This window comes from Streptomyces sp. NPDC057280 (genome assembly GCF_042668605.1).
Classification (GTDB): domain Bacteria; phylum Actinomycetota; class Actinomycetes; order Streptomycetales; family Streptomycetaceae; genus Streptomyces.
The window spans coordinates 426,953-482,958 of the sequence record NZ_JBHUYR010000006.1 but is presented as its reverse complement, the minus strand read 5'-3'; the positions used below and the strand labels follow the sequence as shown (position 1 = coordinate 482,958).

The following is a 56,006-nucleotide window of genomic DNA, read 5'->3' as shown; positions in this document are numbered from 1 at the left end:
GTGGCCGAGGAGTACACGACCCGGCTCCATGCCGAGCTCGAAGGCAAGCCCCTGGACAGGGCGTTGCTGACCGCGCTCCTCGAACAGACCGAACCGGGGGCGGCGATCGCTGACTTGGGCTGCGGCCCCGGCCATGTGGCGGCCTGGCTGGCGGACAAGGGTGCGCGAACGGTCGGGATCGACCTGTCCGCGGGCATGGTCGAGGCGGGACGCAGCCGCTTCCCCGAGGTCGAGTTCCGCCAGGGCGATCTGCTGGAACTCCCGGCGGAGGACGGCGAGTTCGGCTCCCTGATCGCCCTCTACACCGTCATCCACCTCGAACCCGGCGAACTGCGGCGCGCCTTCGAGGAGATGGAGCGGGTCCTGCGCCCCCAGGGCCTGCTCCTGCTCTCCTTCCACGTCGGCGAGGAGGTCCGGCACCTGGACGAGTGGTGGGGGCACCCAGTGGATGTCGACTTCCGCTTCCTCGACCCCACGCACCTCACCGGGCTGCTGGAATCGGTGGGCTTCACGGTGGAGATGAAGCTGGAGCGCACGCACTACGCCCACGAGGCGGAGACCCGCCGCGCCTACGCGCTGGCCCGCCGCACCTGACACGTCACGACCGGCTGGTGAAAACCCGCAGTCCCTGGCGGGCATCAGCGGGAAGAGCCGGTCGTAGCGCTCGCCGTCCTGCTGCCGGTGCCGGAGCTGAAAGGTCGCTGCCGACGCCGTCGTACCCGGCCCGGGCCGGCCTGATGGTCGGTCAGGTCAGGACCGCTTCCCAGGTGTCGACGGCGTAGTGGAGCTTCATGCCGTTACGTCCGTACAGTTCGGGGGCCCCGGTCGCGTTGGCCGTGTCCACCCCCAGCCCCACGGTGTCCCGCCCCCGCGCGGCGAACGCGGCGAACGCCTGCCGCAGCAGCAGCCCGCCCAGCCCCTGCCCCCGGGCCTCCCTGAGCACCCCCACGCTGCGGATCCATCCCATGGCCGGGCGGTCGTCCCGCGCGATGAGGAAGCCGGCGTCGCCCAGCTCGTCGGTACTGACGATCCACACCAGCGACCAGTCCAGACGCTCGGCGTCGATGTCGTGCAGCCACTGCTCGTAGGCGCGCGGCTGGAAGTCGAAGTGCTCGGCGAAGCTCGACTGGTACAGCACGTGGGCGCGTTGACGGTCCGCCTCGGTGCCGCACGGGCGGATGCGTACGCCTTCAGGCAGCTCCGGGGCGCGGTCCAGGGCCTGGCCGAGCGGGCGTTCCAGTACGTGGTAGCGGCGAACGACGTACCAGCCGCGCGCCTCGATCAGTGCAGTGTCCAGCGTCGGCCGGGTGTTGAGATGCAGATGGACGACGGCCTTGGCGGCGCCGTTCGCCCGGGCCCGCTCGACGGCCCTGACCTGGAGGGCGTCGAGGATCTGTTCCCCGGCCGCCTGATCGTCGGGCAGGACGTAGTGGTCGACGTCGATCCGCTCGTTGCCGGAGTCGTCCCACAGCAGCCCGTACGCCACCAGCCGGTCCCCGTCGAAGGCCAGCCAGGAGTCGCGCTCCAGGTCGACCGCCGGATGTCGGAGATCGGCCTCGACCTCGGGGAGGTCGGTCTCGCGCCGGCCGATCTCGATCTCGTCGACGGCGTTGAGCAGCTCGGTGATGGCGGGCGCGTCGGCGAGCCGGGCGGGGCGCAGGAGGTAAGGCATGAGGGCCAGGGTCCAGGGGGAGGAGGGCGGCCGCAACGGGTTTTCGGCGTCGCCGGGCCGACGTGGTTTGTCTTGCCGGCCTGCCTGTTGTTCGACGGTCCACTGACCGTGAACGACCTCGCCGCCCGTCTGGAGGTGGCGCCCGCCACGGTCAGCCTGATGGTCGGCGACCTGAGCGGCAAGGGCGTTCTCGACCGCCACGAGGACCCCGCCGACAGGCGGTGTCGCATCGCGGCCATCGCCCCGGACCAGCACGAGGCCATCGCCGCCCGGCTCGCCCCCGGCGCCCACGCCTGGCGCCGCGTCCTCACCCCGCTGGAGCCGGAGCAGCGTCGCTTGTTCGTCGACACCCCGCTCGCCTACGAGGCGACTGTCGCCGAGGAGCGGGAACGCCGAGGTGGCCGCGCGGCGGTGGCGGTTGTCGGCGTGTCGGGCGCAAATCACCCTGTAACGTCGCGAATCCAGGCCTGCTCGCGCTCGGGGGAATCCCATGGACTACTACGACCTCGGCTCCCACAGCCGCACCGTGACCACCTCGTCGCCCGAAGCCCAACTGTGGTTCGACCGCGGGCTGGTGTGGACGTACGCCTTCCATCACGAGGAAGCCGTCGTGTGCTTCCAGGCCGCCGCCGAGGCCGATCCCGACTGCGCCATGGCCTACTGGGGCATCGCGTACGCGCTCGGCCCCAACTACAACAAGCCCTGGGAGTTCTTCGACGGCGACGACCTCACCCGCACCGTCGAGCGCACCCACGCCGCGGTCGAACGGGCCCACGAGAAGGCCGCGGCCGCCGCCACCCCCGTCGAGCGGGCCCTGATCGAGGCCCTGCGCGCCCGCTACCCGCAGTCGAAGCCCGTGCCGGACTGCTCGGTGTGGAACGAGCCGTACGCCGCCGGCATGCGAGCCGTCCATCAACTCGCCCCCGACGACGCGGACATCGCCACCCTGTACGCCGACGCCCTGATGAACCTCACCCCTTGGCAGCTGTGGAACCTCAGAACCGGTCAACCGGCGGAAGGCGCCCGCACCTTGGAGGCCAAGGCGGTCCTCGACCGGGTGCTCGCCTCGGACGCCGGGGCGCGACACCCCGGTGTGCTCCACATGTACATCCACCTCATGGAGATGTCCCCGGTCCCCGAACAGGCCCTGCCCGTCGCCGACCGGCTGCGCGGACTGGTCCCCGACGCCGGACACCTCCAGCACATGCCGTCCCACCTGGACGTGCTGTGCGGCGACTACCGCCGGGTCGTGTCGGACAACACCGCCGCCATCGGCGCCGACGAGAAGTACCACGCCCGGGCCGGCGCGATGAACTTCTACACCCTCTACCGGTCGCACAACTACCACTTCAAGATCTACGGCGCGATGTTCCTCGGCCAGTCCCGCATCGCCCTGGAGACCGCCGCCGAGCTGGAGGCGTCGATCCCGGAGGACCTGCTGCGCGTGCAGAGCCCGCCCATGGCCGACTGGCTGGAGGCCTTCCTCGCCATGCGGGTCCATGTGCTGATCCGCTTCGGCCGCTGGACCGACATCCTCCAGCTGCCGCTGCCCGCCGACCCGGAGCTGTACAGCGTGACGACCGCGATGCTCCACTACGCCCGCGGAGTCGCCCTGTCCGCCTTCGGCCGCATTTCCGAAGCCGAGGCCGAACGCGGTCTGTTCCACGAGGCGGTGGCCCGGGTCCAGGAGACCCGCATGCTGTTCAACAACACCTGCACCGACATCCTCGCCGTCGCCGCCGCGCTGCTCGACGGCGAACTCGCCTACCGCAAGGGAGACTTCGACGCCGCATTCGCCGCGCTGGAGCAGTCGATCGCACTCGACGACAACCTGCCCTACGACGAGCCGTGGGGCTGGATGCAGCCCACCCGGCACGCCTACGGCGCCCTGCTCCTGGAACAGGGCCGGGTCGCGGAGGCGGAGGCGGTCTACCGCGCCGACCTCGGTCTCGACGACACCCTGCCGCGCGCGGTCCAGCACCCCGGCAACGTCTGGGCGCTGCACGGCTTCCACGAGTGCCTGGTCCGGCTCGGCAAGACGGGGGAGGCGCAGATCGTCGCCCAGCAGCTGAAGATCGCGGTCGCGCTGGCGGACGTGCCGATCGAGGCGTCCTGCTTCTGCCGGCTGGATGCGGTGTCGGGCGACGGGGGAGGGGGCGGGTGCTGCGGGTGAGCCGGCGCGGTTCCTCCGCCAACGTGCGCGTGACGGTCGGTCTTTGCTCATTCCCTTGACGTGTACCTGGCGCAATCGCTTTCATGGGAGCGCTCCCATGATTCTCTCCTCCCACGCCTGAGTTTCTTGGCGCTCACTCCCAGGAGTCGCAGTGAGAAGAACAAGAAGCACGACTAGAAAGAGCATGACGAGAAACGCGACAGAAAAGAGCCCCTTGGCCCGGCTGGCGGCAGTCCTCCTCGGTCTCGCCCTCCTCGGCGCCCTCTGGCCGGCCGCCGCGTATGCCCAGGCCGAGCCGCCGGGCACCCAGGCCACCGGGCTGCACATCGGCAACGGCCGGCTGCTGGAAGGCAACGGCAACGACTTCGTGATGCGCGGCGTCAACCACGCCCACACCTGGTACCCGAACCAGACGCAGTCGCTGGCCGACATCAAGGCACTCGGCGCCAACGCCGTCCGTGTCGTCCTCGCCGACGGTCACCGCTGGACCGCCAACAGCGCGGCGGACGTTGGCAACGTTGTCAGCCAGTGCAAGGCCAACCGCCTCATCTGCGTCCTGGAGGTGCACGACACCACCGGGTACGGCGAGGACGCCGCGGCCGGCACCCTCGACCAGGCCGCCGACTACTGGATCGGCCTCAAGGACGTCCTGGCGGGCCAGGAGAACTACATCATCATCAACATCGGCAACGAGCCCTGGGGCAACACCGGCCCCGAGGGCTGGACCGCCCCGACCATCGCCGCGGTCAAGAAGCTGCGCAACGCCGGCTTCGAGCACACGATCATGGTGGACGCGCCCAACTGGGGCCAGGACTGGCAGGGCGTCATGCGCGCCAATGCCCAGAGCGTCTACGACGCCGACACCACCGGCAACCTGATCTTCTCGATCCACATGTACAGCGTCTTCGACACCGCGGCCGAGATCACCGACTACCTCGACGCCTTCGTCGACGCCCGACTCCCCATCCTCATCGGCGAGTTCGGCGGTCCCGCCGACCAGTGGGGCGACCCGGACGAGGACACCATGATGGCCACCGCCGAGCGGCTCGACCTCGGCTACCTGGCCTGGTCCTGGAGCGGCAACACCGACCCGGCCCTCGACCTCGCGACCGACTTCGACCCCCACAAGCTCAGCTCGTGGGGTCAGCGCATCTTCAACGGCACCAACGGCATCGCCCAGACCGCCAAGGAGGCCACCGTCTACGGCGGTGGCGGGTCCGGCGACACCCAGGCACCCACAACCCCCGGCACCCCGGGCGCCTCGGCGGTGACGGCCACCTCCGCGACCCTCACCTGGACCGCGTCCACCGACAACGTCGGCGTCGCCGGCTACGACGTCGTCCGCGTCAGTAGCGGCACCGAGACGAAGGTCGCCGCCTCCACCACCAACTCGGTGACCGTGAGCGGGCTTTCGGCCGAGACGTCGTACACGTTCGCCGTCTACGCACGGGACGCGGCGGGCAACCGCTCGGCCCGCTCGGCGACGGTCAACGTCACGACCGGCAAGGCCCCGGTGCTCAACTGCTCGGTCGGCTACCGGATCGTGGGGGAGTGGCCGGGCGGCTTCCAGGGCGAGATCACGATCCGCAACACCGGGACCACCGCCATCAACGGCTGGACGCTCGGCTTCTCCTTCGCCAACGGCCAGACGATCTCCACCATGTGGGGCGGCAGCCCGACCCAGAGCGGTGCGAAGGTCAGCGTCACCCCCGCGTCCTACACCTCCACCATCGCCGCCGCGGGCTCGGTCACCGTCGGCTTCATCGGCGTCAAGAGCACGTCCAACGCGGCGCCGACCGCCTTCACGCTGAACGGCAGTACCTGCGCGACCAGTTGACCCCTACGCCCCGCTGAGGGCGAGGTCCGTGGCTGACCGGCGGTGCCGTCACGCCGGTCAGCCACGGCGTGGGTCGCGTATGGGCGCACCTGCCTCAGTGGGCGGTGAAGCCACCGTCGACGGGCAGGGCGGTTTCGGCGACGCAGCTCGCGCCGGGGCTGCACAGCCACGGCACGGCCGTCGGCCTCGACCGCGCCGCCCAGCCGGCCGATGGGCTGCTCCTCGAGGATCCCGGTCATGGCCTACGGCGAGGTGGCCGGGCGCGCCGCGATCCCCGAGCTGTCGGCGGTCGCCGTGGCGGGCGGTCGCACCCTTGTGGCGGCACCGGCGGGTGCGGCGGCGCGCACACCGGGCTGCCGGGTACGGAGGTCGTCGTACGGCCGGACGGGGAGCCGTACGCCTAGGCCCTGCCCGGCGGCATCCGGGAACCGGATCGGCGTGACGACGGCGCTGCCGGCCGGCCTCCGGTCCGCCGAGCGGAAAACGGCCGCCCGGGGGACGCCGGTGCCTACGGTCGCGAGGTTGGCGCTGACCGGGCCGGTGCCGCGCCGGGTGGCTGTCCTGTCGCGGCCGCGCCCCTCGCGCCCGCGCAACCGGCCGGCGATGTGCCGTCGCGTCGGCGATGTCCTCCGCCGCCTCCGCGGTGACGACGGTCCTCGTCCCGCGCGCGGCGGCGCCTCTGTGACGAGGCGCCACCGGGCGCCGGACCTCAGAGGTCGAACTCGTGCGGCGGCAGGTCCAGAGCGAAGCAGGCCTCGCGGACGACCGCCTGCTCGGTCTTGTCGAAGTCGCCGTCGGCGCCGCCGATGACGATGCCGATCTGGATCACGGCACGCGCCTCGGCCGGCTTCTTCTTCGCCTTCCCGATCTCCTGGAGCACGCTGACCTTGCCGAAGGCGAAGTCGGTGGTCAGCTTGTTCAGGTTCTCGTCGAACCGCCGCTGGAGGTCCATGGCGTCGAAGTTCTGAAGAACCTCGTTGGTGGCGATCAGCTGGGCCACGCGCTGGCGCTCGGAGGGATCCACCGTGCCGTCGGCGGCGGCCACCAGCGCGCACATCGCCATGCTGGCATCACGGAACGCGCCGCTCTTGAGGTCGTTCTTCTTCGCCACGAGCTGGGTCTGCATCGTCGACGCGGATTCCTTGATGCGGTCCCACAGAGCCATCGGTACTCCCCAAAGTTGACGGGCCCGGTCCGTCCCGCTGACGGACCGACGCCCCCTGATCTCTACAGCAACGTAGAAACTAGCGGCCGGGCCGATAAGTTCCGGCGACCGGGAAGCGACCGATGAAGGAGCATGTCGTGCCCACCCGTCGACCCGCTCGTCGGGCCTCCGCAACCGCCGTCGGCGTGGAGTCAGGCGCCCGCGTACGGGCGGGCGGTCGCGAGTGCCTGTTCGGCGTAGGAGCGGCCGAACAGGACGGCGTGGACCAGGAGCGGGAACAACTGGTGCAGGCCGACGCGCTGTCGCCAGTCCGGGGCGAGGGGCGCCGCCTGCTCATAGCCCTCCAGCACCTGGGTGAGGTGCGGGCAGCCGAACAGCTGGAGCATGGCCAGGTCGGTCTCGCGGTGTCCGCCGTGCGCCGCGGGGTCGATGAGCCAGACGTGGCCGTCGGCGCCCCACAGCACATTGCCGCTCCACAGGTCGCCGTGCAGCCGCGCGGGCCGCTCGGCGGGCCCGGCCAGCCGGTCGACGCGCTCGCAGACCCGCTCGATCACGGCGGCCTCGGCGGACAGCAGCGTGCCCTCGTCGACCGCGGTACGCAGGTAGGGCAGGACTCGGTGCCGGGCGTACCAGTCGGGCCAGTTGTCACCCGGCACGTTGCTCATCGGGGCGGCGCCGATGTACGCGTCCGCCGGACCGCCGGGCGGCGGGGCACCGAAGGCGTCGGCTCCGGCGGCGTGCAGTGTGGCCAGCTCACGGCCGAACCGCAGGGCCGTCGCGGCGTCCGGCCGCCCCTCCGGGACCGACCCGGTCGCGAGCCACTGTCCCTCACGCCCGCGCACCCCCGGCACCCGTACCGCACCGGCCTGGCCCAGCCAGTCCAGGCCCGCGGCCTCGGCACGCGCCGCCCCCGCGCTGCCGGCGTCCTTGACGACCACCGGCCCACCATCGAGGGCGACCTCGGTGACCGCACCGGTGAGCCGTCGCCGCGCCACCACGGCCCGCCCGGTGAGCCGGGCCGCCACGGTCTCCGGGTTCTCACCGCTCATCCGTCGGACTCCGCGTCCAGCAGCATGCCGACCTCCCTCGCATCCGACCCACGAGTCTAGGAACCGGCGTTCTCCAGGGAGGAGGCCGACACTCTGCCCGCCGGGGAGCGCAGGGTACGGACCTGCGGTGACAGCAGGGCACCCGCCGTGGCCAGCACCACCAGGGCTGAGCAACCGGCCAGGGCCGGGCCGAGACCCACGGCGGCGGCGATCGGTCCGGCGACCAGGAGACCGAGCGGGGCGAGGCTGAGGGAGCCGAACCAGTCGTAGGAACTGACCCGGGACAGCACGTGTTCGGGGATCTCCCGCTGGACGGTGGTGGACCACAGCACCCCGAAGACGTCACTGGCGACACCGGCGACGAACATCGCCGCGGCGATCACCCACACCGGCGCCCGCACGGCGAGCAGCGCGATGGGGACGGCGGCCGGGAACATGCACGCCACGGCGACCAGGAGGGGGCGGCGCACCCGCACCCGGGCGGCCAGCCCCGCCCCGGCGATCGTCCCCACGGCCTGTGCGGCCACCACGACCGACCACGCGCGCGCCCCGCCCAGGTGCCGGTCGGCCGTCAGCGGTCCCAGGACACCGAGGTTGGCGTTGAGCGCGGCGACCACGACCGCGCTCTGGGCCACCACCACCCACAGCCACTGCCGGGAGGCGAACTCCCGCCATCCTTCGCGCAGTTCGGTCCAGCCGGAGGCCTTGGCGCGCGGTCGCGAGGCCACCGGGAGCCGGGCCGTCAGGGCGGCGCTCGTGGCGAAGGAAGCCGCGTTGAGTGCGAGGGCCCAGCCGGCGCCGACCAGCGCCACGGTCACTCCGGACAGCGAAAGGCCCAGCAGCAGGGCCGAGTTGGTACCCATCCGCAGCAGCCCGTTGGCGCGCTGCAGTCGGTCGGCCGACACCAGCAGCGGCATCAGCCCGTCCATCGCGGGGGCGAACAGAGCGGTGGCCGTCCCGGCGGCGACGGCCAGCAGACACATGCCCACGAGCGGGGCGTGACCGCTCAACACCATCGCCGCCAGCCCGGCGTACGCCGCCGTGCCCAGCACGTCCGCCAGGACCATCAGCCTCGACCGCGACATCCGGTCCGCGATGACGCCGCCCGCCGGCACGAACACCAACTGTGGCAACGCCTGGCAGGCCAGGACCAGGGAGAGGCGGCCCGCGCCCGCCCCCGGCAGTGCGAGCACCGCGAACGCGAGCGCCACGCGTGCGAAACCGTTGCCCAGCACGGAGACGACGCGTGCGCACAGCAGCAGGACGAAGCGCTGGTCACGCCACAACGGCGACGGACCCGAAGAGCGTGTCATGGCCACGGACCCTAGAAGATCGACGCCGGGAGAGGATGTGAACCGGCCAACCCGGACCGACGACCTCTCAGGGGGAGCGACATGGAGTACTTCATCTACTGCCGGGACAGGGCGGATTCCCTCGACCTGCGCATGCGACTGAACGAGGACCACTGGTCGTTCATGGACGATTATGCCGAGGAGATGATCGCGCGCGGGCCCACGTTCCCGGCCGAGGGCGACGGTGTGAGCGGCAGCATGCACATCGTCGACCTGCCCGACGCGGCCGCCGCGCAGCGGTTCGCGTTCGAGGAACCCAACTACAAGGCCGGTGTCTACCGTGACGTGCTCATCCGCCGTTGGCGGAACACCCTGGGGCGCACCATGTGGGAGTACACGGGAACGACGGCCGGATTCGGTCGCTTCCTGATCATCGCGCACGGCGGGCCGGAAGCGGCCGCGGATCTGGAGGAGCTGGACGCGGCGCAGCGGCGCTATTTCGACGACGGCTTCCGCGACCGGCTGATCGCGTACGGGCCGCTGCTCGCCGAGGACGGGGTCACCTGGCTGGGCACCGCCGTGCTGGCCGAGCTCGCGGACCGCGAGGCCGCCGAGGCCATGATGGCGGGCGAGCCGTATGCGCGGGCGGGGCGGTACGAGAGCGTGGAGATCCATGACTGGCGGTTCGGCGGGCGCCCGGCGGACTGACCGGAGGGCTCACCGAGGGGCGGCGTCGGGGAGCGGCTGCTCGAACCAGACGACCTTTCCCGTGCTCAGCCGCGTCGCCCCCCAGCGCTGCGACAACTGGTCGACCAGGAACAGTCCCCGGCCGCCCTCGTCGCTCAACCGGGCGTGCCGCATCCTCGGTACCACCGGGGAGTCGTCCCCCACCTCGCAGCGCAGCACATCCGTGCGGAGCAGGCGCAGGGTGATCGGGCGCGAGGCGAACCGCACGGCGTTGGCCACCACCTCGCTGACCATGAGCTCGGTGGACTCGATCAGGGAGTCGAGCCCCCAGCGGCCCAGCGTCCTGCGGGTCAGCCGGCGGGCCTGGCCGGCGGTCTGCGCACGCGGCGCCAGGTACCAGTACGCGACGGTCTCCGGGAGCAGGCCCTCGAAGCGGGCGGCCAGCAGCGCGACGTCGTCGTCGCGGTCGCCCCCGCCCAGCGTGCCGAGTGCCGCGTCGCACAGGGTCTCCAGGGTGGGGGACGGGTCCCGGGCGGCGGCCGACTGGAGCCGGGCCCGCAGGCTCTCGATGCCCGTCACCACGTCGGAGTCGCGGGACTCGACCAGGCCGTCGGTGTAGAGCAGCAGGGTCGCCCCGGCCGGCGCGTGGATCTCGGTGGACTCGAAACCGCCCCCGCCCACCCCGATCGGGGCCCCGGGTGGGACGGACAGGATCTCCCCGTGCCCGTCGGGATGCAGCAGCACCGGCGGCAGATGGCCGGCGTTGGAGACCAGCAGCCGCTGCAGGACCGGGTCGTAGAGGGCGTACAGACAGGTCGCGGTGTGCTCGGTGCCCAGCCGTCCCGCCTGCTCGTCGAGATGGTGCAGCACCTCGACGGGGGGCAGGTCGAGCAGGGCCAGGGTCTGCACGGTGGTCCGCAGCTGCCCCATGATCGCGGCCGACGTCATGGAGTGGCCCATCACGTCGCCGATGACCAGCGCGACCCGGTTGCCGGGCAGCGGGATCGTGTCGTACCAGTCGCCGCCCACCTGCGCGGTCCGCGAGGCCGGCAGATAGCGGCTGGCCAGACGGACGCCCGGCGGCTCGGGCAGCGACGGCGGGAGCATGGTGCGCTGAAGCGCGTCGGCGACGGACGCCTCGCGGGCGTACAGCATCGCCTTGTCGATGCCGAGCGCGGTGTGGGTGGCGAGCTGGGAGGCGACCAGCAGATCGTCGTCGGTGAAGCCGGGACGGTCGGCACCGCGCAGGAGGGTGACGCTGCCGAGGACGTGGCTACGGCCGTGCAGGGGGGCGAGGATCAGGCGCCGGCCGGGCGGCAGCGCCGCGGGCGCGTGGGCCGCGCCCAGCAGTTCGGCCACCGTGGCGGCCGCGTTCGGGGCGTCGCCGAAGATCGGCCGGCCGTCCCGCAGCCGGGTCGCCAGCGGGCCGCCCACGGCGGGATGGACGGCCTCGGCCGCGGAGCCCAGGGCCTGCGGGGTCGTCTGCTCGGTGGTGGACAGCCGCAGGACACCGGGGACGGGGCCGGTCTCGTCGCCCACCGGCAGCGGGTCGTACAGATGGACGAGGGCCGTGTCGGCGAAGGCCGGGACGGCCGCCCGGCACAGCTCGGACAGCGTCTCGTCGAGGTCCATGCCGCGGGCGATGCTGCGGGTCGCCGCGTCGAGGTACCGCAGCCGGTCCGTCTGCGCCTCGGTCCGGCCCTCGGCGGGGCGGTCACCGGCCACGGGCGCAGGGCCGGAGCGCATGGGCCGACGGGAGGCGGCGGCACGACCGAGCGACCCGGCCGCCTTGCCGCCGGTGCGCTTGCCGCTCCCGAGGCGCTTCGTCATGCGTGTCCTTCCCGCCGGCCCGCGTGGGGGCGGCCGGAACAGGAGTCGTCAGGCCTGCCTCCGTCGGCAGCGCAGGAAGATCTGCACCTCGGGCGGGACGTCCGCGGAGGCCGGGGCGTAGGTGAACGAGGACTCGTCGATGATCTCGAAGCCCGCCGCCTCGACCACCTCGCGCAGTTCCTCCCTGAGATAGCCGGAGACCCGGATGCTCTCCCCGACGAACGGGATGGAGAAGTCGTCGACGTCGGCCTCCACCATCGACAGCGCGAACAGGCCGCCCGGCACCAGCAGGTGGTGGACGGTCCGCAGGGCCAGGGGGATCTCCGCGCGCGGCAGCATGAGCAGCGAGAAGAAGGCCGCCACCGCCTCGAAGCGGCCGAGGTCCACCGGGCCGCCCGCCCGCAGATCGGCGATGTCCGCCTGCTGGAACCGTCCGCCGGGCACGTTCTTGCGCGCCAGCGCCACCATCCCGTCCGACAGATCGACGCCGACGACTTCGAAGCCCGCGTCAGCCAGCTGGAGCGCGGTCGGAATGCCCGTGCCGCAGCCCAGATCAAGGGCGCGGGCCCCGGTGGGCAGCGACCGGATGAGCCATTCGGCGGCCGCGACCTGCCCCTCCTTGTGCGGGAAGGCCTCGTCGTAACGGTCCCCGAGGGCGTCGAAAGCCGCGGCCTGACCCGTGCGGTCGAGCCGGATGTTCCCGTAGCCGGAGTCGTCGGCGGGGCTGCTCACAGGACTGCTCCTTCGGTGCCGCTATGGGGCGATTTTTTCATAGTTGCACCGAAGGGGAAGCGTCAGGCCGTCGTGTGGCCCCATTCCGGCCCGACCGTGTCCCATTCCCTGGCCCAGCCCTCGATCCGGCGTCGGTCGAGCCGCCACCGCGCGACTGCTGCGGCGCCGACGACCAGGCCGCTCAGGGCGAGGCCGGCCCCCGCGCCCAGGAAGCCCGCCTCCACGGCCGCGTCGGTCGGGCCCGGCGGCCGGCTGGTGAGGTCGCCCCGCCGGTTCGTCCAGACGGTGACCGGCGAACCGGCCGTCAGTCCGGCGTCCACCAGGGTGCTGCCGGTGCGGCGGGTGCCGTCCGTGGCCGTCCAGCGGACCTTCGCCGCGGCGCGGTCGCTGTAGACGGTGCCCCTCGCCCCGGTCGTCCGGGGCACGTCGACCAGGAGCACCGCCCGGACGGGGGCCCGGTCGGCGCGCTGCCGGGCGAAGGTCTCATCGGCGGCGCGGGCGGCCACCATCCCCACGAGCGTCCCGCCCACCGTGACGAGGACCCAGACGACCAGCAGGAGCCAGGCCTCCAGAACGTCGTCACGTCGACGCAGCGGGTTGCTCCGCCAGCGCCGGCACCACTGCTTCGTACGCCTGCTGCCGCGCATCGGTCGCGCCCCCTTCTGTCCGTCACTGTGAGGAAGGTGGCATCGCGGCGCGCACCACGGCAGGGGCCGATCAGTCGGCGTCGCCGGGCTGTTCGGGCCCCAAGTGCGGACGGTGGAGGGGCCGTTCGGCCCGCGCGCGAGAACCCGGTCCGCCGGAACGGCCGCAGGGGTGCCGACCGCGCCGAACGGCCGCAGACGGGGGACCGACGGCCCCGTGGGCCCGCTCAGCCGGCGGCGCGTTCAGCTAGCCGACGGGGACGGCGCCCGGGGGCTGCATGCTTGGGCGGGCGGGAGAGTACTTCGAACGCCTCGCCCAGATCCACGCTTCGCAGCATGCCCAGCAGGCGTGCGCTGTCGGTGACCAGACGGAGCCGACCGCTGCGGGCGAGGACCCGGTTGCGGGCCCGGCACAGGGCGCGCAGTCCGCTGCAGTCGATGAAGGACACCTGACGCAGGTCCAGCACCAGATCGGGGAACGCGCCGGCGGTCAGGAGGTCGAGGCGGGCCGAGAGCGGCGGCCCCGTGCACAGGTCGATCTCACCACGCAGTTCCACCACGGTCGTGCCGCCGACGCGACGTTCCGTGTGGCAGGGCGTCGACTCCTCGTGGTCCTTGTACATGATCCGAGACAACCTCGTACCCCGGGACGGCGGAAGGGCCGACCGGCCCAAGCGTGCACCGACGATCGGGGTTGATGCTGAAACAGAGACATCCCAGGGGGACGTCAGGAGGACCGCGGACGAGGAGCCGGTCCTCCCCGGGCCGCGGCGGCGGTCCGGTACGAGCAGGAGGTGAGTGATCGTGGCCGACACGACATCATCCGGTACGGCGGCTCGCACCGAACGTCCCGGAGGCGATCTGGGACGACGCCTCGTACAGCGACGCACCGAACTCGGGCTGACCCGGGCCGACGCGGCCGACCGGGCGGGCATGTCCTGCTCCTACCTGCGCTACCTGGAGGAGTCCTCCGCCGCGATCCCGGGCCGGAGCGCCCTGCTGCGGCTCGCCGCCGCGCTGGAGACCGAGGTCACCGCCCTCACCGGCGGCGGGACCGAGGCCCCGCCGGGCCGGGGACAGGCGGCCCGGCACGCCGAGCTGGTCGCGCTGAGCGACGCGGAGTGCCGCCGCCGGCTGGGTACGCACGGGGTGGGCCGCATCGCGCTGACCACGGCCGACGGGCCGACGGTCCTGCCCGTCAACTACACCGTCGTCGACGGCACGATCACCTTCCGGACGGCACCTTCCACCGCTCCCACCGAGGCCGTGGGCCACCGCATCGCCTTCGAGGTCGACCACATCGACGAGGCCATGAGCCGGGGCTGGAGCGTGCTCGTCCGTGGCACGGCTCGGCATCCGGAGGACCCCGGCACGGTCCGCCGGCTGACGGAACGGGCGTACAGCGCCCCCTGGGCGGGCGGCCGGCGCGAGCTGTGGGTGTGCGTGGACGCCGACGAGATCATCGGCCGGGAGATCCGCGAGCTCCCGGATGACCCTCACACCCACTCTGCCCTGCGGTACTGAACGGGCCCGGCGGACAAGGCCGTTCGGCCCTCCGCCCCGGGCCTCGCAGCCCCTCCGCTTCCGGCCGGCGCAGCGGGACATTGAGGGTGCGACGACAGTCGTCCAGTGCCGAGCGTCACCCCCTGGAAGGGATGAGCACCATGGCCGTTCACGATCATCCGCACCGTCACCCGGGATTCCGCTTCCCGTCCCTGCGCAGGAGTGGCACGGCAAGCTCCTCGACCGAGGCGAGCGCTGTCACCACGGCGACGGCGACCAGCCCGTACGTACTGGCCGTGCTCCGCATTCTGACCGGGTTCGTCTTCCTCTGGGCGTTCCTCGACAAGACCTTCGGCTTCGGCTATGCCACCCCGTCCGGCAAGGGCTGGATCGACGGCGGCTCGCCCACCAAGGGCTTCCTGAGCGGGGTCGCCGCCGGCCCGATGGAGTCGACCTTCCACGACTGGGCCGGAGCCGGCTGGGCGAACTGGCTGTTCATGCTCGGTCTCCTCGGGATCGGGCTCGCACTGATCGCGGGCATCGGACTGCGGCTCGCCGCCGTCGCCGGCACGGCGATGATGGCGCTGATGTGGATCGCGGAGTGGCCGCCCGCCAAGCACCTGTCCGACGGGTCGCTGAGCATGTCGACCAACCCGTTCACCGACTACCACGTCGTCTACGCCATCGTCCTGATCGCCCTCGCCGCCGCGGGCGCCGGTGCCACCTGGGGGCTGGGCAGGGCCTGGGCGAGGCTGCCCTTCGTCAGCCGGAACCGCTGGCTGATGTGAACGGTCCGCCGGCCCGCACAGGGGCCACGCCGCACGGACGGCGCGGCCCCTGTGCGGGCGTTCAGGCGTCCGCCGCGGTGAGCAGGATCCCGGTCACCAGATCGGGGTGGATACGGACCGCGTAGTCCATCGTCTGCTCCACCCACGGGCGCAGCATCGCCCGGTAGCGGGCCAGCTCCCGCGGGTCCGTCACCAGATGGGCGTAGCCGGTGACGACGACGCTCCAGCCGAGATGGGTGTCGGGGTCGATGAGGTCGGCCTCGTAGGCGACCACCACGCCTTGGCCGTCCGCCTGGCCGGTGTGCGAGGTCAGGGCCGCGCCCTCGTGGGTGCGGATGACGATGTCGCCGCCGTCCACCACGTGATTGACCGGGCGGATCTGCGGCAGCGCGTGACGGGTGAAGACGACCCGGCCCAGGGGCACCCCTGCGAGCAGTCTCAGGGCTTCGGAACTGTCCAGTTCCCTCTTGATGGTCATGAAGGTCTTCCGTGAGCTGCGGCGCTGATGGTGCGTCCTGCCGAAGGATGGAGGACAGATCGATGGAACGCCCGGCAGCGGGGGAAGGCTAGGGCCGTTCGGCCCTGCCCGGCGTGCGCACGGCCCCTCGGGAGCGCGGCCGGGGCGAAAGAGGGCCGATCGGCCCTGGTCTTTCGGCCCGGGAACGAGAAGGATCTCCAGGAGAGGCCGATGCGACCCGCTGGCGGGCACCGGCACGGCACACGGGACGAGGAGCGTTCGATGGCGGACGGCGCGGCACAGCCCGGCCCCGACGACCCGATCAGGGTCTTCCTGCTGGACGACCACGAGGTGGTACGACGCGGGGTGCGCGACCTGCTCGACGACGAACCGGACATCACCGTCGTCGGCGAGGCTGGCACCGTCGAGCAGGCCCTGGTCCGGGTCCCCGCGCTGCGTCCGCAGGTCGCCGTCCTCGACGTACGCCTGCCGGACGGCGACGGGGTGACCGTCTGCCGGGAACTGCGCTCCCGCATGCCCGAGCTGACCTGTCTGATGCTGACCTCCTTCGACGACGAGGAGGCCCTGCTGGACTCGATCATGGCCGGGGCGTCCGGCTATGTCCTCAAGCAGATCCAGGGCTCCGACCTGGTGTCGGCCGTGCGTACGGTGGCCGCGGGCCAGTCGCTGCTCGACCCCAGCGCGACCACGAAGCTGATGGCCCGGCTCCGCCAGGGACAGAAGCAGGAGGAGGAGCCCGAGGCGCTGCCGGGCCTGACCGAGCGGGAGCGCGAGATCCTCGCCCTGATCGGTGAGGGACTCACCAACCGGCAGATCGGGCAGCGGCTGTACCTCGCCGAGAAGACCGTGAAGAACCACATCTCCCGGCTGCTGGCCAAGCTCGGCGTGGAGCGGCGCATCCAGGCCGCCGTCATCGCCACCCAGGCCCAGGACCGGCTCCGGCAGGAAGGCCGCTGAACCCGGCCGCGGCACGGGCAGTCCCGGGCTCCGTACCGTTCGCTCCGGCGGACCGATACCGTGGCAGGAAACCGGCACGGTCGGCTGCAGCAAGGCGTACGGGACCGGGAGGATCGCAGGTGGCAAGCTCCGAGGAGTTCGAGCGGGCCCGGGTGCGGCTGCCGCAGCTGAGGCTGGACGAGCTGCTGGAGGAGCTGCAGGCCCGGCTGGACGCGGCCCGCGGCACCCGTGACCGGGTGCACAGCCTCCTGGAGGCGGTGCTCTCGGTCGGCCGGGAACTCGACCTGGAGCAGGCGCTGCGCAGCATCGTGGAGGCCGCGGCGGTCCTGGTCGACGCGCGGTACGCGGCCCTGGGCGTGATCGGCTCGGACGGCAAGCGGCTGTCCGCCTTCCACACGGTCGGTGTCGACGAGGAACAGATCGCCCGGATCGGCCCCTACCCCGAGGGGCACGGCATCCTCGGCGAACTGATCACCAATCCGCAGCCGCTGCGGCTGGCGAAGCTCTCCGAGCATCCCGCGTCCTACGGGTTCCCGGCCCACCATCCGCCGATGAACACCTTCCTCGGTGTCCCGATCCGGGTGCGCGACCAGGTGTTCGGCAATCTGTACCTGACGGAGAAGCGCGGCGGCGCCCAGTTCGACGAGGAGGACGAGTCGGTCCTGTCGACGCTCGCCGTCGCCGCGGGCGTCGCCATCGACAACGCCCGCCTCTACGAGGAGTCCCGGCTGAGGGAGCGCTGGCTGCGGGCGAGCGCGGAGATCACGCACGGCGTGATGTCCGGCATCGAGCGCGGCGAGGTGCTGCGCGTGATCGCCGAACGGGCCCGGGAGATCACCACCGCCGTGCTCGCGCTCGTCGCCGTCCCGGTCGAGGGCACCGGCTCACTGACCGTGGAACTGGCCATCGGCGAGGCAGCCGAGGCCTACCGCGGACTGCTGGCGCCCGCGGACGACGGTCTGATCGGCCGGGCCTTCACCAGTGGTGTCCCCGCCACCATCGCCGACGTCTCACGGGACACGTGGACCGCGGCCGTCCCCTCGGGGGTGACCGGGCTCGGTCCCGGGGTGGCCGTGCCCATCGGGACGGGGGAGGGCGTACGGGGTGTCGTCCTTCTGGTGCGGGAGGCGGGACATCCCGCGTACTCCGGGCGGGAGATCGAACCGCTCCAGGCGTTCGCGGCGCAGGCCGCGGTCGCCATGGAGCTCGCGGACCGCCGGCGTGACGCGGCCCAGATCGCCGTCCTCCAGGACCGCGACCGGATCGCCCGCGACCTGCACGACCTCGCGATCCAGCGGCTGTTCGCCACCGGCATGACGCTGCAGAGCGCGGGCCGTTTCATCGACCACCCCGAGGCGTCCAAGCGCGTGCTGCGGGCGGTCGACGACCTCGACGAGACCATCAAGATCATCAGGTCGACCATCTTCGGCCTGCGGGCCCGCGAGGACACACCCGGCTCCGGGCTGCGGGCCCGCGTGGTGCGCGTCGTCGGGGAGGCGGCACCGGTGCTGGGGTTCGCGCCGAGCGTGCGGATGGAAGGGCTGCTGGACACCCACGTGTCCAAGGACGTCGCCGAGCACGCGGTGGCCGTTCTCTCGGAGGCCCTGACCAATGTCGCCCGGCACGCCCACGCCACCCGTGCCGACGTGGTGCTGGCGACCGACGGTCGCGACCTCCGGTTGACCGTCTCCGACGACGGTGTGGGCATCCCGGCCGAGGGCCGCCGCAGCGGGCTGCGCAACATGGCCGAACGCGCCGAACAGCTGGGCGGGGAGCTGGAGTCGACCTCACCGCCCGGTGGCGGGACGACGCTCGTGTGGCGGGTGCCCGTCCAGGAGCCCTAGCGTCCGCCTCACGCCTCACGCCTCACGCCTCCCGTCTCATGCCTCACGCCTCACGCCTCGCGCCTCACAGCTTCAGCGTGAACCACGTGGTCTTGCCCTCGTCGGTGGGCCGTACCCCCCATCCGTCGGCCAGCGCGCGCACGAGCAGCAGACCGCGGCCGGACTCCTCGTCCTCGGCCGCCATCCGCGGCTGGGGCAGGTGCGGACTGTGGTCGCTCACCTCGACGGTGAGGTCGGTGGCGGTACGGCACAGATGCAGCGTGATCGGGCCCTCGGCGTGCTGGACCGCGTTGGTGAGGATCTCGGACAGCAGCAGCCGGGCCTCCTCCGCCGACTCGGCGCACTCCCAGGCGATGAGCGCCTTGTTGAGGAACGTGCGCCCCTCCGGGACCGACGACGGCAGCGCCGGCAGATCGGTGGTGAGCGCCGCCAGCGGCGCGGCCGGCAACTGCGCCAGCAGCAGGGTCACGTCGTCGTCGTGGCTGTCGGCGTCGGGCAGCAGGCTGGTCAGGACGTGGTCCGCGGCGGTCTCCAGAGAGGGGGTGTCGACGAAGAACCCGTCCAGGACGGAGGTGAGTTGACCGAGGCGCTCCTCGATGTCGCTGCCGGGCGTCTCGATCAGTCCGTCGGTGTACAGGACGAGGGTGGCACCGGGCGGTATCTCGGCGCACGACTGCTCGTAGAGGATGCCGCCGACGCCCAGCGGCGCGTTCACGGGGGTCGTCAGCGCGCGCACCCCGCAGCCCGGGGGAGCGACCAGCACCGGCAGATGACCGGCCGAGCAGACGGTGACGGTTCCGCTGTCCGGCGCGACGACCAGATAGCAGCAGGTGACCAGTTGGTCGGGGACGTCCAGGTCGGCGACACAGGTGTCCAGGGCCTGCATCAGCTGCCGGGGCTGCATGCCGGTCTTGGCCAGGGCGTGTGCGGCGGAGCGCAACTGGCCCATCACCGCGGCGGCTTCGAGGCCGCGGCCCATCACGTCACCGATGAGGACCCCCACCCGGCCGGCCCCCAGCGGGATCAGGTCGAACCAGTCGCCGCCCACGCCGGCGCCCTGGGTGGCGGGCCGGTACCGGCTGGCCATGGCCAGGCCGGGGACCGCGGACGGGGTGCCCATCAGGCTGCGTTGCAGGGTGAGGGCGATGTGCCGCTGCTGCTCGTAGAGGACGGTGAGTTCGGCCTCGGCGCGCTTGCGGTCGCTGATGTCCCGGACGATGGCGCAGGCGCCGACGACCGTGCCGGCGGTGTCCCGGGTGGGCCACAGGGTGACGTCGACGTCCAGCAGTTCCCCGGCGCGGGTCAGGCGCAGGGTCTCGAAGTGCTCGACCTTCTCCCCGTGGCACAGCCGCTTCAGCAGGGCGGTGACCTCGCCCCGCTTCTCCCTCGGCGCGAGCACGGACACGTGGCGGCCGATGGCCTCCTGGGCGGTGTAGCCGTAGAGGCTCTGTGCGGCGGCGTTCCAGTAGGTGATGTAGCCGTCGAGGGTCTTGGCGAGGATCGCGTCCTGGGACGACTCCACGAGCGCGGCGAGCTCGTTGATCCGGGCCTCGGCGGCCCGGCGGTCGCTGACGTCACGTACGGCCGCGGAGACCAGCAGCCCGTCCGCGGTCTCCAGCGGCGAGAGGCTGATCTCGACGGGGAACTCGGTGCCGTCCTTGCGCAGTCCGTGCAGATCGAGTCCGGCGCCCATGGGCCGGACCTGGCGGTTGGCGGCGTAGCCCCCGCGGTGCCGGGTGTGGTGCGGGCGGAAGCGGTGCGGGATCAGCAACTCCACGGGATGGCCCAGGAGTTCCTCGCGGCGGTAGCCGAACAGGGCCTCGGTCTGGGCGTTGACGAGTTTGATGATGCCGCCGTCGTCGACGATGACCATGGCGTCCGGGGCGGCTTCCAGAAGACCCCGGAACCGGTCCTCGTCGGCCCCCGGTTCGGTCGGACGGGCCGGCGCGCCGCAGGCGCACGGCGTCAGTCCGGGGCCGTCCGCCACGTTCGATACCGGAATCAGACCCATGTCTCTCCCCACCCGCTGCCGGTGACGGTTGGGGTCATCTCACCGCACCCGGACGGGAATCGAGACGCTATGTCACTTACTGTCCGCATCCCGGCGGAACCTGTCCGCCGCATATGCGTCTCGTGGCTGTCTCGCGGCGGTACGACGGTCAACGGTCGCGGGCCCGGCCCTACGACGGTCACCGCTCCGGCTGTACGACGGCCACGGCCCCGGCCGTACGACGGGTCCGGCACTCGGCGGCCGCCGCCGGGTGTCCGGGCCGGCGGCGGCCGCCTGGGCGAGGCGGCACGGCCCCCACCGCGCGGCCTCGCATGTACGTCCCCGCGGTGCGGCGCACGCGCGCGGGCGTGCCGCCGGAGCGGACGCGGGGACGAGGCTGACGCGGGCGAACGCTGATGGGGGTGTCGGCGGGTCGGTCGCCCGTTCACCATCCTGCCGGGTCAGGACGCGTCCGGCAGCCACAGGTCGGGGCCGAAGACCTCGTAGCGGATGTGCCGCGGCGGGACCCCGCGGTCGAGGAGCTGGGTGCGGACCGCGCGCATGAAGGGGAGCGGGCCGCACAGATAGACGGTGGCGTCCGCCGGCACGTCGATTCCGTCGAGGTCCATCAGGCCCTCACGGGCGCCGGGTTCGGCGATGCCGAAACGCTCGTACCAGAACACCGCCTCGGCGTCCGCCAGTTGTGCGGTGAGCGCGCGGGTCTCGGTGCGCAGGGCATGGCTGCCGGGGGAGACGTCCGCGTGCAAGGTCAGGACCCTGCGGGTGGAGCCGGTCGCGGCGAGGTGGGCGAGCATGCCGACCATGGGGGTGCAGCCGATGCCGGCGGAGACCAGGAGGAGCGGCGTGTCCGTCTCGTCGAGGACGACGTCACCGAAGGGCGCGGACAGGGTGAGCTCGTCCCCGGCCCGCACCGTGCCGTGCAGCAGGGTGGACACCTCGCCGCCGCCGACCCGCTTGACGGTGACGCGGCGCAGCTCGCCGCCCGGGTCGCCGGACAGGCTGTACTGGCGCACCTGGTGCACGCCGTCCGGCATCAGCACCCGCACGCTGACGTACTGCCCGGCCTTCGCCGCGGGGGCCGGGCCGCCGTCGGCCGGACGCAGGAAGAGGGAGATGACGTCGGCGGTCTCCTCGTGCCGGTCGACGACCGTCCACGGTCGCCACACCTCGCCCGGTGCGACACCCGCCTCCAGGTAGATACGTGCCTCCTGGGCGATGAGGGCACCGGCCATCAGCCAGTACACCTCGTCCCAGGCGGCGGCCACCTCCGGGGTGACCGCGTCGCCCAGCACCTCGGCGATCGCGCCGAACAGGTACTTGTGGACGATCGTGTACTGGTCCTCGGTGACCCCGACCGCGGTGTGCTTGTGGGCGATCCGCGCCAGCAGGGCGTCCGGGCGGGTGTCGGGGTCGTCGAGGAGCGCGCTCGCGAAGCCCGCTACCGCCCCGGCCAGCGCCCGCCGCTGGGCGCCGTTGGCCTGGTTGCCGCGGTTGAACAAGCCGTCCAGCAGTTCGGGGCGGTCGCGGAACATCGCGCCGTAGAAGCGGGTGGTGATCTCGTCGAGGGCTCCGGCCACGGCGGGCAGCGTGGCCCGGACGACGGCGGCGGACTCTGCGGACAGCATGAAGCCTCCGGGAGAAGGGGGAACGGGGCGGTGCGGGGCACGGCCCGCGACTCCCCACCCTCGCCCCCGTCCGCCTCCGTGCCCCAGGGCCGCACGGGGACGGACACAGGGCCGACAGGCCCAACGGCGGCAGGACCTCCCAGTACGGAGGGGTGAGCTCGGGCGGTCGGTCCGGGCGTCAACTTCGCTGCGCGTCACGGCAGTTCCCGTCCTTCGAACGGTCTGGTCGCGTCGTTGTTCGATCGTTGTCCGGCGCTCACGGTCATTCCCAGAGAGTCGGTCCTCGCGAGTCGGCCGCATGCGTACGGTCCGGGGCATCGAGGCGGGCCGGCGGCACCGGTCCGTCGCAGTCAACGAGCGCAAGGGAGGCACTGTGGCGAGTGTGGAAGTGTCGCTGAAGGAGATGATGGCCGGGATCGAGGGGTCCCTGGGGGCCGCGGTCGTCGACTACACCAGCGGAATGGCGCTGGGCACGCTCGGCGGCGGCAAGGACCTGGATCTGACGGTCGCCGCGGCCGGCAACACGGACGTCGTCCGGGCCAAGGTGCGCACCATGGAACAGGTCGGCCTCAAGGGCCGGATCGAGGACATGCTGATCACGCTGGACAGCCAGTACCACCTGATCCGCCCGGTCACCGGCCGCAGCGGCAACGGCCTGTTCCTCTACCTCGTCCTCGACAAGGCCCGCTCGAACCTGGCCATGGCCCGGCACCAGCTCAAACGCGTCGAGGAGGTGATCGAGATCTGACTCGGGCGACGCAGCCGGGACCACTGCTGCCCATCATGTGAAGACTTCTTCAAGTCACCACATCAGCATGGTCCCATTGTGTGTTCGCGCACGGCCCGGGGCGTGGAGGATCGGCATCCGAGGGGGGCCTGTGATGCGGCGGTGCCCCTCAGGTGCCGTCGCACCCCGGCAGCCGCAGTACCGTCCAGCCGACTAGGAGCGAGCAGCCATGCAGGCCCCCCTCTACCAGGTCAAGGCGGAGTTCTTCCGCATGCTCGGCCACCCCGTGCGCATCAGGGTGCTGGAACTCCTCCAGCACGGGCCCGTGTCCGTGCGGGACCTGCTCGCCGACATCGAGATCGAGCCGTCCAGCCTGTCCCAGCAGCTGGCCGTGCTGCGTCGCTCGGGGATCGTGGTGTCGATGCGCGAGGGCTCGACCGTCCGCTACGCACTCGCCGGCGGCGACGTCGCCGAACTGCTCCGCGCCGCCCGCCGGATCCTCACCGAGCTGCTCACCGGCCAGAACGAGTTGCTGACCGCACTCCAGCAGGCGGACGACGCCCCCGCCGAACCCCTGCGCACCGGCCGGTGACGCGGGGTGTCAGAGACCCGCCGCGTGGTCCGGGACGTAGGTCTGCAGCTCGCGCGGTGTCCGCACATAGCCGGTGGACTCCGGACGCTCCGGGAGCTCCAGCACCGGCGGCGGCACCTCCTGGTAGGGCACCGAGTCCAGCAGATGCGCGATCATGTTCAGCCGGGCCCGCTTCTTGTCGTCGCTCTCGACGACGTACCAAGGGGCCTCGGCGATGTCGGTGTGCACCATCATCTCGTCCTTGGCCCGGGAGTACGCCTCCCAGCGGGTGAGCGACTCCAGGTCCATCGGCGACAGCTTCCAGCGGCGCAGCGGGTCCTCCAGGCGGCGCCGGAAACGGTCCTCCTGCTCGGTGTCGCTCACCGAGAACCAGTACTTGCGCAGCAGGATGCCGTCCTCCACCAGCATCCGCTCGAAGATCGGGCACTGCCGCAGGAAGAGCTGGTACTCCTCCTTGGTGCAGAAGCCCATCACATGCTCCACGCCGGCCCGGTTGTACCAGGACCGGTCGAACAGCACGATCTCCCCGGCGGCCGGGAGATGCTCGATGTACCGCTGGAAGTACCACTGCGTCCGCTCCCGCTCGGTCGGCTTCGGCAGGGCCGTGATCCGGGCGACGCGCGGGTTGAGATGTTCGGCGACCCGCTTGATGGTGCCGCCCTTGCCGGCCGCGTCCCGCCCCTCGAACACGACGACCAGCCGCGCGCCCTCGGCCCGCACCCACTCCTGAAGCTTCACCAACTCCGTCTGCAGACGCAGCAGTTCACGCTCATAGACCTTGCGGGACAACTTCTCCTTCGCCTTGCCTGCCATGCGTCCACCTCTTCGCCTACGTGGTCGAGTCCCCGTGTCGGCACAGTACTGTCCGATCAGGGCGGGGTCCGGCAAGCGGGGGTGTCGGAGCCGTCGGGACCACCAGGGGGAGATCCGTGGAGGAGCCGGGCGTCCAAGGTGGTGCTGATCGAGGCGGGCGGCCGGAGGACGGACGTGGCTCGAGGCGGCCTCGGACTGCGGTGAACGACTGCCGGATGTGGGTGCCGGCGCTCTGCTGAGCTGCGACCGGTGCGAGCGCGCCATCGGGCACGGGGGCGTCCCGGTCGCGCCTCTCGTTCGTCAGCCGGCGAGGTGATGCACGCGCCAGTTGCTCAACTCGTAGCGTGCGCCCACGATGGCGAGCTCTCCGCCCGCCGCCTTCGCCGCGAGGTCGGGCTCCGCCGCCAGACGCGCCCGGACCGCCCGTACGTTGGCGTCGATGGTCGCGTCGATCCGGGCGTCGCCCTCCTTGGTGTGATCGATGTTCGGTCGTATCTGGTCGGCCAAGTACTGGATGTGCGCCGGCAGTTGCGCACCGGACTCCTCGGCCTGGACCGCCGCTCGCACCGCGCCGCACGACTGGTGGCCGAGGACGAGCACGAGCGGTGTCCCGAGCTCCAGCACCCCGTACGCGATGCTGCCGAGCACCGCCTCGTCCAGGACCTCTCCGGCAGTGCGCACGGTCATCAGGTCCCCGAGTCCCTGGTCGAAGACCAGCTCCGGAGGCACCCGGGAGTCGATGCAGCCGAGGACGACCGCGAAGGGGTGCTGTCCCGAGACCAGCGCCTGACGGGTGGCCGGTGTCTCGTCCGGGTGCTGCTCACGGAAGGTGCGCCAGCGGCGATTGCCCGCCGCCAGTTCCCGGAGCGCCTCGTCGGGGGTTCCGGGGCGAGGGCGTGTCACGGGGGTGGCCGCGATGGCGGGGGACGCGTCGAGTGCGAGGCCGGTGCCGAGGGCTGCGGCGCCGGTCAGCCCGGCCCGCAGGAACGCGCGGCGGACGGGGCTGTGGGAGGTGGCTTGAGAGTTCACGGAGAGGAACGTATGTCCGAGTCCGGCTGCGATCCGCCGCGTTACCAACAGCAGGGCAAAACGGGGAAGAAGCATGACCTTCCCGGGGTCACTACGAGTTCGGGTGTACGGGCGCGAATGAGACAGGGGTGAATGTGCATTTCCCCTCTTGCGGTCCGTCGTTGGTTGGTCGCCGCCCCGAAATGCCGGAAAATCATGCCTGCTTCGGAATGCGCAGGCTGGTGGGAATCGACGCGAAGCCGTCAATTGTCCTTGCCGCAGGGGACTTGGTGGGGGACTTGTGGATATTTCGTCGACCGCCAACGCGGGCTTGCCTCGCCAACTCCCGTGCAGTAGTTAGGTGAATCATGAATTTGTTCAGTCGTGGTACTCCGTTCCGCCGCACGGAGCCCACCCTCACCCCCACACCCCCCACCGGCCGGCCGGGCGCCCCCACCGCTCTCCTCCCGGACCCCGCTCTCGCCGCCCTGACCGGTGAATGGGTCATCGACCCGGCCCACAGCAGGATCGGCTTCTCCGTGCGGCACGCCATGGTGACCACGGTCCGCGGAGCCTTCGCCGAATACCAGAGCCGCCTGTACTTCGACGGCCGGGACCCGTCCCGTTCGCAGGCCGAGATCACGGTGTCCACGGCCAGTGTCGACACCGGAGTGGAACAACGCGACGCCCACCTCGTGGGCCGTGACTTCTTCGACTCGGCGAACCATCCGCGCATGCGCTTCCGCAGTACCGCGGTGGAACCACTTGGCAACGATGTCTACCGCATGACCGGCGATCTCACGATCAAGGCCACCACTCGACCCGTGGACCTCGAACTCACCTACATCGGCCACGTGACCGACCCCTTCGGCTACCAGCGGGCGGGCTTCGACGGCACGACGACGATCGACCGTACGGAGTGGGGCCTGAACTACAGTTCCAGGCTGGCCGAGGGCGGCGCCATGGTGAGCGAGAAGGTGCGCCTGCAGTTCGACATCGCGGCCATCCGCACGGCTCCCGTCGGCTGAGGCGGCACCCGGTCCGGGCGATAACATCATGATCATGGCGGACTGGGAGCTGCGGCCGGCGTCGATGGCGGATCTCGAGGAGATCGTCGAGATCCGTGCCGTCGTGATGAAGGCGGACCTGGAGCGGCTCGGGCGGTACGACGAGCACCGGGTGCGACAGCGGCTGCGCGACGCCTACCAGCCGGAGCACACCTGGGCGATCGAGGTGGCGGGTGCCCTGGCCGGCTGCGTGGCGCTGCGGCCGGCCGACGACGCCTACTGGCTGGAGCACTTCCTCCTCGTCCCGGAGCTCCAGGGCAAGGGCATCGGCTCGGCCGTCCTGGCCGGCCTGCTGGAACGCCCGGACCGGGAGGGCGCCCTGACCCGGCTGAACGTCCTCCAGGGCAGCGCGGCCCGGAGACTGTACGAGCGGTACGGCTTCGTCCTGGAGTCCGAGGACGAGGTGGACGTGTACATGGTCCGCACCCCGCCGAACCACGCCCCGGTGAACCCTGTCCCTGCGGACCGCACGCCGACGGACCGTGCCCCGGTGAACCCCCTCCCTGCGGACCGCACGCCGACTGACCGCGCCCCGGCGACCCGCACGCCCTGACCCCGTCAGCGACGCTGCCGCAGCAGGAAGCCGAAGCCGGCCGTCTCCACCCGCTGGGCGAGCGCGGCGCTGTCGATGCCGAACTCGGCGGCGGTGTCCGCGAGATGCCAGTCGTGCGCGGCGAGCCTGCTGAGCAGGAAGCCGCGGCGGACCTGGTTCTCGGAGAGCCGGAAGGTCTTGAGGTAGACGGTCCGGCCGTGCTCGTCGAGGATCGCCTCCCCGATGTGGTTGTCCCGCTTGGGACGGAACTCGGGCAGGAAGCGGCAGAGCGTGAAGCGGCCCATCCGCCGGACCCGCTGCCAGCTGCTCTTCTGCTCCACCAGCCCGGCGGCCATGGTCGTGCCGTGGAACTCCGCCCACCGGTCCGTCTGTTCGGCCGCGGCCGCCCGCAGCTCGCCCAGCGAACGGATCCCGCCGTCGGCGATGCGCGCCCGGAAGTCCGCCACCGGCGGCATCAGCGTCGCGTAGTGGTGCACCAGATCGCCGTACAGGTCCTGGACCAGCGTCGGATGCAGCGTCCGGTAGTCCTCCGGATGCGGCACCACGAACGCGGCGGCCAGCGCGTCCGCCAGATAGACGAGGACACCGCACTGACCGGGGTGGATCTCGAAGACGCTCAACGCGTCGGCCAGCCCCGGCACCTGCAACCCCAGATACGCGGCCTCGACGCGCGGCGACAGCCCCTGTCGCACCGCCTGCCGTGACCACTCCTCCCAGGCGATGGTGGGGCCGCCGAAGTGCAACGCGAGATAGCCCTCCAGGGCGAGATGCAGCGGCAGGAACCGCAGCCGCCGCTTCGCCTCCTGACGCGCCATCCGGCGGTGGAAGTGCAGCCGTACCGCCGCCACCGGCCGCTGCTCCGCCGGGCCCTCGGCCAGCTGGGTGCCGTAGGCGGCGGCCGGGGAGCCGTCCCCGGTCCACTCCGCGACGAAGCTGTGCGGGATGTAGGAGCAGTAACTGCCCCTGCGGCCCAGGTCGACCACGCCCGGCCCGGCGTGGAGGCGCGGATGCAGCCGCAGATCCTCCACGGGCTCGGCCCGCACCAGCGGCACCAGCCGGACGGCACCCCACACCTGCGAGGGCCGCGTCCGCAGCCCGTCGAACAGGCCGGACGGGGCATGGGCTGTGCTGTACGACGTCATCGCGTGCCCCCTGCCGAGATCCGCTGCCCCGGCACGGCGACAAGCCGCTCCGCGCGGGCGTCCAGATAGGCCGTCAGCTCGGCGAGCCCGGTCCGCCCCTCGGCGAACTGCGCGATCTCCACGAGCGCCGGCAGATCCTCCGCGTCACGCACGCCCGCCGTCGGCACACTCGGGGCGAGCCGTCGTACGTCGAAGCCGTCGGCGTCGTAGACCGGGTTGAGGTGGACCACGCTGGTGCGGCGCTCCGGGTCGAGGCGGGTGCGCCAGACGCGCAGCACCTCCGCGGCGAGTCCGGGCGGGGCGTTGTCCCAGCCGTCGGAGACGATCACCAGCCGGTCCGGGGCCGTCTCCAGCGCGTCGAGGATCCGCTCGCCCAGCGGGGTCGGACCCACGGGATGCGCGAGCAGCGCCTCACGGCGGCCGGACGTCCACAGCCCGGCGTACCGGTCGGCGAGCGCCTCCAGCAGGTAGTGGCAGGCGAGGGCGACCGCGAGCGGCCGACGCCGCTTCACGCCCGAGCCGTAGGAGGAGAAGCTGTCGTCCAGTACGGCGGTGACCCGGCCCCACGTCCCGCGGTGCGCCCCGGCGACCCGCGCGGCGGCCGCGCGCAGCGCGCCGGTGAGTTCGTCGCGCCGCTCGACCCGCTCCGCGGCCGGCAGGGAGAGCACATAGCCGGCGAGCCGGGTGAGCGGCATCCGGGCGAGGTCGACCGCGACGGCCCCCGCCACGCCTCGTCGCTCCGCCGTCTCCTGGAGCCGCAGCGTCTCGAGACGGGTCATCCGGGGAGCGATCCGCTCCAGGAAGACGGCACGCGGAATGCCGTGCTTGGCCGCGAAACCCTCGGCCACGGTGTACGGCAGCTCATACACGGCCGCCTGCTCGTAGTGCGCCCGGCGCCAGGTCTCCAGGATGGGGGTGTCGTAGTGGGCGCGGCTCAGCGGCGCGAACAGGAACGTGCCCAACTCGCCGTCGTCCGGCGCGAGATGCGCGTGCCGCAGGGCCTGCTTGAGGCCGCTGCGGTACTTGACCGCGTCGAAGGCCAGATCGGGGCGGGCGGCCAGCCAGTCGCGCAGCAGCGCGCGGGTACGGCGGTTGTTCACCCCGGCACGGCGCAGCGCGCGGAAGAGTCCGTAGACGCGCTGCGGCGGCAGCAGCGCCAGCCGCCCCGCGATCAGCCGCCCCTCGCTGCGGCGCTGCTCCACGGTGGCCTCGGCGGACGTCTCCAGCAGCCGGCGCACGATCAGCGCGGCGTTGTGGTCGTTGATGTCCAGCGCCAGCACACCCGCGTACAGATCGCGGTAGTTGCCGAGCATGTACGCGTGCAGGAAGTCGAGGGAGAGCCGCTGCGCGCCCGCGTCCGCGTGGAACTCGCGCTGTCCCGTCGCGGTGATCGCCGCGTTGACGAAGAGCAGCACGTCGTCGGCCGCGACGAGATCCCCGTACGACTCCATGCCTTTTCCCGCCCCCTTGTTGCTGAAATGCCGGCCGGGGAATGGGGGCACGAGCTGCGAATCATTGCTGTACAGGCAGGTTCCGGAAGTCGCACCGAAGTCCCGCGGCCGGCGTGGGGACGCTAACACGCCCCCGAGCTGCGGTTCCACGGCATTTCCACTGCCCCGGCCCCGGTCACCCGACGCTGCCGGAACGCGCCCGCCACAGGTCGCGCAGGAGGGCGATCTCGGCCATGTGGTGGATGAACTCCAGGTTCGCCCCCCACAGCACGCTGATGTACGGCTCGTCGGCGTCCCCGCCGTACGGGTACTGGGAGAACCCGACCGTGTCGAGCTGCTCCTCCGTCATCCGGCCCACGCTCTCGCGCCAGCGGTCGATCACCGGCCAGAACCGCTCCAGCGTCACGGCCGCCGAGGGCGAGAAGTCGACCATCAGCTTCGGATCCTGGCGCCGCTCGCCGAAGGCCCACTCCCAGGCCCCCGCGAACTCGAAATGCAGATGCCCGAGGCGCCACGCGATGGTGGTGACCGGCGTCTTGTCGGGTTCCAGCGGGCCGGTGTGGTCGAGGATCTCCTGGACCCGTTCGACGCTGACGCTCCAGTCCTCGGCGATCTTCTCGACGGACATGCCGGAGGCGGCCTGCCGGGCGACCTCCGCGTACTCGTTCCGGGGGATGTCCGGCGCGCCCAGGTCGAGCACCCAGTCACCCGGCCCGAACGCCCTGGGCGTCACCGCCTCCTCACGGCGGCGCAGCGACCAGCAGTCGGCCACGGGCTCCCACAGGTACTCCTCGTCGCTGAGACCGATGAGCCGGACCTCGGCCATCTCCCGGGCGCGGTCGAACTGGTCGAGCAGCAGGCCGAAGCGGTCGGTACGTGAGCCGGGCGTTTCCATGGGGTTCCCCTCGCGGTCGTCTGTCGCGTCCCAGGTGCGCGGGCGGAGCCTATGGGCTCGGCTTCCGGCCGGGCGAGTGAATTTCCGGCTGCGGAAATGAAGTTGCGCGGGCGGGTGCGGCCTAGGCTGTCCCGCGACCGGCCCGACCTCGAGGAGCGCAGCGTGTCCCGACCCGCCCCGCAGTACCCGTACGGCGAAGCCCACGGGCCGGACGGCGCACCCGCACCGCACGCCCTGCTCAAGCCGGTGCTCGGCTTCCTGGGTACCTGGCGCGGCCGGGGCCGCGGGGGATACCCGACCCTGGACGGGGACTTCGCCTACGCGCAGGAGGTCACCTTCAGTCACGACGGCCGGCCCTTCCTGCGTTACGAGGCCCGGGCCTGGCTGATCGGCGCGGACGACAGCCCGCTGCGTCCGGCGGCCCGTGAGAGCGGGTGGTGGCGGCTTCAGCCGGACGGCCGGGTGGAGGCCCTGATCACGCAGCCCACCGGCATCGCGGAGATCGCCGTGGGCCATGCCGAGGAGGGCGCGGTCGATCTGTCCACCCATGAGGTGGCCCTGACCCCGACGGCCAAGGAGGTCGAGGCCACCCGCCGCCGGTACACCCTGACCGACGCCGACACGCTCACGTTCGTCCACGATCTGGCGGCGGTGGGGCAGCCGTTGCAGCACCATCTGTCGGCGGAACTGCGCCGCGGGAGTCAGGGCTAGCCGGCCTCGCAGACCTGCCATGAGTCGGAGTCGCGCGGGACGTCGTCGGCCGGTGTCCCCAGCGGGAGGTCCACGGTGACGACGCCGTCGGCTCGCCGCACGCGGGCGGTGACGGTGCCTCCCGTTCCGCGGTCGAAGTCCATCGCGTAGACGGTGCGCCGGGCGCCGCCTTGCTGCACAGCCCGGATCTCCCAGAACACCGCGGGCGTACCGCCGCACGTCACGGACTCGATGGTCTCCCGGTCGGCGGCGACGAAGACGCCCCATCCGCCGCGGACGCTGTAAGGGGAGCCCTCGTACAGGCGGTTCAGGCGCGGCGTGCGGCTGAGGGGCTCGGCCGAAGTGGCGCAGGCCGACGTGGACGCGCCGCTGGTGTAGTAGGTCGCCGAGCAGTACCGGTCGTCGGCGGTCGACCAGAAGAACACGGTGCCCCCGGGGCCGCTGCTCACCACGCTCAGACCGTCGTCGTCGGGCGCGTCCTTCCCGGTGGCGTACTCCGTGAGCACCTGCTGCCGGTGCGCGGCGACTCGGCTCTCGGCCGAAGGCGCGGCGGACTTGGCGCGAGTCGGCGACGGACTGCGCTCGGTCGGCGGCTTCGACGGCTTCGACGTGTGCCCGCCCTGCGAGCATGCCGTGAACAGCGCAACGGCGAACATCGCCCCCGCCGTGCATACCCATGTCCGCCGTTCCATGGCCCCCCAGCCCCTCGCCCAGTGCGGGTCACCGTAATGGGCCCGGCCTGTGACGGCCAGAGCCGGCAGGCACGGAGTTCACGGGCATGCTCCTTTTCCGGCGATCGGGATAAAGTCCCCTCCCGAAGTCCCGCACAGCGGGATCCGACGGTCTGCACAGCCAGATCCACAAAGGGGGAGATCTGCCATGGCCGGTGACGAAGGCGGCGCCTACGAGGGGTTCACGGCCGAGGAGCGGGCCGCGATGAAGGAGCACGCGCGGGAGATGAAGACCGCCGCGCGGCGCCGCTCCCACGCGGACAAGGCGGCGGAGGCCGAGCGGGACGTGCTCGCGAAGATCGCCGAGATGCGGGAGCCGGACCGGGTGATGGCCGAGCGGGTGCACGCCGTCGTCACGGCCGCCGCCCCCGCGCTCGCGCCGAAGCTCTGGTACGGCATGCCGGCCTACGCCCTGGACGGCAAGGTCGTCTGCTTCTTCCAGAGCGCGGAGAAGTTCAAGGCGCGGTACGCGACCCTCGGGTTCAGCGACCTCGCACAGCTGGACGACGGTCCGATGTGGGCGGCCGCGTTCGCCCTGACCGAGGTGACGGCCGAGGTGGAGGAACGGATCGGTGCGCTGGTGAAGCGCGCGGTGGGCTGAGACGGCCCCAGGGCGCGGGCTCTGCGGGGGTCCGCGCCAACCCGCCTTGGCACGCGCGCCGTTGAGCACCGCCGCACTCGCTCGTTCGACCTGTCGGACATTGTTCGAAACCTCTTGACGCTGCCCCATCACCCGATTGACACTCTCGCAACACGACGTCACACAGCCGCAACGTCAGGGCGCCCTTGGCCGAGGCGCCCGTTCCCGGCTGACTCCTGCTTGCCCTCCCCTCCCCCCGTCAGCCATGCCTCAGCAGGGAAACCCCACATGACGCACCTCGCACGTCCGCGCCCCCGCGCGAGACGCTGGGCGGGCCGCCTCGCGGGCCTGACCGCCGTGTCGCTGTTCCTCGGCCTCACCGCTTTGGTGACCTCCGCGACCGCCGCCGACACCGCGGACATCACCGACGGACTCGCCCTCTGGTACAAGCTCGACGCCGCCTCCGGCAGCACCGTCGCCGACGCCTCCGGCAACGGCCGCGACGGCACGGTCAACGGCACCGCCGACTGGTCGTCCTCCGGCCAGGGTCTCGCCTTCAACGGCTCCGACACCTACGTCAAGGTGCCGAACGACGTCATGAAGGGCATGAGTGCGATCACCGTCTCGACGGACGTGCTGATCGATGCGACGCAGTCCACGCCGTACTTCATCTACGGCTTCGGCAACTCCAGCGGCAGCAGCGGCAACGGCTACCTCTTCACCACCGGCAACTCGTTGCGCACCTCGATCGCGACCGGCAACTGGTCGACGGAGCAGACCACCAAGCCGTCGGACGCGCACAACCTGACCCGCGCGGTGTGGAAGCACCTCACCTACACCCAGACCGGCTCGACGGGCGTGCTGTACGAGGACGGGGTCGAGGTCGGCCGCAACACCGCGGTCACCATCACCCCCGGTGCCATCGGCTCCGGCACCACCACCGCCAACTACATAGGCAAGTCCGTCTACTCGGGCGACAAGCTCTTCAAGGGCCGCATGCGCGACTTCCGGGTGTACGACCGTGCCCTGGACGCCTCCGAGGTCGAGCGGCTCTCGCTCCCCGTGGCCACCCAGGGCGTCGCCGACGACAAGGCGGCCCTCGACCTCGGCGACACCACCGCCGTCACCGCCGACCTGGACCTGCCCAGGACCGGCACGGCGGGCGGCTCCACCATCACCTGGGCCAGCGACAACACCGCCGCCGTCTCGGACACCGGCAAGGTGACCCGCCCCGCCGCGGGCGAACCGAACGCCCACGCCACCCTCACCGCGACCCTGAAGAAGGGCACGGTGACGGACACCAGGACCTTCGACGTCACGGTCCTGCCCGCCTTCGACGACAAGACCGCCACCGAGCAGGCCGCGCAGGCCCTCACCGTCCACAACCTCGACGACGTACGCGGCAACCTCACCCTCCCCGCTGACGGCGACTTCGGCACCAAGGTCGCCTGGTCCTCGTCCCGTTCGGACGTCATCACCGACGACGGCGTCGTCCACCGCCCCGCGCACGGCGACGGCACCACCACCGTCGAACTGACCGCCACCGTCACCAAGGGCGACGCGAGCACGACCCGCACCTTCACCGCGAAGGTTCCCGAACTCCCGCAGCAGGAAGCCCTCAAGGGCTACATGTTCAGCTACTTCACCGGCGAGGGCACCTCGGACGGCGAACAGCTCTACGCCGCCCTCAGCAAGGGCAACGACCCCTTGAAGTGGCGGGAGTTGAACGACGGCAAGCCGGTCCTGACCTCCACGCTCGGCGAGAAGGGCCTGCGCGACCCGTTCATCATCCGCTCCCCGGAGGGCGACAAGTTCTACCAGATCGCCACCGACCTGCGGATCTACGGCAACGGCGACTGGGATGCCGCCCAGCGCAGCGGCAGCAAGTCCATCATGGTGTGGGAGTCCACCGACCTCGTCCACTGGACGAACCAGCGCCTGGTGAAGGTCTCCCCGGACAGCGCCGGCAACACCTGGGCGCCGGAGGCCTTCTACGACGCCGAGCGCGGCGAGTACGTGGTCTTCTGGGCGTCGAAGCTGTACGACAACGCGGCGCACTCGGGCGACACGTACAACCGCATGATGTACGCGACCACCCGCGACTTCTACACCTTCAGCGAGCCCAAGGTCTGGATCGACCGCGGCTACTCGGTCATCGACTCCACGATGATCCGGCATGACGGCACCTACTACCGCCTGTCGAAGGACGAGCGGAACAACACCTCCTCCACCCCCAACAGCAAGTTCATCTTCGAGGAGAAGAGCGACTCGATCCTCGGTTCGTGGACCCCTGTGGCCGAGGGCATCGGCAAGGGCGCGATGAGCGCCGCCGAGGGGCCGCTGGTGTTCAAGTCGAACACCGAGGAGAAGTGGTACGCCTTCCTCGACGAGTTCGGCGGCCGCGGCTACCTCCCCTTCGAGACGACCGACCTCGACGCCGGTGTCTGGACCCCGGTCGCCGACTACGACCTGCCGTCCAGGCCACGCCACGGCACGGTCCTGCCGGTCACCCAGGCCGAGTACGACCGGCTGCTGCGCGCCTACCAGCCCGACCAGGTGGTGGCGAGCGTCGAGGACGTGCAGGTGAAGACACGGACCGGTGAGGCCCCAGTCCTGCCGGCCACTGTGATCGCCACCTACGCCGACGGTGCCAAGCGCCCCGTCGCCGTCGACTGGGAGGACGTCCCGGCGTCCGAGTACGCCCAGCCCGGCACCTTCACGGTCACCGGCAGCCTCCCCGACGGCGCCGCGCTGCCGGTCCGGGCGGAGGTCACGGTCTCGGCGGAGGGCCCGGACGTCCCGGCCGACCTGCTTCTGGAGTACGACTTCGACGAGACCGGCGGCAACATCGCCCGCGACGCCAGCGGCCACGGCTACCACGGCACCTACGCCCGGACTCCCGCCTTCGGCACCGGAGTCCACGGCGGCTCGTTCAAGATGTCCGGCGACGCCGACACGTCCCCGTACGTGAGGATCCCCAACGGCGTGCTGAAGAACGCCGACAGCGTGACCGTGTCGACGTACGCCAAATGGCAGGGCGGCGCGAGCTTCCAGTGGCTGTTCGGGCTCGGCCCCGACAGCAACAAGTACCTGTTCGCCACCCCGTCCAACGGCGGCTCCAGCCTCTACTCGGCCATCACCAAGGCGAGTTGGTCCGCCGAGTCCAAGCTGACGGCCGGCTCGCAGCTCACCCCCGGCGAGTGGCGGCACGTCACCGTCACCCTCGACGGCACGACCGGCACGATGGTCCTCTACGTCGACGGCGTCGAGGCAGCCCGCACCACCACCGGCATCAAGCCGTCCGAACTGTACGACGCGAACAAGGACTACACCGGCTACATCGGCCGCTCCCTGTACGCGGCCGACCCCTACTTCGGCGGCGAGGTCGACGACTTCCGCATCTACGACCGTGCGCTGACGGCCGCGGAGGTCATGGAGCTCAGCGGCAACACCGCGGGCATCGCCAAGGCGACGCAGTCCGATCTGAAGGTCGACGCGATCATCGACAACGCCGACGGCAGGATCACGCTGCCGCTGAAGGAGGGCGCCGATCTCACCTCGCTGGCACCGGAGTTCACCCTCGCCCACGGCGCGGCGATCAGCCCCGCCTCCGGCAGCGTCCAGGACTTCAGCAAGCCGGTGACGTACGAAGTGACGGGCTCCGACGGCAAGAAGCGCACCTGGACGGTCTCCGCGCTCATCATGAAGAGCCCGGTCCTGCCCGGCCTCAACGCCGACCCGAACATCGTCCGCTTCGGCGACACCTTCTACCTCTACCCGACCACCGACGGCTTCGAGGGCTGGAGCGGCACGCAGTTCAAGGCGTACTCCTCCACCGACCTGGTCCACTGGAAGGACCACGGTGTCATCCTCGACCTCGGCCCCGACGTCTCCTGGGCGGACAGCCGCGCCTGGGCGCCGACCATCGCCGAGAAGGACGGCAAGTACTACTTCTACTTCTGCGCCGACGCCAACATCGGTGTCGCGGTCTCCGACTCGCCGACCGGCCCGTTCAAGGACGCACTCGGCCGGCCTCTGCTGAAGGCGGGCCAGTTCAGCGGCCAGATGATCGACCCGGCCGTGTTCACGGACGACGACGGCACGTCGTACCTCTACTGGGGCAACGGCCACGCCTATGTCGCGCCACTGAACGCCGACATGGTCTCCATCGACACCGCGAAGATGAAGGACATCACCCCCGGCGGCTACAACGAGGGCTCCTTCGTCGTCAAGCGCAAGGGCACCTACTACTTCATGTGGTCGGAGAACGACACCCGGGACGAGAACTACCGGGTCGCCTACGCCACCGGGACCTCGCCCACCGGCCCGTGGACCAAGCGCGGAGTGATCCTGGAGAAGGACCTCTCGCTCGGCATCAAGGGGCCGGGCCACCACTCCGTCGTCCACGTCCCGGGCACCGACGACTGGTACATCGCCTACCACCGGTTCGCCATCCCCGGCGGTGACGGCACCCATCGCGAAACCACCGTGGACAAGCTGGAGTTCGACGCGGACGGCCTGATCAAGAAGGTCGTGCCGACGCTCACCAGCATCGACCCGGTCACGATCGTGCACGCCGGTCCGGGCGTCGAGGGGAGCGAAGGCGACGCGCTCACGCTAAACGGCACTCTCTCGGGCGCGGGCACCCCGAAGTGGACCGTCGAGGCAGGCGCACCCTGCACCTTCGCCGACCCGGCGGCGGCGCACACCACCGTCACCTGCACCGACAACGGCACCTACACCGTCACCCTGACCGGCGGCCGCAGCAGCGACACGGCCACCGTGAAGGTCGCCAACGCGGCACCGGCCATCACCGCCGCCACCGGACCGAAGACGGCGGTGCCGGCGGGCAGGACGGCCGTCGTCACGGCCGCCTTCACCGACCCCGGCTCCTCCGACACCCACAGCTGCGAGGTCGACTGGAAGGACGGCACCGCACCGCAGGCCGGCAAGGTCACCGCGACCGGCTGCCGGGCCGAGCACACCTACACCCGGGCCGGCATCCGCCGCCCGGCCATCACCGTCACCGACGACGACGGCGCCTCGGACAGCAGGACCCTCCCCGAGCTGATCGTCTACGACCGCTCGGCGGGACCCGTATTCGGCACCGGTGTCTACACGTCCCCGGCAGGCGCCTACCCGGCCCGCCCGGACCTGACCGGCAAGGCCGCCTTCTCCCTCGTGGCCCTGTACGAGAAGGGAGCCACGGTCCCCACGGGATGGGCGTCGCTCGACTTCGGCCCGGCCAAGCTGAAGTTCCGCTCGACCGGTTCCGACTGGCTCGTGGTCACCGGCGAGCAGGCGGTCTACCAGGGGTCCGGCACGGTCAACGGCGCCAGCGGCTACGGATTCCGGGTCACGGCCACCGCGGACACGTTCCGGATCAAGATCTGGAAGAAGGCGGGCGGCGAGGTCGTTTACGACAACGCCACCAGCCCGAAGCTGGCCGGCATCATCACCATCGGCACCGCCCGACGGTGAGCCGGACACCGGGCGGCACGGGCACTCACCGGTGCCCACGCCGCCCGTCACCGTGATCCCTCCGGGAGGCCTCGCCCATGGCAGAGCCGGCGATCGACGCCGTCGTGTTCGACGTGCTCGGCACCCTCGTCGACGAACCGGCGGGACTCCGCGCCGGCATCCGCGCGCTCGACGCCTCGCTCGACGAGACCAGGGTCGAGGAACTCCTGTCCCTGTGGCAGCGGCACGTCGAGCACGAGCAGAGCCGCGTCGTGGACGGCACGAGGCCCAGCGCCACCAGCGAGGTCATCGACCGGGAAGCGGCCCAGCTGGTCGCCGACGCCGCCGGGGCCGACGCCTCGGCCGCCGCCGCGCTCGCCGAGTCGGCCCGTCGGCTCCCGCCGTGGCCCGACACCGCGGCCGGTCTCGCCCGGCTCGCCGAGCGGTTCCCGCTGATCGGCCTGTCCAACGCGAGCCGTACGGCCTTGCTGGAACTCAGCGCCCACGCCGGACTGCGCTGGCATCAGGCCCTGTCCGCGGAGGAGGCCGGGACCTTCAAGCCGGACCCCGCGGTCTACCGGCTGGCCGTCACGGTCACCGGACGGCCGCCGGAGCGGCTGCTGATGGTCGCCGCCCACGCCTGGGACCTGCGCGGCGCCCAGCGCCTCGGCCTGCGCACCGCGTACGTCGCCCGCCCGGTCGGCGACCCGCCCGCCCCCGAGGACCGCTTCGACCTGTACGCCGACGGCCTGGCCGATCTGGCGGACCAGCTCGAGAAGGCGTAGGCGCACATCGCTGCGGTGAGTGCGTAGGGTGCCGATCATGAGCGCACCCGACCCTCACCCGTCCTCCTCAGGCTCCGCTCCCCGGGCCCGGGACATCGGCCTCGGCGTCGGTGACCTGCCCACGGGGCCGCACAACGCGCTCACCGATGTGCCGGGCGTCCGGGTCGGCCACACCACGCTGATCGACCCGCCGCGGGTGCACAGCGGCGTCACGGCGATCGTGCCGGACGGGATCGGCCCGCAACGCCCGCTGCCCGCAGGGGTGTTCGTGGGAAATGGCTACGGCAAGCTCCTGGGCGGCACCCAGCTGGCCGAACTCGGCGCCCTGGAGACGCCGGTGCTGCTCACCTCGACCCTCTCCGCGTTCCGGGTCGCCGACGCCCTGGTCGGCTGGCTGCTGGAACGGCCCGGCAACGAGGGCGTGCGCAGCCTGAACCCGGTGGTGGGGGAGTGCAACGACGGGCTGCTGTCCGACATCCGCTCACGCCCCGTGCGCGAGGAGCATGTCCGGTCCGCGCTGGCGAACGCGTCCGACGGGCCGGTGGCGGAAGGGTGCGTGGGGGCGGGCACGGGGACGACCGCGCTGGGGTTCAAGGCCGGTGTCGGCACCTCGTCCCGACGGCTCGTGCTGAGTGGCCGGGAGGTGACGGTGGGAGTGCTGGTGCAGGCCAACTTCGGTGGCACGCTCAGGATTGCGGGCCGTACGGTCACGCCCGTGGACGTCGGTCTGCCCGACCCGGACGTCGGTCCCGACCGCGGCTCCTGCATGGTCGTGGCCGCCACCGACGCGCCGCTCGACGCCCGCCAGCTGACCCGGGTGGCCCGTCGCGCCGTCTACGCGCTGGCCCGGGTCGGTGCCGGGTACGGCCACGGCAGCGGCGACTACGGCCTCGCCTTCGGAACCCGCCCGCTGGGCGAGCCCGCCGGTCCGGCCGTGCTGAGCGACGACCGGCTCGACCCGCTCTTCGTGGCCGTGCTCGACGCCGTGGAGGAGGCCGTCCTCAACTCCCTGCTGACGGCCACCACGACCACGGGGCCGCGCGGCCACACCCGCCATGGACTGCCGGCGGGACCTCTCCGCACGCTGCTGGAGTGAGTCCGCTCAGTGCGAGCGGGCCGCGGCGATGAAGGCGGCCATCTTCTCCCGGCTCTTGATCCCCGGCGCGGTCTCGACGCTGCTGGACACGTCCACCCCGTACGGGGCGAAGGCGTCGATCACGCCTGCCACGTTGTGCTCGTCGAGGCCTCCGGCGATCACGACCCGTCCGGGAACGTCCTTGACCCACTCGGGGATGTCCACGAAGACACCGCTGCCCGTGCTGGCGTCGTAGAAGAAGTACTGCAGGGCCTCCGGGTGCTCGGGCGGCGTGCCGGAGGCGAGGGCGAGATGGGGGATGTCGGCCATCTCGTAGACCTGGATCGTGTCGAAGTGCTCGGCGACCGCCTGCGTCTCCTCGAGGGCCAGCGCCACGGCGAAGGAGGGGATCCGCCCGCGGGCGTGGTCGGCGAGCGCCACGGCCCGCCCGGGCGGGCAGTACCGCTTGCTCTTCGGGGTCACCACGACCCCGATGGCGTCGTAGCCCAGCTCGATGGCCCAGTCGATCTGCTGCTCCTGGGTGAGCCCGCACACCTTCACGAACCCGCCGGACCCCGTCGGCCGCCGCCCGCTCATCCTGTCTCCTTCTCGCACACGTCACGAAGCTGTGCTCACCGTATGCGCAGGCGGCCCCGGGCTTCGCCGCACCCCGGCCCGCCATCCCGAGTCACCGTGACGGGCCAGGCGGATGGGTCAGTCGTCGGACAGGAGCCAGCCGATGTGCAGGTCCTCCGCGGCCGGGCGGAACGTGCGGATGAGTTCGGCGCGTTCGGGGTCGTCCTCGGGGAGGCTGCGGGCCAGGAGGGCCTGTGCGGCGACGGTCTGCGGCCGGGCACCGAGTGCGGCCCGCAGGTGCAGGGAGCGGCGCAGCATCGCGGTCCGCTCGGCGGGCTCCCGGCGCGGAGCGACGTGGCGGATGATGTACGACTCCAGGAACTCGTCGCCGGTCGCCGTGGCGATGTCGAGCGCCGCCTCGTAGTGCGGGTCGGCGGCTGCCGGGTCCTCGTCGATGTTGTCCAGCAGGACCGCCCAGTGGAACTCGGCCCAGCCGCGCATCTTCTCGTCGCCGCCCTCGACCGCCGCTCGGTAGCCGGCCTCGGCCACGGCGCGGTCGTCGGGCCGCGGGTCGCGACGGAACAGCAGTCGGCTGTAAGCCAGTCGCGCCGTGAGCAGATGGGCGGTCGGCGACGACGGATCGAGCGCCGCGACCGCCTTCTCGGCCTCCTCATGACCCTCGATCCGGAAGAACCAGCGCTCTACGGCGATCTCCGCGCGCAGCTCGGGTTCGGCATCCGGGCCGAGGACGGCGAGCGCGGCGTCCCATTCCCCGAGCAGATGCAGCCGACGGGCGATGTAGGTGTCATCAGATAGCATGGCGCCTACACTAGGAAGCGGCGATGTAGGTGGTCAAGTGCAATACGGTGACTACGTCGGGAACGTGACGCGGCTGGCCGTCGAGCTGGCCAACACGAGGACTCTCGACCAACACGGCGAACTGGTCGGCCGGTTCTTCGAGGAACACGAGATCACTCCGCCGCCGGACGGCGACTACGGCGAGCTGCCCGACCTCGTACGGGAGGCCCTGGCGCAGGCGGTCGACGGCACCGCGCCCGAGGCCGTGCACCGGCTGCTGCGTGACTACCCGCCGGAGATGCACCTGTCCGACCACGACGGACTCGGCGGCTGGCACGTCCACTTCAGCCGCAACGGCACTCCGGCCGAGCGCTGGGCCGGCCAGCTGATCGCCGCCCAGCTCGCCCTGGTCGTGGCCGGGGAGCCGGCGGTGACGCTCGGGCGGTGCGCGGCGGCAGGCTGCGACAACTACTTCGTGGACCAGTCACGGAACCGGACACGCCGCTTCTGCTCCAATGCCTGCGCGAGCCGTACGACGGTCGCGGCATACCGGGCCCGGACGGCGAAGAAGTCCTAGCGCGGCCCCACGGTCCGCGGACGCGACGGCACTGTCAGTGGCCGTCCGTAGGGTGGTGGCACATCCAGCGGGAGGTAGCGATGCGCAGGCCGGTCGAGGGCGAAGTGTTCGTGCACTACGGGCAGATCTACGTCGAGAGCGACCCGGAGAGCTTCGGCCCGGATCTCGCCGAGGCGTTCGCCGGACAGCGGGCGGGACTGTGCGGCGCCGCGATCGCGGGCGCCCTGTGGCTGACGACCGGGCTGCACACGGGGGACGTCGGTTTCACCGTCGAGATCCACGAGGAGCCGCCCGCCCTGGACCCGCAGTGGGAGGACGTGGTGGAGGTGTCCTTCCGGCCCGTCTCGTCGGACAGCCGACTGGTGCAGTGGGCGGGCGAAGCCGTCTGGGAGCTGGACCTGGAGGAGACCGACTACCGCGTGCGGTACTGCGCGAAGGGCATGGACCAGGCCAACAGGAAAGACACCCGGATGGACGACGAGCCGCAACTGGACTGCTATCTGCTGCAGTTCTGGCCGGCCCCGCCGGAAGGCGACCGCGTGCTCAAGCACACGTCGAAGATCGCCGACTACTGGCACAGCTACGCGGCCGAGCAACCGCCGCCGCCCACCCCCGAGGAGCGGGCCGAGGCCGAGCGCCGCGAGCGACTCGCACAGGAGCGGGCCGAGCGGGAGCACCAGCTCGCCTGGGAACGATGGGAGTGGGGCGGGCAACTGCCCAGCCAGGCCCTGCGGGAGGTCCCGGGCAACGTCCGTGGTCTGGTGCGCTTCGATCCGGCCCTGGTCCACGCGATCGACGCCGCGGGTCCTGAAGCCCAGCGTGCGGTCGCCCTGTTGGCGGCTCGGCGGGCCTGCGAGCAGTCCGGCCTCACCGCCCTCGACTGGGTCACCGACGGGCTGACCGCGCTCGCGGAGGGACGCCCCCTGCCGCCGCCCTTCGACGACTGGGGTCGCATGTGGCAGACCTTGGCCGACGACCCGCAGGCCCCGGACCGGACCGTGGGCGATGCCGTCCCGCCCGAGCGGCCCCCTTTCCAGCCGCCCGCGCCACGGCCGGGGGTGACGGCCTGGGAGGCACCGCAGGTGGTGGGGCCCGCGGCCGCCGCCGTGGAGTGGTCGAGCCCGCGGCGGGTGCCCGGGCGCCGGTCCGAGACCGCCGTCTTCACCATGGGAGTCACCCACGGTGCTCCGGACGCGTCCCGGCGGATGTCCCAGCCGCACATGGCGCTCCCCGCGGTGACCGGAGCCGCGGAGGCGGACCCGCTGCGGGCCGCACTCGACGCGGTGTACGCGGGCGTGGTCACGTACGGGGAGCACTACGAGACGCTGCTGAGAGAGGTCTGGTCCGTGCTGCCGCCGTTGGGCGATACGCCCTAGAAGTTGGGCGACACGCCCTGGAACTCGCCCTGCCGGGCCCGGAGGCAGCCGAGTCGGTCGCCGCTCCTGACAGGCGCGCTGCTGCGTCCGTCGCGCCGACCGCTGAGCTCCGCGTCCAGCGTCTGCTGTCTCCTGGGCCACGCGCATCGCCTCGGCATACACCGCCTCCTGCAACCGCCGCCACATCTCTTTCTAGACGGCCGATGACGCCTGGCCGGCCTGCCGGCGGGGTGTGCATTCCAGGAGTGACCGGGTGAACGGATGGCGGGGCGCGGTGAGGACCCGGCCCGCCGGTCCCTGTTCGACGAGTTCACCGGCGTCCAGGACGGCGATGCGGTGGGCGAGGGCGGCGGTGTCCAGGTCGTGGGTGATCAGGACGAGGGACAGGTCGTCGCCACGCTCGTGGAGCAGGGTGGTCAGGCGGTCGAGGATGCCGCGCCGGGTCACCGTGTCCAGGCCGGAGGTGATCTCGTCGCAGACGAGGACGCGCGGGCGGGCCAGCAGGGCGCGGGCGAGGGCGGCCCGCTGGAGTTCCCCGCCGGAGAGCCGCCCCGGGCGCCGGCCGGCGAGGTCCTCGTCCAGGCCCAGGCCGGCCAGCGTGGCCAGGGCTTCCCGCGTCGCGGCGGCGGGGGCGCTGCCGCGCAGCCGTACCGCGGTGCGCGCGACCTGGTGCAGCACCGGCCGGTGTTCGTCGAAGGCGGCGCGTGCGTCCTGGAAGACGTACTGGACGGACGCCAGTTGCGCGCGGCTGCGTCCGCGCAGGCTGCGCGGCAGCGGGACGCCGTCGAGGAGGACATCGCCGTCGCGGTCGCGGTGGAGTCCGGCCAGACAACGGGCCAGGGTGGTCTTGCCGCTCCCGGAACGGCCGACGACCGCCAGGCATTCGCCGCTGTGCAGCTCGAGCCGGGGTGTGCGCAGCACCTCGGTGGTCCCGCCGGTGGTGGTGTCGTGGTGGCGGGCGACCAGGTCCCGGATCTGGAGGGCAGGTCGCGGGGCTGAGCCCTCTCGTGCCGTGAACTGTGGCTGTTCGGCGAGGAGTTCGCGTGTCCATGGATGCCGGGGCGCCGACCACAGGCGCTGCGCCGGACCCGACTCCACGACCCGGCCCGCCCGCATGACGATCACCTCGTCGGCGAGCGCCCGTACGACGTCCAGATCGTGGCTCAGCAGGACGACGGCGATGCCCCGTGCCGCGACGGCCGCCAACCGCTCCACGACACGGCTCTTGGTCAAGGCGTCCTGACCCGTGGTGGGCTCGTCCGCGACGATGATCCGGGCACCCAGCAGCAGGGCCTGCGCGAGCACGACGCGCTGCTGCTGACCACCCGAGAGCTGGTGCGGGTAGCGACGCAAAAGGGCCTCGGCGTCCGGAAGTTGGGCCTCGCCGAGGGCACGCAGGATGCGTTCGCGGGCCGCCGTCCGGCGCCGCGTCCGCGGCAGGTGACCCACCTGTGCGCGGGCGATGTCGGTGAGGAGCGCGGAGATGCGGCGGGCGGGGTTGAGCACGGCCGCGGGATGCTGCGGGACGTAGCCCACGGGGTCGTCAGTGGCCCGGCGCACCTCGCCGGTGACGCGGGCGCCCGGCGGGAACTCCCCGAGCAGTGCCAGCCCGGTGGTGGTCTTGCCGCTGCCGGAGGCGCCGACGAGGGCGATGACCTTGCCGGGCACCACCCTGAGCGTCACTCCGTCGACGATCGCCTTGCCGTCGACCTCGATCCGCAGCCCACGCAGCTCGGCCAAGGGCTCTTCGGCGACGGTTTTCTCAGGCTGAGGCTCGTTGGCATGGTTCACCGGCGTGCCTCCCTTCCTGCCCGGCGGCGGGGCTCGGCAGCGTTTGGCCCCCGGTCGCCCCCGAGCGCCGCGTCGAAGAGGAGATTCGTGCCCGTCGTCAGCGCGACGATCAGCAGGGCGGGAACGACGACGGCCCAGGGCTGGACGAACAGGCCCGTACGGTTGCGGTCGACCATGACCGCCCAGTCGGCGGCGTCCGGAGCCACCCCGACCCCGAGGAACGCGGCCGTCGCGACCAGGTACAGCACGCCGGTCAGCCGTGTCCCGGCGTCCGCGGCCAGGGTGCGCAGGACTGACCGGCCGACGTAGCCCATGGCAATCCGCCACCACGTCTCGCCCTGCATGCGCAGCGCCTCGACCGCCGGGCGGGCGGCGACCTCCGCCGCGGCGGCCCGGACGATGCGGGCGGCATCGGGCACGTTGACCAGCGCGACCAGCAGCGCGAGCCCCACGGCCCCCGGCGCGAACACGGTCGCGGCCAGCAGGATCAGCAGCAGGGACGGCACCGCGAGCAGCACGTCCAGGGGCCGCATCAGCAGATCGTCCAGCCGGCGGCGACGCGTGAGCGCGGCGGCCAGGCCGACCGGGAGGGCGACGAGGTACGACAGCGCGGTGGCGGCCAGCGCGGTCAGCACGACCGGACGGCCTCCGTGCAGCACCTGATGCCACACGTCCCGGCCCACGAAGTCGGTGCCGAGCAAGTGACCGCCGCCCAGCGTGAACGACGGTGCCCGCGGCCCCGGTCGACCCGCGAACACCGGCCCCAGCAGGGTGACCAGCAGGGGTACGGCGATGACCGCGGCCCCGAACGCGAAGCGCCCCGTACGCGCCTTGCTCACGCGGCCACCCCCGCTCGGGGAGCCACCCGGTGGGCCACGAGGTCCGCGCCGAGATTGATGACGACGGTCAGGACGCCGAACACCACCGCGAGTCCCTGGACCACGGGCACGTCGCGTTCGGCGACGGCGTTGAGGAGCACGGTGCCGAGGCCGGGGATCACGTAGAGCGCCTCCACGACGATGACGCCGCACAGCAACCAGTCGACGGTGCGGGCGAGTTGCTGGACGGCGGGGGCGAGGGCGTTCGGCAGGGCGTGGGCGTAGCGGACGCGGGGGCCCGGGATTCCGTAGCGGCGGGCCTGCGCCACGTACGGTGAGGCCAGTGCGTCGATCATGCCGGCCCGCACCAGCCGGGACAGCGAGCACACCGGCCGCGCCAGCAGGACGAGCACCGGCAGCACGAGCGCGGCCGGGTGGCCGAGCAGGTCCGTGCCGTAGCCGACGGCGGTCGGCGGCAGCCAGGACAGTTGCAGTGCCAGGACGGTCACCAGCAGCACGCCGAGGGCGAATTCGGGCACCGCGTACACCGCGAGCGTCACCGAGCTGATCAACCGGTCGGCCAGGCGCCCCTCGTGGCGGGCGGCGAGCACGCCGAGGCCGAAGCCGAGGGGCACGAGCAGCGCCAGGACGAGCCCGGCCAGCAGGAGCGTGGGGCCGAAGCCGTCGGCGATGTACTGGCCGACCGGGCGGCCGGAGACCAGCGAGGTGCCGAGATCGCCGTGGAGCAGCCCCGCCGCCCAGTCGGCGAGCCGTTCATGGGCAGGCTCGTCGAGGTGCATGGTCTCGCGGATCGCCGCGATCCTGGCCGGGTCGGGCTGGTCGCCGGCCAGGGCCACGGCGGCGTCGCCCGGCAGCGCCTCGGTGAGCGCGAAGACCAGCAGCACCACGGCCACGGTCTGCGCGACACCCAGGAGCAGCCGCCGGGCGACGAAGGAACGCCGTCCGCTCACGCCAGCCAGACCTTGTCGAAGCGCGCCCAGTCGAGCGTGTTGGCGGGCGCCTTGGCCTCAACACCGCGCACGCTGCGCGCCGTTCCGAGGATCCAGTCGGCGAACCCCCAGATCAGGAACCCGCCCTCGGTGTACAGACGGCGCTGCATCCGGTCGTAGACGGCCGCTCGCGCGGACTCGTCGCGGGTGGACTGGGCCTGCTCGTAGAGCGCGTCGAAGTCCTTGTGCCGCCACTTGGTGGCGTTGGTGGTGGAGCCGGAGAGCAGCCGCTGGGAGATGTGGGCCTCGATGGGCATGGCGCCGGAGCGGTAGCAGCACAGGGTGCCGTTGTTCAGGATGTCGGCCCAGTAGGAGTCCTTGCTGCCCATCTTGACGTCGATCGTGACACCGGCTTCGGCGGCCTGGTCGCGGAAGATGCTCGCGGCCTCGGTGAATCCGGCGGCGACTGCCGAGGTGTCCAGGGTGACCTTGAGGTTCTCGGCGCCGGCCTGCTTGAGCAGGGCGCGGGCCTTGGCGAGGTCCTGCTCGCGCTGAGGGAGGGAGTCGTCATAGTAGGCGTATCCCTTGCCGAACAGGTCGTTGCCGACCACACCCGCCCCGGACAGCGCCCCGTCGACGAGTTCCTTGCGGTCGGCGATGAGGAAGAACGCCTGCCGCACGCGCGGGTCGTCGAAGGGCGGCCGGTCCGTCTTCATGCAGAACGCCTGCATGGCGCTGTTGCGCAGCCGCACGATCTCGATCTGCCCCTTGCCCTCGTGGGCGCGGGCGGTGGCCGGGTTGAGCTCGTGCGCGTACTCGACCTGCCCGCCGAGGAGCGCGTTGACGCGGGCCGACTCCTCGTTGGCGATCACGAACTCGAGCTCGTCCAGGTGCGGGGCGCCCTCCCAGTAGTCGTCGTAGCGGCGGAAGACGGCGGACCGGCCGGGGGCGAAGGAGACGAACCGGAAGGGGCCGGAGCCGACCGGGTTCTTGTCGAACTCGTTGGCCTTGTCGGGGACGATGTACGCCCCGAACGCGGCAAGTACGTTGGGGAATTCGGCCGTGGGCCGCTTGAGCACGAACTCGATCGACCGCTGCCCGGTGGCGCGGCTGGCGTCCAGGTCGATGGGTTCCAGGGACGCCTTGGCGCGGAACGCCTGGTCCGGGTCGGCGATACGGCGGTAGCTGTAGAGGACGTCCTCGGCGGTGACGGGCTTGCCGTCGTGGAAGGTGGCCTCGCGCAGGGTGACCTGCCAGCGGTCGAGGGCCTTGTTGGACTCCCACTGGGTGGCCAGGCGGGGCTGTGCGGACAAGTCGGCGCCGTAGTCGGCGAGTTTGTCGTACAGCGCCTTGGCGCGGGCGACGTCGGCGAAGAGGTTGGCCAGGTGCGGATCGAGGGTCTCGCTCGCGCCGCCGCCCGCGAAGGCGGCCCGCAGCCGTCCGCCGCGCTGCGGAGCACCGTCGCTCGCCGGGGCGCCGTCACTGGTGCCGCATCCGGTGGTGAGGGCGAGTGCGCCCAGGGAGGCGGCGGCGAGGAAGCCGCGGCGGCGCAGGGCGAAATGACGTTCGTCGTACATGGAGGGTCCTTGAAGTGGGAGATCAGGCGGGGGAACTGAGGCGTGCGACGACATGCAGCCGGTCCGCGTCGGCCGTGTCGCCGGGCAACTGTCGGTCCTGCCACGGGGGTTCGGTGCGCGGGCCGGGCCCGTCGTGGAGTTCGAGCACCTCGAAGCCGTGCGCGGCCAGCAGGTGCCGTAGCTCCTGGGGGAACAGCAGTCGCCACGCCGATTGCTGCTCGACCGGCTCGGAACCGTCGTCCGCGGTCCAGACGCGGGAGCGGCGCAGGAGTTGGGCCGTGCGGTCCACGGTGAGCGTGGTCGTGGAGCGGTGGACGGTGCCTTGCCAGGTAAAGGAGTTGGCGGTAGGGGTGTCCAGCAGGTCGGTGCGGCCGAGGAAGTACGCGCCGTTGCGCATCTCCGCGACCAGTAGGCCACCGGGCGACAGGGAGCGGCGGCAGGAGGTGAGGAACGCGTCGAGCTGGGCGTTGGTGTGGCAGTACAGCAGCGCGCTGTCCAGGCACACCACGGCGTCGAACCGGCCCAGGTCGAACCCGTGCAGGTCAGCCTGGACGTACACGGGCCCGGGATGGTGAGTGCGGGCGTGGGCGAGCATCGCCTCGGACAGGTCGGCGGCGGTGACCGTGCGCCCCACGCCGTGCAGGTACGCGGCGTCGCGGCCGGTGCCGCAGCCCATGTCGAGGACGCGCGGTCCGGCGCCGTGCCGACGCAGGCAGTCCTCCGTCCAGCGTCCGGCCAGCCGGGCGGGGTCGGGGAAACGGGCCTCGTACAGCTCGGGGTGGTCGGTGAGGAGGTTGCGCGGAACAGTCATCCGATGCCCCCCTCAGACCGTCGCCGGTACGGCGGTTCGCGACGGCGTGGGCAGCGAGCCCGCCCGGTGCAGCCAGGCCACCCCCAGCGCCGACGCCAGCCCGAACAGGGCGCAGCACGCCCACGGCAGCCAGTCGGCGCCGCCGCGCTCCCCGGCATCCATGGCCCAGCCGACGACGGTGTTGCCGACGGCGGCGGCGATGCCGGACACCACGTAGAAGATGCCGAAGTAGGTGCCGGTCAGCTCGCTGCGGCCGAAGCCGGGGATCAGCTCCATGACGAACGGCTGGGCGACCATGACCCCGAGGTAGAGCAGCAGGGCGCCGGCCAGGACGGGCAGGGCGCGCAGCACGGGGTGGCCGGAGGAGCCGACGACCAGGGCGGGCGGCAGGAACGCCACTGCCATCAGCCCCAGCCCCGTGGCGATCCAGCGCGCCCTGTTGCCCCGCTCCTTGAGGGCCCGGGTGATGCGCAGTTGCAGGGCCAGGTTGGTGAGGGTGCCGACCAGGAAGACGAGTCCGGCGGCACCGTCCCAGCCGGTGGCCTGCCGGGCGCCGTCGGGCAGCAGCAGGTACAGCTGGTTCTCCAGGGTGAACATGCCGACCATGGCGAGCGCGAAGGCGAGGAAGGCACGGTTGCCGAGCACCTCGCGCCAGTCGGCGAGCAATGTGCCCTCGCCGGGCTCGGCCTTGCGGGCGGGCAGTACCAGCGCCTGCGCGACGGTGAGGACCGCGAAGATGCCGGCCGCGGTGAGCGCTGACGTACGGAAGTCGACCAGCAGCAGCGCGCTGCCCAGCAGCGGACCGATCAGAGCGCCGGTCGTGGCGAACACGTTGAACAGTGCGAAGGCCTCCGCCTTGCGCTCGTCCGCCTCCTGCGCGATGTAGGTGCGCACGGCGGGATTGAACAGCGCCCCCGCCAACCCGCTCAGCACGGACGCGGCGAGCAGCACGGCCAGGTCGTCGCCGAGCGCGAACAGCGCGAACCCCGCGGTCCGCAGCGCGCACCCGGCGATGATCACGCCGCGCGCGCCGAGCCGGTCGGAGGCGGAGCCGCCGATGATGAACAGGCCCTGCTGGCTGAGGTTGCGCACCCCGAGGACGATCCCGACGACAGCCGCGGACATGCCCAGGTTGTCGGTGAGGTGAGTGGCGAGGTAGGGGATGAGCAGGTAGAAGCCGGTGTTGACGCCGAGCTGGTTGACCAGCAGGAGCTGGACGGCGAGCGGGAAGCCGCGCATCTCACGCCACGCCTTCATACGCCCGCACCTCCTCGACTCCCAGTCCGGGACGGGCGTTTGCGCGGACGACGCCGTCCTCGCCGCCGATGCCGGTCCACGGGTCGTGGGCGAGCAGCAGATGGCCGTCGAGGTCGGCCCAGCGGGCCCGGTCGGCCAGGTGCACGGCGGGCGCGAGCCCGAGGGAGCTGGCGGTGAGGCAGCCGAGCATCAACTCCGTGCCACTGCCGTCGATCGCGTCGGCGATCCGCAGGGCGGCACGCACCCCGCCGCACTTGGCGAGCTTGACGTTGACGCCCTGCACGCGCCCGGCCAAGCGGCGTACGTCCGCCAGGTCGACTGCGTCCTCGTCGGCGATGACCGGCAGCGGTGAGCGCTCGGCCAGCGCGCCCAGTGCCTCCGGGGTGCCCGGCGGGAGCGGCTGCTCGACGGCTTCGACGCCGATCTCGGCGAACCGGGGAAGCAGCGCCTCGGCCTGGGCCGGTGTCCACGCGCCGTTGGGGTCGAGGAGCAGCCGGGCCCGGGGAGCCGTGTCGCGGATGACGCGGACCCGCTCCACGTCGTCCTCCGGGTCGGCGGTCCCGGCCTTGACCTTGATGACCGTAAAGCCGCTCGCCGCGAGGCGGCGGGCCTGTGCGGCCGCGTCGGCCGGTGCGGTGATGCCGATGGTGCGGGCGGTGGCGGCGACCGGGGGCTCGGTGGTGCCGAGGAGCCGGTGGACGGGACGGCCGGCCCGCTTGCCGACGAGGTCGTAGAGGGCGGCCTCGACGGCTGCGGTGACGGCCGGGGGAGTGTCCGAGTCCGTCAACTCGCCTTCGTGCAAAGCTGTTTCGGGATCGGGGAAGCGGGACAGGGTCGCACCGGCAGCGGTGAGGAGTCGCACGAGAGTGCCGGTGTCGAGTCCGTAGTAGACGCTGGTGACGGCCTCGCCGTGACCGGTGACGCCGTCGTGTTCGACGGTCAGCCACACGGCGTCGCGCGCGGACAGGGTGGAGCGGGAGATGCGCAGCGGCTCGGCGAGGGCGAGGCGTACGGTGCGCAGGCTGGCCTTCACGGGGTCCTTTCCAGGAGCAGAGGATCGGCGACTCGGGTGCAGCGGACCCAGCCGGTGGCCTCGGCCGCACGGGGGTGCGGGATCTCGACGGGGCGGGTGGCGGCCTTGGCGAGGTCGAGGCCGTGGGCGGTGGCGAAGTCGTCGTCGTAGACGGTGCCGAGGTAGCGGTGCGGGCCGTCCGGGAAGACCGTGGCGACGACCGCGCCGGGATGGACGCGGGCCGCCCAGGCGGCGACGCGGGCGGCGGCGCCGGTGCTCCAGCCGCCGCTGACGAAGCTGCCCCGGGCGAGGCGCCGACAGCTGTCGACGGCCTCGGCGGGACCGACCCAGTGGACCTCGTCGAAGGCGTCGTAGGCGACGTTGCGCGGGTGGATGCTGCTGCCCAGGCCGCGCATCAGCCGGGGGCGGGCGGGCTGGCCGAAGATGGTGGAGCCGGTCGCGTCGACGCCGATCAGCCGCAGCGCGGGCCAGCGGCGCCGCAGCGGGCCGATGATGCCGGCGCTGTGGCCGCCGGTGCCGACGCTGCACACCAGGATGTCCAGATGGTCGAGCCGGTCGACGACTTCGGCGGCCAGCGAGGCGTAACCGGCCGTGTTGTCAGGGTTGTTGTACTGGTCCGGCCAGTACGCACCCGGCAGCACGGCCAGCAGGTCCCGCAGCCGGGCCAGGCGTGCGGCCTGCCAGCCGCCGCAGGCTGCCGGACGGTCCACGATCTCCAGTCGTACGCCGTGGGCGCGCAGCAACTGGCGCATGGACGGCTCCAGTTCACTGTCGCCGACCAGGACGACGGGGTGGCCGAGGGCCTGGCCCGCGAAGGCGAGCCCGATGCCGAGTGTCCCCGAGGTCGACTCCACCACCGGTGAGCCGGGCCGCAGTTCACCTCGCTGCCGGGCGCCCAGCAGCATCGACACGGCGGCCCGTGCCTTCATGCCGCCCGCCGCGAGCCCTTCGAGCTTGGCCCAGAAGCCGGGGTGCGGGCCGGGCAGTTCGGCGGTGACGCGGACCAGGGGAGTGCGGCCGAGGAGGGTGAGGAGTTCCGGGCGGGCGACGGGGAGGACGGCCGTGGTGGTCATCGCCCGCCCTCCGGAGCACCGGTGTAGCGGTGGACGACACCGGGACCGCCGTCGAGCCAGAAGAAGGGGTAGGGCTCGGCGCACACCGCGCTCACCCCGTGACCGAGGAAGCGGGGCAGTACCGCACTGCCGGTCTGCGCGAACGCGACCAGCTGCTTGCCGTACGTCCGCGCGTGCTCGCGCAGTGGATCGAAGGTGCCGTTGCCGAGCGTCATCCCCGACACCAGCAGCGCGTCGCAGCCGTCCGCCGCGGTGAGCGCGTCGGTGACGACGACCTCGTCCCACTCGGTCCGCCCGCCCTTGAGGTCGCACGGCACATAACGCAGACCAAGCGAACGCAGCCCCTCCAACAGGGAGTTGACGACCCCGACCACCAGCACGGTCGCGCCTGCGGGCAGATCCAGCAGCCCGACCACGGCCTGCGCCCGCACGCGGGACTTCTCCAACGACGTGCCGGTGGGCAACGCCTTGGGCCTTGCCCCGTGCTCCGGGCCGTGCGGGGTGACGTGCATCAGATAGGCGTCCAACGCGGCCACCCGCACCGGCAGCAGCGGATGGGCGAGCAGCGAGGCCACATCGGCGCCCACACACTCCTCCACGGCCCCGTCGGGCAGGGCGCCGGGTTCGACCGCGCAGGAGCCGACGGCCGCGCCCAGCCGCAGACTGAGCACCTCGTTGCGGTAGCCGGTGCCCCGGCCCTCGTGCCGTACCGCCTGCCGCGTCGTGAAGGCCACGGCGACGCGCTGCGCGGCCGGGTCCGGGCCCAGCTCACCGCCGCGGGCCCGCGTGAGGAGGTCGTCGAAGGTCAGGGTGCCGGTGGCGGTGGTCATCGGATCACCAGCCCGGAGCGCAGCTCACCGAGCAGCGCCTCGACCCGGTCGCGGGCGCCCAGGCCCGTGGCATCGCCCGCCATGACATGGCCCAGGTACTCGTTGTTGCTGCCCGCCGCCTTCACCGGCCGGCCGGGCTCGGCGAGTTGCAGCTCCAGAACCCCGGGGGCGTCACGGAATTCGACGCCGGACAGCGCCTCGAGGGTGCCCGAGGTCTCCGGCACCAGGAAGCCGATGGCCGCGCTGCGCAGCCCGGTGGCGCCACCGCGCAGATCGGGTGCGTGGCCGAGGGAGACGTCCACGAAGGCGGCGGCCAGGTCGATGCCGGTCACATGGCGGACCAGCTCGGTGATGCGGTTCCCGGCGGGCCGCGGGTTGACCTCGACGACACGGGGACCGGCGGAGGTCAGCTTGATCTCGGTGTGCGCCACGACCCCGTCGGTGAGGCCGAGGGCCTTGAGCGCGGCGAGCGCGGTGTGTTCGGCGGCCTCGGTGTCGGCGGCCGACAGGGCGGCCGGGAACATGTGCCCGGTCTCGATGAACGCGGGCGCCCCGCCGATGCTCTTGTCGGTCACGCCCACCACATGCACCGCCCCGGCGTACGACACGGTCTCGACGCTCACCTCGGGGCCGTCCAGCAGCTCCTCCAGTTGCACCGCCGGATCGCGCCGCTGGCCGCGGGCGTTGACCGGGAACTGGGCCAACGCACGCACGGCAGTCGCCAGTTGCTCTTCATCGTCCACGCGCCGCACATACATGCCCGCGCACAGGTCGACGGGTTTCACCACCAGCGGATAGCCGATCTCCCGCGCCGCGCGCGCCAGATCGGCCCACTCCTCGTGCACGGCGTAGCGGGGTCCGGGCACTCCCGCTTCGGCGAGGACCCGCCGGGTGGCGTCCTTGCGGCAGGCGTTCTCGACCGCCTCGGGGCCGGGGCCGGGCAGGCCCAGACGCCCGGCGATCCGTGCCACCGCCGGCAGGTAGTAGTCGCAGGAGGTGAGGACGCCGTCGAAGCGAAGCACCGCGTGCAGCCGCTCGATCTCGGGCAGCAGGGCGTCGGTGTCGTTGGTGTCGGCGGTGATGACGTTGCGCGCGCCGAGCAGCGGGTGGGCGGCGCCCTCGGGTGCCGAGCGGAGGTAGTGGTGCAGGTCGCGGGTGAGGAAGGTGAACTCGTGCCCGCCCTCCCGGATGGCCCTCGGCAGCAGTCTGCTCATCGACCCGACCCAGCTCTCGACCATCAGCAGATGAGCCACAACTCCCCTTTTCGTGCAGTGAGTTCAGGATTCAGGGCAGCCCGGAAAGGCCCTCGGGCGGGAGGGGCCGGGCATTGAGCCCAGACAAGCTATCGATAATCATTTTCATTTACCAGTCCCTTACCGGCCCGACCCCGGGCCCTGGCCACCCCTTGTCCGGAGAATCCCCTTGCCCCGTCGCGCGACCTTCCTCGCCACGCTCACGGCCGCCCTGCTGCCCGCGACCGCCGCTCAGGCCGCACCTCCACCCGCACAGGCCGCACTCCCACCCGCGCAGCCCCTCCGCTTCGGCGCCTGCTCCGACTCGGTGCCCCGGCCCGCGGCCCCCGACCGCGTCGCATGCGCCCGCATCGGCGTCCCGCTCGACTGGAACCACCCCGAGGGCCCCCGCATCACGGTGGCGATCTCCCGCGTCCCCGCCTCCGGCAACCCGGCCGAAGACCGCGGCGCCCTGCTGGTCAACCCGGGTGGCCCGGGCGGCTCCGGCCTGCCGGGGTTGGCGTAAGGGCAAGGCGGCGGCTCGGGCACCCCTGAGCCGCCGCCGCGAGCCCTGGCTCGGCGACCGGGTGCGGTGTCGGCGCGGTTGACCGTCGAGGCGTAGGCGAGGATTCTTCTGCGGGGCCGCGGTGCGGCGCCTCCGAACCTCCGTGAGCCAATCCCTCGGGAGCCGACGTGAGCGGAAGCAGGCAAGGCGGCACCCCTTCGGGCACCGGCCCGCACGCCGTCCTCGTGACGGGAGCGGCCAGCGGTATCGGCAGACACGCCGCGCTGACCCACGCCCGGCGCGGTCACCCGGTGGCCGCCGTCGACATCGACGCCGAGGGACTCGCCCGACTGCCCCGCCAGAAAGATCTGCACACCTTCGCCTGCGATGTCACGGACCCCGCCGCACTGGACCGGACCCTGCAGGACGTGGAGGCGGCGGTCGGCACACCGACGCGCGTCGTCCACAGCGCCGGAATCGCGCGCGTGGGCCGGCTCCTCGACCAACCCCTCGCCGACATCGAGCAGTTGGTGCGCGTCAACTACCTCGGCAGCGTCCAGGTGGCCCGCGCCGTCGTGCCCCGCATGGCCGCCGGGCAGGGCGGCGCCCTGATCCTCGTCGCGTCCATCGCCGGATGGGTGCCGATGACGTCGGTGGGGGCCTACTCCGCGTCCAAGGCCGCCGTCGTGGCCATGGCCGAGGTCCTCGCCCGGGAGTGCGCCGACAGCGGCGGCCGGGTGGTGTGCGTCTGCCCGCCGGCCGTGGAGACACCGATGCTCACGGAGATGCAGCGCAACCATCCCGACGTCGTCAGCGACGCCCCCGGCATCCACCCCGACGTCGTGCTGCGCTCCGCCGAGCGGGCTCTGGCCAGGCGGCGCGTCCTGGCGTTCCCGGGCCGCGGCACGACCACCCTGTGGCGGGC

At 72.1% G+C, this 56,006-nt stretch carries 51 protein-coding genes and 2 pseudogenes (2 of these 53 running past the window's edge); 22 read left to right on the top strand and 31 right to left on the bottom strand.

From position 1 onward, the window contains the following. Positions 1-594, top strand: the 3' portion of a protein-coding gene (locus ACFUO4_RS32260) for a class I SAM-dependent methyltransferase (protein WP_383491518.1). Its footprint begins 48 nt before the window's first position; 594 of the gene's 642 nt are visible here — the last part of the coding sequence; its start codon lies off the left edge, out of view; the stop codon is at positions 592-594. A gap of 151 nt (positions 595-745) precedes the next feature. Here the strand turns inward: ACFUO4_RS32260 and ACFUO4_RS32255 are convergent, their stop codons facing one another. Continuing rightward, positions 746-1,672, bottom strand: coding sequence for a GNAT family N-acetyltransferase (locus ACFUO4_RS32255; protein ID WP_383491516.1), 927 nt, complete (start codon positions 1,670-1,672; stop codon positions 746-748). 72 nt (positions 1,673-1,744) lie between these two features. Between ACFUO4_RS32255 and ACFUO4_RS32250 the strand changes: the two are divergent. The 3 genes and pseudogenes from ACFUO4_RS32250 to ACFUO4_RS32240 all read left to right on the top strand — a co-directional run. Further along, positions 1,745-1,837: pseudogene (locus ACFUO4_RS32250) on the top strand (ArsR family transcriptional regulator); the annotation flags it as partial. A gap of 325 nt (positions 1,838-2,162) precedes the next feature. Further along, positions 2,163-3,845, top strand: a complete 1,683-nt coding sequence (locus ACFUO4_RS32245; RefSeq protein WP_383491514.1) for a hypothetical protein — start codon at positions 2,163-2,165, stop codon at positions 3,843-3,845. A 184-nt stretch (positions 3,846-4,029) separates the two neighbouring features. Next, positions 4,030-5,682, top strand: a complete 1,653-nt coding sequence (locus ACFUO4_RS32240) for a cellulase family glycosylhydrolase (RefSeq protein WP_383491513.1) — start codon at positions 4,030-4,032, stop codon at positions 5,680-5,682. A gap of 242 nt (positions 5,683-5,924) precedes the next feature. On the opposite strand, the gene ACFUO4_RS32235 is transcribed toward ACFUO4_RS32240, so the two are convergent. The 4 genes from ACFUO4_RS32235 to ACFUO4_RS32220 all read right to left on the bottom strand — a co-directional run bounded on the left by ACFUO4_RS32235 (position 5,925) and on the right by ACFUO4_RS32220 (position 9,209). After that, positions 5,925-6,275: a hypothetical protein gene (locus ACFUO4_RS32235; RefSeq protein WP_383491512.1), complete on the bottom strand. Its 351-nt coding sequence runs from the start codon at positions 6,273-6,275 to the stop codon at positions 5,925-5,927. 116 nt (positions 6,276-6,391) lie between these two features. Next, on the bottom strand, positions 6,392-6,847 hold the full coding sequence (locus ACFUO4_RS32230) for a tellurite resistance TerB family protein (protein ID WP_059193783.1): 456 nt from the start codon (positions 6,845-6,847) through the stop codon (positions 6,392-6,394). 191 nt (positions 6,848-7,038) lie between these two features. Next, positions 7,039-7,896 carry a fructosamine kinase family protein gene (locus ACFUO4_RS32225; RefSeq protein ID WP_383491510.1) on the bottom strand — a complete coding sequence of 286 codons (858 nt, stop codon included), beginning with the start codon at positions 7,894-7,896 and terminating at the stop codon, positions 7,039-7,041. A 56-nt stretch (positions 7,897-7,952) separates the two neighbouring features. Continuing rightward, on the bottom strand, positions 7,953-9,209 hold the full coding sequence (locus ACFUO4_RS32220; protein WP_383491508.1) for an MFS transporter: 1,257 nt from the start codon (positions 9,207-9,209) through the stop codon (positions 7,953-7,955). Between the two features lie 81 nt (positions 9,210-9,290). Between ACFUO4_RS32220 and ACFUO4_RS32215 the strand changes: the two genes are divergently transcribed. Continuing rightward, positions 9,291-9,896 carry a YciI family protein gene (locus ACFUO4_RS32215; protein WP_383491506.1) on the top strand — a complete coding sequence of 202 codons (606 nt, stop codon included), beginning with the start codon at positions 9,291-9,293 and terminating at the stop codon, positions 9,894-9,896. 9 nt (positions 9,897-9,905) lie between these two features. Here ACFUO4_RS32215 and ACFUO4_RS32210 read toward each other — a convergent pair whose 3' ends face one another. From ACFUO4_RS32210 to ACFUO4_RS32195, 4 genes are all read right to left on the bottom strand, one after another. Then, the gene (locus tag ACFUO4_RS32210) at positions 9,906-11,705 is read right to left on the bottom strand and encodes a SpoIIE family protein phosphatase (protein ID WP_383491504.1); all 1,800 of its coding nucleotides are present in this window, start codon (positions 11,703-11,705) and stop codon (positions 9,906-9,908) included. A gap of 48 nt (positions 11,706-11,753) precedes the next feature. Then, a complete protein-coding gene (locus ACFUO4_RS32205) occupies positions 11,754-12,437 on the bottom strand; it encodes a class I SAM-dependent DNA methyltransferase (RefSeq protein WP_383491502.1) in 684 nt (227 codons plus the stop codon). A gap of 62 nt (positions 12,438-12,499) precedes the next feature. Then, entirely contained in the window at positions 12,500-13,084 is a 585-nt protein-coding gene (locus tag ACFUO4_RS32200) for a hypothetical protein (protein ID WP_383491500.1), read from the bottom strand. Positions 13,085-13,308: 224 nt separating this feature from the next. Then, the gene (locus ACFUO4_RS32195; RefSeq protein ID WP_383491498.1) at positions 13,309-13,704 is read right to left on the bottom strand and encodes an STAS domain-containing protein; all 396 of its coding nucleotides are present in this window, start codon (positions 13,702-13,704) and stop codon (positions 13,309-13,311) included. 181 nt (positions 13,705-13,885) lie between these two features. Here ACFUO4_RS32195 and ACFUO4_RS32190 point away from each other — a divergent pair, with 181 nt between their 5' ends. After that, complete coding sequence (locus tag ACFUO4_RS32190; protein WP_383491496.1) at positions 13,886-14,605, top strand: helix-turn-helix domain-containing protein; 720 nt, start codon at positions 13,886-13,888, stop codon at positions 14,603-14,605. A gap of 140 nt (positions 14,606-14,745) precedes the next feature. Beyond that, on the top strand, positions 14,746-15,372 hold the full coding sequence (locus ACFUO4_RS32185) for a hypothetical protein (RefSeq protein ID WP_383491494.1): 627 nt from the start codon (positions 14,746-14,748) through the stop codon (positions 15,370-15,372). A 61-nt stretch (positions 15,373-15,433) separates the two neighbouring features. On the opposite strand, the gene ACFUO4_RS32180 is transcribed toward ACFUO4_RS32185, so the two are convergent. Further along, positions 15,434-15,850, bottom strand: coding sequence for a pyridoxamine 5'-phosphate oxidase family protein (locus tag ACFUO4_RS32180; protein ID WP_383491492.1), 417 nt, complete (start codon positions 15,848-15,850; stop codon positions 15,434-15,436). A gap of 261 nt (positions 15,851-16,111) precedes the next feature. On the opposite strand from ACFUO4_RS32180, the gene ACFUO4_RS32175 reads away from it, so the two are divergent. After that, on the top strand, positions 16,112-16,807 hold the full coding sequence (locus ACFUO4_RS32175) for a response regulator (RefSeq protein WP_383491596.1): 696 nt from the start codon (positions 16,112-16,114) through the stop codon (positions 16,805-16,807). A gap of 119 nt (positions 16,808-16,926) precedes the next feature. Beyond that, positions 16,927-18,651 (top strand): GAF domain-containing protein, encoded by a 1,725-nt coding sequence (locus ACFUO4_RS32170; RefSeq protein ID WP_383491490.1) that lies wholly within the window; start codon positions 16,927-16,929, stop codon positions 18,649-18,651. 64 nt (positions 18,652-18,715) lie between these two features. Here ACFUO4_RS32170 and ACFUO4_RS32165 read toward each other — a convergent pair whose 3' ends face one another. Both ACFUO4_RS32165 and ACFUO4_RS32160 read right to left on the bottom strand, forming a co-directional pair. Then, on the bottom strand, positions 18,716-20,662 hold the full coding sequence (locus ACFUO4_RS32165; protein WP_383491488.1) for a PAS domain S-box protein: 1,947 nt from the start codon (positions 20,660-20,662) through the stop codon (positions 18,716-18,718). Positions 20,663-21,102: 440 nt separating this feature from the next. Beyond that, positions 21,103-22,287, bottom strand: a complete 1,185-nt coding sequence (locus tag ACFUO4_RS32160) for a globin domain-containing protein (RefSeq protein ID WP_383491486.1) — start codon at positions 22,285-22,287, stop codon at positions 21,103-21,105. A 373-nt stretch (positions 22,288-22,660) separates the two neighbouring features. On the opposite strand from ACFUO4_RS32160, the gene ACFUO4_RS32155 reads away from it, so the two are divergent. Together ACFUO4_RS32155 and ACFUO4_RS32150 are read left to right on the top strand one after the other, a co-directional pair. Then, positions 22,661-23,035, top strand: a complete 375-nt coding sequence (locus tag ACFUO4_RS32155; protein ID WP_383491484.1) for a hypothetical protein — start codon at positions 22,661-22,663, stop codon at positions 23,033-23,035. A 208-nt stretch (positions 23,036-23,243) separates the two neighbouring features. Continuing rightward, positions 23,244-23,606 (top strand): ArsR/SmtB family transcription factor, encoded by a 363-nt coding sequence (locus ACFUO4_RS32150; RefSeq protein WP_383491482.1) that lies wholly within the window; start codon positions 23,244-23,246, stop codon positions 23,604-23,606. Positions 23,607-23,615: 9 nt separating this feature from the next. Here the strand turns inward: ACFUO4_RS32150 and ppk2 are convergent, their stop codons facing one another. Further along, a complete protein-coding gene (ppk2, locus tag ACFUO4_RS32145) occupies positions 23,616-24,419 on the bottom strand; it encodes a polyphosphate kinase 2 (protein ID WP_383491480.1) in 804 nt (267 codons plus the stop codon). Positions 24,420-24,719: 300 nt separating this feature from the next. Continuing rightward, positions 24,720-25,448 (bottom strand): carbonic anhydrase, encoded by a 729-nt coding sequence (locus ACFUO4_RS32140; protein ID WP_383491478.1) that lies wholly within the window; start codon positions 25,446-25,448, stop codon positions 24,720-24,722. 347 nt (positions 25,449-25,795) lie between these two features. On the opposite strand from ACFUO4_RS32140, the gene ACFUO4_RS32135 reads away from it, so the two are divergent. Together ACFUO4_RS32135 and ACFUO4_RS32130 are read left to right on the top strand one after the other, a co-directional pair. Beyond that, positions 25,796-26,455 carry a YceI family protein gene (locus ACFUO4_RS32135; protein WP_383491476.1) on the top strand — a complete coding sequence of 220 codons (660 nt, stop codon included), beginning with the start codon at positions 25,796-25,798 and terminating at the stop codon, positions 26,453-26,455. Between the two features lie 34 nt (positions 26,456-26,489). Beyond that, positions 26,490-27,047, top strand: coding sequence for a GNAT family N-acetyltransferase (locus ACFUO4_RS32130; protein ID WP_383491474.1), 558 nt, complete (start codon positions 26,490-26,492; stop codon positions 27,045-27,047). A 5-nt stretch (positions 27,048-27,052) separates the two neighbouring features. Here ACFUO4_RS32130 and ACFUO4_RS32125 read toward each other — a convergent pair whose 3' ends face one another. From ACFUO4_RS32125 to ACFUO4_RS32115, 3 genes are all read right to left on the bottom strand, one after another. Next, on the bottom strand, positions 27,053-28,189 hold the full coding sequence (locus tag ACFUO4_RS32125; protein WP_383491472.1) for a hypothetical protein: 1,137 nt from the start codon (positions 28,187-28,189) through the stop codon (positions 27,053-27,055). After that, positions 28,186-29,640, bottom strand: coding sequence for a hypothetical protein (locus ACFUO4_RS32120; protein ID WP_383491470.1), 1,455 nt, complete (start codon positions 29,638-29,640; stop codon positions 28,186-28,188). Before ACFUO4_RS32120 ends, ACFUO4_RS32125 begins: the two co-directional genes overlap by 4 nt. Positions 29,641-29,815: 175 nt before the next feature. Further along, the gene (locus tag ACFUO4_RS32115) at positions 29,816-30,535 is read right to left on the bottom strand and encodes a DinB family protein (RefSeq protein WP_383491468.1); all 720 of its coding nucleotides are present in this window, start codon (positions 30,533-30,535) and stop codon (positions 29,816-29,818) included. Positions 30,536-30,697: 162 nt separating this feature from the next. Between ACFUO4_RS32115 and ACFUO4_RS32110 the strand changes: the two genes are divergently transcribed. Beyond that, positions 30,698-31,246 carry an FABP family protein gene (locus tag ACFUO4_RS32110; RefSeq protein ID WP_383491466.1) on the top strand — a complete coding sequence of 183 codons (549 nt, stop codon included), beginning with the start codon at positions 30,698-30,700 and terminating at the stop codon, positions 31,244-31,246. Here the strand turns inward: ACFUO4_RS32110 and ACFUO4_RS32105 are convergent. Continuing rightward, positions 31,243-31,938, bottom strand: coding sequence for a hypothetical protein (locus tag ACFUO4_RS32105; protein WP_383491464.1), 696 nt, complete (start codon positions 31,936-31,938; stop codon positions 31,243-31,245). The two genes, ACFUO4_RS32110 and ACFUO4_RS32105, sit on opposite strands and share 4 nt — an antisense overlap. Positions 31,939-32,125: 187 nt before the next feature. On the opposite strand from ACFUO4_RS32105, the gene ACFUO4_RS32100 reads away from it, so the two are divergent. The 4 genes from ACFUO4_RS32100 to ACFUO4_RS32085 all read left to right on the top strand — a co-directional run bounded on the left by ACFUO4_RS32100 (position 32,126) and on the right by ACFUO4_RS32085 (position 39,898). Beyond that, entirely contained in the window at positions 32,126-32,578 is a 453-nt protein-coding gene (locus ACFUO4_RS32100) for a hypothetical protein (protein ID WP_383491462.1), read from the top strand. A 267-nt stretch (positions 32,579-32,845) separates the two neighbouring features. Continuing rightward, positions 32,846-38,038 (top strand): family 43 glycosylhydrolase, encoded by a 5,193-nt coding sequence (locus ACFUO4_RS32095; RefSeq protein WP_383491460.1) that lies wholly within the window; start codon positions 32,846-32,848, stop codon positions 38,036-38,038. Positions 38,039-38,115: 77 nt separating this feature from the next. Then, complete coding sequence (locus tag ACFUO4_RS32090) at positions 38,116-38,802, top strand: haloacid dehalogenase type II (RefSeq protein ID WP_383491458.1); 687 nt, start codon at positions 38,116-38,118, stop codon at positions 38,800-38,802. A 37-nt stretch (positions 38,803-38,839) separates the two neighbouring features. After that, positions 38,840-39,898, top strand: coding sequence for a P1 family peptidase (locus ACFUO4_RS32085; RefSeq protein WP_383491456.1), 1,059 nt, complete (start codon positions 38,840-38,842; stop codon positions 39,896-39,898). A gap of 6 nt (positions 39,899-39,904) precedes the next feature. On the opposite strand, the gene ACFUO4_RS32080 is transcribed toward ACFUO4_RS32085, so the two are convergent. Next, positions 39,905-40,474 (bottom strand): hypothetical protein, encoded by a 570-nt coding sequence (locus ACFUO4_RS32080; protein WP_383491455.1) that lies wholly within the window; start codon positions 40,472-40,474, stop codon positions 39,905-39,907. A 117-nt stretch (positions 40,475-40,591) separates the two neighbouring features. Continuing rightward, a complete protein-coding gene (locus ACFUO4_RS32075; protein WP_383491453.1) occupies positions 40,592-41,272 on the bottom strand; it encodes a hypothetical protein in 681 nt (226 codons plus the stop codon). Between the two features lie 37 nt (positions 41,273-41,309). On the opposite strand from ACFUO4_RS32075, the gene ACFUO4_RS32070 reads away from it, so the two are divergent. After that, positions 41,310-41,828: a CGNR zinc finger domain-containing protein gene (locus ACFUO4_RS32070; protein WP_383491451.1), complete on the top strand. Its 519-nt coding sequence runs from the start codon at positions 41,310-41,312 to the stop codon at positions 41,826-41,828. 80 nt (positions 41,829-41,908) lie between these two features. Beyond that, a complete protein-coding gene (locus ACFUO4_RS32065; protein WP_383491449.1) occupies positions 41,909-43,204 on the top strand; it encodes a hypothetical protein in 1,296 nt (431 codons plus the stop codon). 62 nt (positions 43,205-43,266) lie between these two features. Here the strand turns inward: ACFUO4_RS32065 and ACFUO4_RS32060 are convergent. The 11 genes and pseudogenes from ACFUO4_RS32060 to ACFUO4_RS32010 form a co-directional block, all read right to left on the bottom strand. Further along, positions 43,267-43,393 (bottom strand): annotated as a pseudogene (locus ACFUO4_RS32060) (VOC family protein); the annotation flags it as partial. Positions 43,394-43,396: 3 nt separating this feature from the next. After that, positions 43,397-44,944 carry an ABC transporter ATP-binding protein gene (locus tag ACFUO4_RS32055; RefSeq protein ID WP_383491447.1) on the bottom strand — a complete coding sequence of 516 codons (1,548 nt, stop codon included), beginning with the start codon at positions 44,942-44,944 and terminating at the stop codon, positions 43,397-43,399. Between the two features lie 47 nt (positions 44,945-44,991). Beyond that, entirely contained in the window at positions 44,992-45,834 is an 843-nt protein-coding gene (locus ACFUO4_RS32050; RefSeq protein ID WP_383491445.1) for an ABC transporter permease, read from the bottom strand. Further along, a complete protein-coding gene (locus tag ACFUO4_RS32045; RefSeq protein WP_383491443.1) occupies positions 45,831-46,784 on the bottom strand; it encodes an ABC transporter permease in 954 nt (317 codons plus the stop codon). The genes ACFUO4_RS32050 and ACFUO4_RS32045 overlap by 4 nt, the downstream gene beginning before the upstream one ends. Then, positions 46,781-48,340, bottom strand: a complete 1,560-nt coding sequence (locus ACFUO4_RS32040; protein WP_383491441.1) for an ABC transporter substrate-binding protein — start codon at positions 48,338-48,340, stop codon at positions 46,781-46,783. The genes ACFUO4_RS32045 and ACFUO4_RS32040 overlap by 4 nt, the downstream gene beginning before the upstream one ends. A gap of 22 nt (positions 48,341-48,362) precedes the next feature. Then, on the bottom strand, positions 48,363-49,151 hold the full coding sequence (locus ACFUO4_RS32035) for a class I SAM-dependent DNA methyltransferase (RefSeq protein WP_383491439.1): 789 nt from the start codon (positions 49,149-49,151) through the stop codon (positions 48,363-48,365). A gap of 12 nt (positions 49,152-49,163) precedes the next feature. Then, positions 49,164-50,408, bottom strand: coding sequence for an MFS transporter (locus ACFUO4_RS32030; RefSeq protein ID WP_383491437.1), 1,245 nt, complete (start codon positions 50,406-50,408; stop codon positions 49,164-49,166). Continuing rightward, positions 50,392-51,441, bottom strand: coding sequence for a dipeptide epimerase (locus ACFUO4_RS32025; RefSeq protein ID WP_383491435.1), 1,050 nt, complete (start codon positions 51,439-51,441; stop codon positions 50,392-50,394). Before ACFUO4_RS32025 ends, ACFUO4_RS32030 begins: the two co-directional genes overlap by 17 nt. Further along, a complete protein-coding gene (locus tag ACFUO4_RS32020) occupies positions 51,438-52,514 on the bottom strand; it encodes a PLP-dependent cysteine synthase family protein (RefSeq protein WP_383491433.1) in 1,077 nt (358 codons plus the stop codon). The genes ACFUO4_RS32025 and ACFUO4_RS32020 overlap by 4 nt, the downstream gene beginning before the upstream one ends. After that, a complete protein-coding gene (locus ACFUO4_RS32015) occupies positions 52,511-53,344 on the bottom strand; it encodes a hypothetical protein (RefSeq protein ID WP_383491431.1) in 834 nt (277 codons plus the stop codon). The genes ACFUO4_RS32020 and ACFUO4_RS32015 overlap by 4 nt, the downstream gene beginning before the upstream one ends. Beyond that, positions 53,341-54,597, bottom strand: a complete 1,257-nt coding sequence (locus tag ACFUO4_RS32010) for an ATP-grasp domain-containing protein (protein ID WP_383491429.1) — start codon at positions 54,595-54,597, stop codon at positions 53,341-53,343. Before ACFUO4_RS32010 ends, ACFUO4_RS32015 begins: the two co-directional genes overlap by 4 nt. A gap of 169 nt (positions 54,598-54,766) precedes the next feature. Here ACFUO4_RS32010 and ACFUO4_RS32005 point away from each other — a divergent pair, with 169 nt between their 5' ends. Both ACFUO4_RS32005 and ACFUO4_RS32000 read left to right on the top strand, forming a co-directional pair. Further along, a complete protein-coding gene (locus ACFUO4_RS32005; RefSeq protein WP_383491427.1) occupies positions 54,767-55,102 on the top strand; it encodes a hypothetical protein in 336 nt (111 codons plus the stop codon). Between the two features lie 167 nt (positions 55,103-55,269). Continuing rightward, on the top strand, positions 55,270-56,006 hold the 5' portion of the coding sequence (locus ACFUO4_RS32000; protein ID WP_383491425.1) for an SDR family NAD(P)-dependent oxidoreductase. The gene runs 109 nt beyond the window's last position; 737 of the gene's 846 nt are visible here — the first part of the coding sequence; the start codon lies at positions 55,270-55,272; the stop codon falls past the right edge of the window.

What these genes read in the sequence shown, in the direction of transcription:
- ACFUO4_RS32160 (WP_383491486.1), bottom strand. Translation starts at nt 22,287, where the DNA reads ATGCTGTCCGCAGAGTCCGCCGCCGTCGTCCGGGCCACGCTGCCCGCC.
- ACFUO4_RS32180 (WP_383491492.1), bottom strand. Translation starts at nt 15,850, where the DNA reads ATGACCATCAAGAGGGAACTGGACAGTTCCGAAGCCCTGAGACTGCTC.
- ACFUO4_RS32230 (WP_059193783.1), bottom strand. Translation starts at nt 6,847, where the DNA reads ATGGCTCTGTGGGACCGCATCAAGGAATCCGCGTCGACGATGCAGACC.
- ACFUO4_RS32200 (WP_383491500.1), bottom strand. Translation starts at nt 13,084, where the DNA reads ATGCGCGGCAGCAGGCGTACGAAGCAGTGGTGCCGGCGCTGGCGGAGC.
- ACFUO4_RS32035 (WP_383491439.1), bottom strand. Translation starts at nt 49,151, where the DNA reads ATGACTGTTCCGCGCAACCTCCTCACCGACCACCCCGAGCTGTACGAG.
- ACFUO4_RS32015 (WP_383491431.1), bottom strand. Translation starts at nt 53,344, where the DNA reads ATGACCACCGCCACCGGCACCCTGACCTTCGACGACCTCCTCACGCGG.
- ACFUO4_RS32210 (WP_383491504.1), bottom strand. Translation starts at nt 11,705, where the DNA reads ATGACGAAGCGCCTCGGGAGCGGCAAGCGCACCGGCGGCAAGGCGGCC.
- ACFUO4_RS32105 (WP_383491464.1), bottom strand. Translation starts at nt 31,938, where the DNA reads ATGGAACGGCGGACATGGGTATGCACGGCGGGGGCGATGTTCGCCGTT.
- ACFUO4_RS32075 (WP_383491453.1), bottom strand. Translation starts at nt 41,272, where the DNA reads ATGCTATCTGATGACACCTACATCGCCCGTCGGCTGCATCTGCTCGGG.
- ACFUO4_RS32080 (WP_383491455.1), bottom strand. Translation starts at nt 40,474, where the DNA reads ATGAGCGGGCGGCGGCCGACGGGGTCCGGCGGGTTCGTGAAGGTGTGC.
- ACFUO4_RS32125 (WP_383491472.1), bottom strand. Translation starts at nt 28,189, where the DNA reads ATGACGTCGTACAGCACAGCCCATGCCCCGTCCGGCCTGTTCGACGGG.
- ACFUO4_RS32245 (WP_383491514.1), top strand. Translation starts at nt 2,163, where the DNA reads ATGGACTACTACGACCTCGGCTCCCACAGCCGCACCGTGACCACCTCG.
- ACFUO4_RS32030 (WP_383491437.1), bottom strand. Translation starts at nt 50,408, where the DNA reads ATGAAGGCGTGGCGTGAGATGCGCGGCTTCCCGCTCGCCGTCCAGCTC.
- ACFUO4_RS32165 (WP_383491488.1), bottom strand. Translation starts at nt 20,662, where the DNA reads ATGGGTCTGATTCCGGTATCGAACGTGGCGGACGGCCCCGGACTGACG.
- ACFUO4_RS32120 (WP_383491470.1), bottom strand. Translation starts at nt 29,640, where the DNA reads ATGGAGTCGTACGGGGATCTCGTCGCGGCCGACGACGTGCTGCTCTTC.
- ACFUO4_RS32130 (WP_383491474.1), top strand. Translation starts at nt 26,490, where the DNA reads ATGGCGGACTGGGAGCTGCGGCCGGCGTCGATGGCGGATCTCGAGGAG.
- ACFUO4_RS32090 (WP_383491458.1), top strand. Translation starts at nt 38,116, where the DNA reads ATGGCAGAGCCGGCGATCGACGCCGTCGTGTTCGACGTGCTCGGCACC.
- ACFUO4_RS32040 (WP_383491441.1), bottom strand. Translation starts at nt 48,340, where the DNA reads ATGTACGACGAACGTCATTTCGCCCTGCGCCGCCGCGGCTTCCTCGCC.
- ACFUO4_RS32135 (WP_383491476.1), top strand. Translation starts at nt 25,796, where the DNA reads ATGAATTTGTTCAGTCGTGGTACTCCGTTCCGCCGCACGGAGCCCACC.
- ACFUO4_RS32065 (WP_383491449.1), top strand. Translation starts at nt 41,909, where the DNA reads ATGCGCAGGCCGGTCGAGGGCGAAGTGTTCGTGCACTACGGGCAGATC.
- ACFUO4_RS32255 (WP_383491516.1), bottom strand. Translation starts at nt 1,672, where the DNA reads ATGCCTTACCTCCTGCGCCCCGCCCGGCTCGCCGACGCGCCCGCCATC.
- ACFUO4_RS32115 (WP_383491468.1), bottom strand. Translation starts at nt 30,535, where the DNA reads ATGGAAACGCCCGGCTCACGTACCGACCGCTTCGGCCTGCTGCTCGAC.
- ppk2 (WP_383491480.1), bottom strand. Translation starts at nt 24,419, where the DNA reads ATGGCAGGCAAGGCGAAGGAGAAGTTGTCCCGCAAGGTCTATGAGCGT.
- ACFUO4_RS32220 (WP_383491508.1), bottom strand. Translation starts at nt 9,209, where the DNA reads ATGACACGCTCTTCGGGTCCGTCGCCGTTGTGGCGTGACCAGCGCTTC.
- ACFUO4_RS32225 (WP_383491510.1), bottom strand. Translation starts at nt 7,896, where the DNA reads ATGAGCGGTGAGAACCCGGAGACCGTGGCGGCCCGGCTCACCGGGCGG.
- ACFUO4_RS32085 (WP_383491456.1), top strand. Translation starts at nt 38,840, where the DNA reads ATGAGCGCACCCGACCCTCACCCGTCCTCCTCAGGCTCCGCTCCCCGG.
- ACFUO4_RS32095 (WP_383491460.1), top strand. Translation starts at nt 32,846, where the DNA reads ATGACGCACCTCGCACGTCCGCGCCCCCGCGCGAGACGCTGGGCGGGC.
- ACFUO4_RS32100 (WP_383491462.1), top strand. Translation starts at nt 32,126, where the DNA reads ATGGCCGGTGACGAAGGCGGCGCCTACGAGGGGTTCACGGCCGAGGAG.
- ACFUO4_RS32195 (WP_383491498.1), bottom strand. Translation starts at nt 13,704, where the DNA reads ATGTACAAGGACCACGAGGAGTCGACGCCCTGCCACACGGAACGTCGC.
- ACFUO4_RS32185 (WP_383491494.1), top strand. Translation starts at nt 14,746, where the DNA reads ATGGCCGTTCACGATCATCCGCACCGTCACCCGGGATTCCGCTTCCCG.
- ACFUO4_RS32175 (WP_383491596.1), top strand. Translation starts at nt 16,112, where the DNA reads ATGGCGGACGGCGCGGCACAGCCCGGCCCCGACGACCCGATCAGGGTC.
- ACFUO4_RS32240 (WP_383491513.1), top strand. Translation starts at nt 4,030, where the DNA reads ATGACGAGAAACGCGACAGAAAAGAGCCCCTTGGCCCGGCTGGCGGCA.
- ACFUO4_RS32020 (WP_383491433.1), bottom strand. Translation starts at nt 52,514, where the DNA reads ATGACCACCACGGCCGTCCTCCCCGTCGCCCGCCCGGAACTCCTCACC.
- ACFUO4_RS32215 (WP_383491506.1), top strand. Translation starts at nt 9,291, where the DNA reads ATGGAGTACTTCATCTACTGCCGGGACAGGGCGGATTCCCTCGACCTG.
- ACFUO4_RS32150 (WP_383491482.1), top strand. Translation starts at nt 23,244, where the DNA reads ATGCAGGCCCCCCTCTACCAGGTCAAGGCGGAGTTCTTCCGCATGCTC.